Origin of the sequence: Xaviernesmea rhizosphaerae (assembly GCF_001938945.1) — a bacterium.
Taxonomy (GTDB): Bacteria; Pseudomonadota; Alphaproteobacteria; order Rhizobiales; family Rhizobiaceae; genus Xaviernesmea; species Xaviernesmea rhizosphaerae.
This window is the reverse complement of sequence record NZ_MKIO01000037.1, coordinates 115,344-173,014: the sequence shown is the minus strand read 5'-3', so window position 1 is coordinate 173,014 and position 57,671 is coordinate 115,344. Positions and strand designations below refer to the sequence as shown.

General features: G+C 65.4%; 47 protein-coding genes (2 of these 47 cut by a window edge). 24 read left to right on the top strand and 23 right to left on the bottom strand.

The window, feature by feature from the left end; all coding sequences use genetic code 11:
• The 7 genes from ahcY to trxA form a co-directional block, all read left to right on the top strand.
• Positions 1–444, top strand: the 3' portion of a protein-coding gene (gene ahcY, locus BJF92_RS17260; protein ID WP_075635986.1) for an adenosylhomocysteinase. The gene continues 957 nt to the left of window position 1, outside the view; the window shows 444 of its 1,401 coding nt (coding positions 958–1,401); its start codon lies off the left edge, out of view; its stop codon occupies positions 442–444.
• A gap of 477 nt (positions 445–921) precedes the next feature.
• Positions 922–3,393 carry a sensor histidine kinase gene (locus BJF92_RS17250; protein ID WP_075635984.1) on the top strand — a complete coding sequence of 824 codons (2,472 nt, stop codon included), beginning with the start codon at positions 922–924 and terminating at the stop codon, positions 3,391–3,393.
• Positions 3,394–3,400: 7 nt separating this feature from the next.
• Positions 3,401–4,915 (top strand): tRNA (adenosine(37)-N6)-threonylcarbamoyltransferase complex ATPase subunit type 1 TsaE, encoded by a 1,515-nt coding sequence (tsaE, locus tag BJF92_RS17245; protein ID WP_075635983.1) that lies wholly within the window; start codon positions 3,401–3,403, stop codon positions 4,913–4,915.
• A gap of 89 nt (positions 4,916–5,004) precedes the next feature.
• The gene (locus BJF92_RS17240) at positions 5,005–5,748 is read left to right on the top strand and encodes a nucleotidyltransferase family protein (RefSeq protein ID WP_075636026.1); all 744 of its coding nucleotides are present in this window, start codon (positions 5,005–5,007) and stop codon (positions 5,746–5,748) included.
• A gap of 276 nt (positions 5,749–6,024) precedes the next feature.
• Positions 6,025–9,219 (top strand): double-strand break repair protein AddB, encoded by a 3,195-nt coding sequence (gene addB / locus BJF92_RS17235; protein WP_245294812.1) that lies wholly within the window; start codon positions 6,025–6,027, stop codon positions 9,217–9,219.
• A 7-nt stretch (positions 9,220–9,226) separates the two neighbouring features.
• The gene (gene addA, locus BJF92_RS17230; protein WP_078058209.1) at positions 9,227–12,796 is read left to right on the top strand and encodes a double-strand break repair helicase AddA; all 3,570 of its coding nucleotides are present in this window, start codon (positions 9,227–9,229) and stop codon (positions 12,794–12,796) included.
• Between the two features lie 104 nt (positions 12,797–12,900).
• Positions 12,901–13,224, top strand: a complete 324-nt coding sequence (gene trxA / locus BJF92_RS17225) for a thioredoxin (protein ID WP_075635980.1) — start codon at positions 12,901–12,903, stop codon at positions 13,222–13,224.
• A gap of 94 nt (positions 13,225–13,318) precedes the next feature.
• On the opposite strand, the gene BJF92_RS17220 is transcribed toward trxA, so the two are convergent.
• The 8 genes from BJF92_RS17220 to phaZ all read right to left on the bottom strand — a co-directional run bounded on the left by BJF92_RS17220 (position 13,319) and on the right by phaZ (position 21,662).
• A complete protein-coding gene (locus tag BJF92_RS17220) occupies positions 13,319–14,665 on the bottom strand; it encodes a bifunctional folylpolyglutamate synthase/dihydrofolate synthase (RefSeq protein ID WP_075635979.1) in 1,347 nt (448 codons plus the stop codon).
• A gap of 104 nt (positions 14,666–14,769) precedes the next feature.
• Positions 14,770–15,681: an acetyl-CoA carboxylase, carboxyltransferase subunit beta gene (accD, locus tag BJF92_RS17215; RefSeq protein ID WP_075635978.1), complete on the bottom strand. Its 912-nt coding sequence runs from the start codon at positions 15,679–15,681 to the stop codon at positions 14,770–14,772.
• A gap of 183 nt (positions 15,682–15,864) precedes the next feature.
• Positions 15,865–16,704, bottom strand: a complete 840-nt coding sequence (trpA, locus tag BJF92_RS17210) for a tryptophan synthase subunit alpha (protein ID WP_075635977.1) — start codon at positions 16,702–16,704, stop codon at positions 15,865–15,867.
• The gene (gene trpB / locus BJF92_RS17205; RefSeq protein WP_075635976.1) at positions 16,701–17,930 is read right to left on the bottom strand and encodes a tryptophan synthase subunit beta; all 1,230 of its coding nucleotides are present in this window, start codon (positions 17,928–17,930) and stop codon (positions 16,701–16,703) included. The genes trpA and trpB overlap by 4 nt, the downstream gene beginning before the upstream one ends.
• A 1-nt stretch (position 17,931) precedes the next feature.
• A complete protein-coding gene (locus BJF92_RS17200; RefSeq protein WP_078058196.1) occupies positions 17,932–18,645 on the bottom strand; it encodes a phosphoribosylanthranilate isomerase in 714 nt (237 codons plus the stop codon).
• A 96-nt stretch (positions 18,646–18,741) separates the two neighbouring features.
• A complete protein-coding gene (locus BJF92_RS17195) occupies positions 18,742–19,494 on the bottom strand; it encodes a M48 family metallopeptidase (RefSeq protein WP_075635974.1) in 753 nt (250 codons plus the stop codon).
• A 156-nt stretch (positions 19,495–19,650) separates the two neighbouring features.
• Positions 19,651–20,085 carry a DUF2852 domain-containing protein gene (locus BJF92_RS17190; RefSeq protein ID WP_075635973.1) on the bottom strand — a complete coding sequence of 145 codons (435 nt, stop codon included), beginning with the start codon at positions 20,083–20,085 and terminating at the stop codon, positions 19,651–19,653.
• Between the two features lie 302 nt (positions 20,086–20,387).
• Entirely contained in the window at positions 20,388–21,662 is a 1,275-nt protein-coding gene (gene phaZ / locus BJF92_RS17185) for a polyhydroxyalkanoate depolymerase (protein ID WP_075635972.1), read from the bottom strand.
• 449 nt (positions 21,663–22,111) lie between these two features.
• Between phaZ and BJF92_RS17180 the strand changes: the two genes are divergently transcribed.
• The gene (locus BJF92_RS17180) at positions 22,112–22,714 is read left to right on the top strand and encodes a nitroreductase family protein (RefSeq protein ID WP_075635971.1); all 603 of its coding nucleotides are present in this window, start codon (positions 22,112–22,114) and stop codon (positions 22,712–22,714) included.
• 114 nt (positions 22,715–22,828) lie between these two features.
• Here the strand turns inward: BJF92_RS17180 and gyrB are convergent, their stop codons facing one another.
• From gyrB to BJF92_RS17155, 5 genes are all read right to left on the bottom strand, one after another.
• The gene (gene gyrB, locus BJF92_RS17175; RefSeq protein ID WP_075635970.1) at positions 22,829–25,258 is read right to left on the bottom strand and encodes a DNA topoisomerase (ATP-hydrolyzing) subunit B; all 2,430 of its coding nucleotides are present in this window, start codon (positions 25,256–25,258) and stop codon (positions 22,829–22,831) included.
• Positions 25,259–25,571: 313 nt separating this feature from the next.
• A complete protein-coding gene (locus BJF92_RS17170) occupies positions 25,572–25,952 on the bottom strand; it encodes a helix-turn-helix domain-containing protein (RefSeq protein WP_075635969.1) in 381 nt (126 codons plus the stop codon).
• Complete coding sequence (locus BJF92_RS17165) at positions 25,930–26,514, bottom strand: Smr/MutS family protein (RefSeq protein WP_075636025.1); 585 nt, start codon at positions 26,512–26,514, stop codon at positions 25,930–25,932. The genes BJF92_RS17170 and BJF92_RS17165 overlap by 23 nt, the downstream gene beginning before the upstream one ends.
• The gene (mltA, locus tag BJF92_RS17160) at positions 26,507–27,643 is read right to left on the bottom strand and encodes a murein transglycosylase A (RefSeq protein WP_075635968.1); all 1,137 of its coding nucleotides are present in this window, start codon (positions 27,641–27,643) and stop codon (positions 26,507–26,509) included. Before mltA ends, BJF92_RS17165 begins: the two co-directional genes overlap by 8 nt.
• 3 nt (positions 27,644–27,646) lie before the next feature.
• Entirely contained in the window at positions 27,647–28,348 is a 702-nt protein-coding gene (locus tag BJF92_RS17155) for a Tim44/TimA family putative adaptor protein (RefSeq protein ID WP_075636024.1), read from the bottom strand.
• A gap of 155 nt (positions 28,349–28,503) precedes the next feature.
• Here BJF92_RS17155 and BJF92_RS17150 point away from each other — a divergent pair, with 155 nt between their 5' ends.
• Together BJF92_RS17150 and secB are read left to right on the top strand one after the other, a co-directional pair.
• On the top strand, positions 28,504–29,013 hold the full coding sequence (locus BJF92_RS17150) for an FxsA family protein (RefSeq protein WP_075635967.1): 510 nt from the start codon (positions 28,504–28,506) through the stop codon (positions 29,011–29,013).
• 104 nt (positions 29,014–29,117) lie between these two features.
• Positions 29,118–29,600 (top strand): protein-export chaperone SecB, encoded by a 483-nt coding sequence (gene secB, locus BJF92_RS17145; protein WP_075635966.1) that lies wholly within the window; start codon positions 29,118–29,120, stop codon positions 29,598–29,600.
• 176 nt (positions 29,601–29,776) lie between these two features.
• Here secB and dnaQ read toward each other — a convergent pair whose 3' ends face one another.
• From dnaQ to BJF92_RS17120, 5 genes are all read right to left on the bottom strand, one after another.
• Complete coding sequence (gene dnaQ, locus BJF92_RS17140) at positions 29,777–30,487, bottom strand: DNA polymerase III subunit epsilon (RefSeq protein ID WP_075635965.1); 711 nt, start codon at positions 30,485–30,487, stop codon at positions 29,777–29,779.
• The gene (coaE, locus tag BJF92_RS17135) at positions 30,480–31,121 is read right to left on the bottom strand and encodes a dephospho-CoA kinase (RefSeq protein WP_078058192.1); all 642 of its coding nucleotides are present in this window, start codon (positions 31,119–31,121) and stop codon (positions 30,480–30,482) included. The genes dnaQ and coaE overlap by 8 nt, the downstream gene beginning before the upstream one ends.
• A gap of 1 nt (position 31,122) precedes the next feature.
• Positions 31,123–31,980, bottom strand: coding sequence for a shikimate dehydrogenase (locus BJF92_RS17130; RefSeq protein WP_075635964.1), 858 nt, complete (start codon positions 31,978–31,980; stop codon positions 31,123–31,125).
• Complete coding sequence (locus tag BJF92_RS17125) at positions 31,973–32,572, bottom strand: Maf-like protein (protein ID WP_075635963.1); 600 nt, start codon at positions 32,570–32,572, stop codon at positions 31,973–31,975. The genes BJF92_RS17130 and BJF92_RS17125 overlap by 8 nt, the downstream gene beginning before the upstream one ends.
• 123 nt (positions 32,573–32,695) lie before the next feature.
• Complete coding sequence (locus tag BJF92_RS17120) at positions 32,696–33,517, bottom strand: pyruvate, water dikinase regulatory protein (RefSeq protein ID WP_075635962.1); 822 nt, start codon at positions 33,515–33,517, stop codon at positions 32,696–32,698.
• A gap of 432 nt (positions 33,518–33,949) precedes the next feature.
• Here BJF92_RS17120 and hemE point away from each other — a divergent pair, with 432 nt between their 5' ends.
• From hemE to BJF92_RS17080, 8 genes are all read left to right on the top strand, one after another.
• Positions 33,950–34,960, top strand: coding sequence for a uroporphyrinogen decarboxylase (gene hemE / locus BJF92_RS17115; protein ID WP_075636022.1), 1,011 nt, complete (start codon positions 33,950–33,952; stop codon positions 34,958–34,960).
• Positions 34,957–35,544, top strand: a complete 588-nt coding sequence (gene hemJ / locus BJF92_RS17110) for a protoporphyrinogen oxidase HemJ (protein WP_078058190.1) — start codon at positions 34,957–34,959, stop codon at positions 35,542–35,544. The genes hemE and hemJ overlap by 4 nt, the downstream gene beginning before the upstream one ends.
• 192 nt (positions 35,545–35,736) lie before the next feature.
• Complete coding sequence (gene rho, locus BJF92_RS17105) at positions 35,737–37,002, top strand: transcription termination factor Rho (protein ID WP_139790589.1); 1,266 nt, start codon at positions 35,737–35,739, stop codon at positions 37,000–37,002.
• Between the two features lie 259 nt (positions 37,003–37,261).
• Positions 37,262–38,584: a tRNA uridine-5-carboxymethylaminomethyl(34) synthesis GTPase MnmE gene (gene mnmE, locus BJF92_RS17100; protein WP_245294810.1), complete on the top strand. Its 1,323-nt coding sequence runs from the start codon at positions 37,262–37,264 to the stop codon at positions 38,582–38,584.
• Between the two features lie 94 nt (positions 38,585–38,678).
• Positions 38,679–40,553, top strand: a complete 1,875-nt coding sequence (gene mnmG / locus BJF92_RS17095; protein WP_075635960.1) for a tRNA uridine-5-carboxymethylaminomethyl(34) synthesis enzyme MnmG — start codon at positions 38,679–38,681, stop codon at positions 40,551–40,553.
• The gene (rsmG, locus tag BJF92_RS17090) at positions 40,550–41,194 is read left to right on the top strand and encodes a 16S rRNA (guanine(527)-N(7))-methyltransferase RsmG (RefSeq protein ID WP_075635959.1); all 645 of its coding nucleotides are present in this window, start codon (positions 40,550–40,552) and stop codon (positions 41,192–41,194) included. The genes mnmG and rsmG overlap by 4 nt, the downstream gene beginning before the upstream one ends.
• A gap of 4 nt (positions 41,195–41,198) precedes the next feature.
• Positions 41,199–41,993 (top strand): ParA family protein, encoded by a 795-nt coding sequence (locus tag BJF92_RS17085; protein ID WP_075635958.1) that lies wholly within the window; start codon positions 41,199–41,201, stop codon positions 41,991–41,993.
• A gap of 62 nt (positions 41,994–42,055) precedes the next feature.
• Complete coding sequence (locus BJF92_RS17080) at positions 42,056–42,943, top strand: ParB/RepB/Spo0J family partition protein (protein ID WP_075635957.1); 888 nt, start codon at positions 42,056–42,058, stop codon at positions 42,941–42,943.
• 429 nt (positions 42,944–43,372) lie between these two features.
• Here BJF92_RS17080 and holA read toward each other — a convergent pair whose 3' ends face one another.
• The 3 genes from holA to leuS form a co-directional block, all read right to left on the bottom strand.
• Positions 43,373–44,407 carry a DNA polymerase III subunit delta gene (holA, locus tag BJF92_RS17075; RefSeq protein WP_075635956.1) on the bottom strand — a complete coding sequence of 345 codons (1,035 nt, stop codon included), beginning with the start codon at positions 44,405–44,407 and terminating at the stop codon, positions 43,373–43,375.
• Between the two features lie 176 nt (positions 44,408–44,583).
• Entirely contained in the window at positions 44,584–45,165 is a 582-nt protein-coding gene (locus tag BJF92_RS17070; protein WP_075635955.1) for a hypothetical protein, read from the bottom strand.
• Positions 45,152–47,776 (bottom strand): leucine--tRNA ligase, encoded by a 2,625-nt coding sequence (leuS, locus tag BJF92_RS17065; protein WP_075635954.1) that lies wholly within the window; start codon positions 47,774–47,776, stop codon positions 45,152–45,154. Before leuS ends, BJF92_RS17070 begins: the two co-directional genes overlap by 14 nt.
• A gap of 218 nt (positions 47,777–47,994) precedes the next feature.
• Between leuS and BJF92_RS17060 the strand changes: the two genes are divergently transcribed.
• On the top strand, positions 47,995–48,654 hold the full coding sequence (locus tag BJF92_RS17060) for a YggS family pyridoxal phosphate-dependent enzyme (RefSeq protein WP_075635953.1): 660 nt from the start codon (positions 47,995–47,997) through the stop codon (positions 48,652–48,654).
• A gap of 113 nt (positions 48,655–48,767) precedes the next feature.
• Here BJF92_RS17060 and BJF92_RS17055 read toward each other — a convergent pair whose 3' ends face one another.
• Entirely contained in the window at positions 48,768–49,466 is a 699-nt protein-coding gene (locus BJF92_RS17055; protein ID WP_075635952.1) for a DUF1013 domain-containing protein, read from the bottom strand.
• A 220-nt stretch (positions 49,467–49,686) separates the two neighbouring features.
• Between BJF92_RS17055 and acs the strand changes: the two genes are divergently transcribed.
• Positions 49,687–51,651, top strand: a complete 1,965-nt coding sequence (gene acs / locus BJF92_RS17050) for an acetate--CoA ligase (RefSeq protein WP_075635951.1) — start codon at positions 49,687–49,689, stop codon at positions 51,649–51,651.
• A 366-nt stretch (positions 51,652–52,017) separates the two neighbouring features.
• Here acs and BJF92_RS17045 read toward each other — a convergent pair whose 3' ends face one another.
• A complete protein-coding gene (locus BJF92_RS17045) occupies positions 52,018–52,233 on the bottom strand; it encodes a DUF1674 domain-containing protein (protein WP_075635950.1) in 216 nt (71 codons plus the stop codon).
• A 166-nt stretch (positions 52,234–52,399) separates the two neighbouring features.
• On the opposite strand from BJF92_RS17045, the gene htpX reads away from it, so the two are divergent.
• The 4 genes from htpX to purH all read left to right on the top strand — a co-directional run.
• Positions 52,400–53,374: a zinc metalloprotease HtpX gene (gene htpX, locus BJF92_RS17040; RefSeq protein ID WP_075635949.1), complete on the top strand. Its 975-nt coding sequence runs from the start codon at positions 52,400–52,402 to the stop codon at positions 53,372–53,374.
• Positions 53,371–54,756, top strand: coding sequence for an RsmB/NOP family class I SAM-dependent RNA methyltransferase (locus tag BJF92_RS17035; protein ID WP_075635948.1), 1,386 nt, complete (start codon positions 53,371–53,373; stop codon positions 54,754–54,756). Before htpX ends, BJF92_RS17035 begins: the two co-directional genes overlap by 4 nt.
• 249 nt (positions 54,757–55,005) lie before the next feature.
• On the top strand, positions 55,006–56,703 hold the full coding sequence (locus tag BJF92_RS17030) for a heparinase II/III family protein (RefSeq protein WP_075635947.1): 1,698 nt from the start codon (positions 55,006–55,008) through the stop codon (positions 56,701–56,703).
• 253 nt (positions 56,704–56,956) lie between these two features.
• Positions 56,957–57,671: the start of a bifunctional phosphoribosylaminoimidazolecarboxamide formyltransferase/IMP cyclohydrolase gene (gene purH, locus BJF92_RS17025; RefSeq protein ID WP_075635946.1), read on the top strand. It continues 896 nt past the right edge of the window; only the first 715 of its 1,611 coding nucleotides appear in the window; it begins with the start codon at positions 56,957–56,959; the stop codon falls past the right edge of the window.

The window sequence follows — 57,671 nt, the reverse complement described above, 5'->3', positions numbered from 1 at the left end:
CTGGAGCATATGCGCCAGATGAAGGACATGGCGATCGTCGGCAATATCGGCCACTTCGACAACGAGATCCAGGTCGCATCGCTGCGCAACCTGAAGTGGACCAATATCAAGCCGCAGGTCGACATGGTCGAGTTCCCCGGCGGCAACCGGATGATCCTGCTCTCGCAGGGCCGCCTGCTGAACCTCGGCAATGCCACGGGCCATCCGTCCTTCGTCATGTCGGCCTCCTTCACCAACCAGGTGCTCGGCCAGATCGAACTGTTCACCAAGCCCGGCGAATACAAGAACGACGTCTATGTTCTGCCGAAGCATCTCGATGAAAAGGTCGCCCGCCTGCATCTGGCCAAGCTCGGCGCCAAGCTGACCGAGCTGCGCCCCGAACAGGCCGACTATATCGGCGTGTCGGCGCAGGGCCCGTTCAAGGCCGAGCATTACCGCTACTGATCTTGACGCCAGCGATGGCGAAAGCCTGAGCGCTTTCAGCGACTTGACCCATGAAGGCCGTGCAGCGGAGACGCTGCGCGGCCTTTTTCGTTGCCCGCCGGCACGCAAGCAGAGGCGCACTCCGCAGGGTCGGCGCAAGCCCCGGCGCCTAAGCAAGGGGATGCAATGCTTCGCTCCCGCCATGCTCTCGGCACAGAGGGCAGGCAGGCTTCCGGCGATCGGGCCGGAGCCGACAGGGGCGGATCTGACCGGGGACGGTTGCGCCATGATGGCGGCATGTCCCGGCATGACAGCCATTGCGATGCGCGCCGCATCCATGTCCGCTCCCTCCGAAGGGCGGCATGAGGCTTTGCGGCGTCTTTCTTTGGATTGGGCGGTTCACGCTCCGTTGGCGGACGGGGCGTGGAGATGCCGTAAGCACCATGCGGCGGCAGCGCGCCTCGAGCGGGCGGCCCGGCAGATGGAACAGGCAGGCGGATGACACGAGACGAGATCTCCAGGAGACCGGGCCGCAGGACGGCCTTGCTGGCGCGGCTTTGGGCCGGCGCCTGCTTCGCGGCCAGCGGCGGACACGCCCTTGCCGCCGATGGCTTCAGTGGCGGACTGTTTCATTCGAGCGAAGTGATCTCGCTGGCGCTTCTGGCCGGCGCCGGCGCGGCCGCCACCATTTCCATGGTCTGGCTCAGCCGCCAGCGCGCCCGCAGCGAGGCGGAAAACCGCGACCTGACGGCAATGATCGCCGACGCCAACCAGCGCGTGGCCCGGCTGCAGGCGCTGCTGTCGGAGAAGGATCGCCGCATCGTCGTCTGGGAAAGCCCGCGCGAACGGCCGGAATTCTTAGGCCAGCTGCCGGCCGAGACCGGCGCCCCGGCCGACGACCGCGACTTTCTCGCCTTCGGGCGCTGGATCAAGGCGCATTCGGCCGCAGCGCTCGATCACGCGATCGAGGCCTTGCGCTCGCGCGCCGAGAGCTTCGACCTGATCGTCGACACGCTGCGCGGCGAAATCGTCGAGGTGCAGGGCCGCGTCTCCGGCGGGCGCGCCTTCGTGCGCTTCGTTGCCCTGTCGAACCTGAGAGCGGAACTGGCCGAGGCCCGGCTGGAGCGCGACCGGCTGCGCACGGCGCTGCAGGGTCTGCATGCCCTTCTCGACGCCACCGATCTGCCGGTCTGGCAGCGCGGCACCGACGGCAAGCTTAGCTGGGTCAACGAGGCCTATCGCAGCGCGGTCGAGGCGCGCACCTCGGCCGAGGCGATTGCCGAGGGCCGCGAATTCCTGCCGACGCTGACGCGCGAGAAGATCCGCGCCGGCGCCACCTATGACGTGCCCTTCCGCGACACGCTGTCGGCCGTGGTCCATGGCAATCGCCGGGTGTTCGAGGTGATCGACGCCAAGACGACGCAGGGCTCCGCCGGCCTCGCCATCGATGTCTCCTCGATCGAAAGCGTGCGCGAGGAACTGGCGCGCACGCTCAAGAGCCATGCCGAGACGCTCGACCAGCTGACCACGCCGGTCGCCATCTTCGACGGGGCGCAGCGGCTGGAATTCTACAACCAGGCCTTCCAGCGCCTGTGGGATCTCGACACGGCGACGCTGATGCGCAAGCCGGACAATGGCGAGATCCTCGACCGGCTGCGCGAGCGCGGCAAGCTGCCCGAACAGCTCAACTGGCGCCAGTGGAAGGAGAACGCCCTCTCCGTCTACCAGGCGATCGACACCCAGACCGACCTCTGGCACCTGCCCAACGGCCAGACCTTGCGCGTGGTGGCCACGGCAAGGCCGCAGGGCGGCGCCACCTGGGTGTTCGAGAACCTGACCGAGCGCGTCGATCTGGAAACCCGCTACAACACGCTGGTCCATGTCCAGGGCGAGACCATCGACCATCTGGCCGAGGGCGTCTCGGTCTTCGGGCCGGATGGCCGCATCCGCCTGTCGAACCCTGCCTTCCGCGCGCTCTGGGGCGTGACGGAGACGCAGGTACAGCCCGGCACGCACATCAAGGCGATCGAGCAGGCCTGCGCCGCCTCCTATGACATGGCCGATGGATGGAAGCGCTTCGCCCAGCTGATCACCAGCTTCGACGATGAGCGCCCGTCCTATCGCGGCATTCTGGAGTTGCGCACCGGGCTGATCCTCGACTTCGCCGTCATCCCCCTGCCCAATGCCCAGACCATGCTGACCTTCGTCAACATCACCGACAGCGTGCGCGTGGAGCGCGCGCTGAAGGAGAAGAACGAGGCGCTGCAGATGGCGGATGCGCTGAAGAACGACTTCGTCCAGCACGTCTCCTACGAGCTGCGCTCGCCGCTGACCAACATCATCGGCTTCGCCGACCTCCTGAAGACCCCGGCTTTCGGCACGCTGACGCCGCGCCAGGCCGAATATGTCGATCACATCGCCACCTCCTCCTCGCTGCTTCTGACCATCGTCAACGATATTCTCGACCTCGCCACCGTCGATGCCGGCATTGTCGAGCTGGATCTCTCCGAGATCGATCTCGGCGAGTTTCTCGACGAGGTGGCGCTGCACATGGCCGACCGGCTGCAGGAAAGCGGCGTGTCGCTGACCATCGAGGCGCCGGAGACGCTCGGCCGCTTCGTCGCCGATCACCAGCGGCTGAAGCAGATCTTCATCAAGCTGATCGCCAATGCCGCCAAGGTGGCGCCGGAGGGCAGCACCATCGCTCTGGCCTGCCGGCGCGAGGGCACGGATTTCGTCTTCTCGGTCAAGGACAAGGGGCCGGGCATTCCGCCCGAGGTCATCGCCAGCGTGTTCAACCGCTTCGAGAGCCATGGCAGCCATGGCGGCGCGGGGCTGGGCCTGTCGATCGTCGAGAGCTTCGTCACGCTCCATCGCGGCAGCGTCGCCATACGCTCCGGCGAGGCCGAGGGCACCGAAGTGACCTGCCGGCTCCCGGCGGGCGAACTGCGCCAGATCGCGGCGGAGTAAGCACCGCATGGACATCCAGCTTCCCGATGCCGAGGCCACCGCGATGCTGGGCGAGGACCTCGCCCGCGCGCTTGTGACAGGCGACTGTCTGGCGCTGTCGGGCGATCTCGGCGCCGGCAAGACCACGCTGTCACGCGCGCTCATCCGCGCGCTTGCCGAAGCGCCGGATCTCGAGGTGCCGAGCCCGACCTTCACGCTGGTCCAGACCTATGACAGCCGGATTCCGGTTGCCCATTTCGATCTCTATCGTCTGGCTGACGGCAGCGAGCTGGAGGAACTCGGCTTCGACGAGGCACTGTCGGAGGGCATCTGCCTGGTGGAATGGCCGGACCGCGCGAGCGCCGAGCTGCCCGTAAGCCGCATCACCCTGACGCTCACCCATGAGGGCCAAGGCCGGCTGGCCCGTTTCTCCGGTCCGCAATCGGCCCTGGACCGGATCGGCCGCAGCCTGGACATCCGCGCCTTTCTGGACAGGGCCGGCTGGCCGAAGGCCACGCGCCGCTTCCTGACCGGCGATGCCTCGGTGCGCGCCTATGAACGCATCCTTCGCCGAGGCGATGCCGACCTGATCCTGCCCGATCTGATCCTCATGGACGCGCCGCGCCGGCCGCGCGGGGCGGTGGTGCGCGACGGCAAGACCTATCCGGAACTCGCCCATATCGCCGAGGACGTCACCCCCTTCGTCGCCATCGACCACTGGCTGCGCGACGCGGGTTTCACCGCGCCCGCCATCCTCGCGCAGGATCTGGAGGCAGGCCTTCTGCTGCTGGAGGATCTCGGCAGGGAGGGCGTAATCGATGCGTCCGCGCAACCGATTGCCGAACGCTATCTCGCTTCGGCCGCGCTTTTAGCGCGGCTCCACCGCCTGCAGCCGCCGCGCGACTTGCCGGTGGCGCCGGGCCTGGTTCACACCGTGCCGGATTTCGACCGAACCGCCATGGCGATCGAGACCAGCCTGCTGATCGACTGGTACCTGCCGGAGGTGCGCGGCACGCCGGCGACCGAGGCGGAGCGTGCGGACTACGAGGCGATCTGGAACGGGCTGATCGACCGGCTCGCCGATGGCGAGCGCCATCTGCTTCTGCGCGACTTTCATTCGCCCAATATTCTCTGGCAGGCGGAGCGCGAGGACGTCGCGCGCGTCGGCCTGATCGACTTCCAGGACGCGATGATCGGCCCCACGGCCTATGATCTCGCAGCTTTGGCCCAGGATGCCCGGGTAACGATCCCGCCGGCGCTCAGGGCCGAAATGATCGAGACCTATCTGGCAGCGCGCGGGCAGGATGCTGGATTCGATAGGGAGCGTTTCCTGCGCGATTTCCACCTCATGGCCGCGCAGCGCAATTGCAAGCTGGTGGGCATCTGGGTGCGGCTGAAGGTGCGCGACGGCAAGCCCGGCTATATGCAGCACATGCCGCGCACCATGGCCTATCTGCGCGAGGCGCTCGCCCATCCCGCGCTCGAACCCCTGGCGGACTGGTGCCGCAAGGCCGGGCTGCCCCTCTCAGACGAAAAGGCGTGATGCGGCCGATGCCCCCGCTTTCCCCTGCCCCGGTACCTGCAACGCCGCTCGCTCGCGACCCCGCGCTCCACCCGCCCATCCGCTCCGCCATGGTTCTGGCCGCTGGACTCGGCACGCGGCTCCGGCCGATCACAGAGACCATGCCCAAGCCGCTGGTGCCGATCTCAGGCCGGCCGATGATCGATCATGTTCTCGACCTCCTGGTCGAGGCCGGCATCGAGACGGCGGTGGTCAATGTCCATCATTTCGCCGACCGGATGGAGGCGCATCTGGCCGCGCGCGCAGCTCCCGCCATCCGCATCTCCGATGAGCGCGAGGGCCTGATGAACTCCGGCGGCGGGCTGGCAAAGGGCCTGCGCCTGCTGAGCGATCCGCTGGTCATGGTCATGAATGCCGATCTCTTCTGGGTGGGCGAGGATCCACACGAACCCTCGAACCTGAGCCGGCTATCCGCCTTCTTCGATGCGCAGGCAATGGATATGGCCATGCTGGTGGTGCCGCTCGCGCGCACCACCGGGCACAATGGCCGCAATGATTTCTCCCTCCTGCCGGATGGCCGTCTGGTGCGCTATCGCGAGGATCTGGGCGCAGGCGTGGTCTATGCCGGCGCCTTCGTCCTGCGCCGCGCTCTGTTCGACGATGCGCCGGAGGGTGCCTTCAACCTCAATGTGATTTTCGACCGGGTGATCGACAGCGGCCGGCTCTTCGGCCTGGTCATGTCTGGCGAATGGATCACCGTGGGAACGCCGGAGGCGATCGCCGAGGCGGAGGCGACCATCGCCCGCTGCGCGGGCGCTGCCGTGGCTGGAACCGAAACGCCGGCGGGAATCTAAGGAAAACGCCGGGCCGGGGCTCACAAGACGGTCAGCCGGTGCTATCTGAGACGGGAAGCCCTTTTGCGGCGATGCGGTCCTGCCGCGTCCTGAAAGGCGCTGAAGGCTGCGCCGAAAGACGGCGCGTCTCAAGCTCTTTTATTCGAAGCATAATCCTATCGATCGCCGTTTCACTCCGGTCGGATTATGCTCTAGACTCTTGTTTTTGCATCGGATTGTTCCGAAAACCGATTCCCACTTTTCGGTCCGATGCTCTCAGGAAAGGTCCCGGATCGGGTGGCTCAGCCCCGGCAGAACATCCTCACCATCCCCCCCGGCGCGCCCTTTCTCGGCACGCTGGTGGATGCGCTTTGCGCGGGCGATCTGGTGCCGGACTTCCGCTATGATCCGGCCGACCCGCTCTCTCTGGCCGATGTCACCATCTTCGTTCCCACACGGCGTGCCGCCCGCGTCCTGCGCTCGGAATTCGTCGATCGCCTTGGCGGGCAATCCGCCATCCTCCCGGTCGTGCGGCCGCTCGGCGAGACGGAGGATGACAGCGGCTATTTCGACCAGGAAAGCCCTGCCACCCTCGACCTCGCCCCGCCGATCGTCTCCACCGGCCGGCTGATCGAGCTGGCCCGGCTGATCCTGGCCTGGCGCAACCGCCTGCCGCAGGTGGTGCGCGACGTTCACGGCGAGAGCGCGCTGATCGCGCCGGCAAGCCCGGCCGATGCGATCTGGCTGGCGCGCGACCTCTCGGCGATCATCGATTCTGTCGAAACAGAAGAGCTGGACTGGGAGGCGCTGAAGACGCTCGATGCCGAGACCTTCGCCGAGTGGTGGCAGCTGACGCTGGAGTTCCTCGACATTGCCCGCCATTTCTGGCCGGCGCGGCTGGAGGAACTCGGCGTGTCCTCGCCCGCCCGCCACCGCAATGCGGTGATCGATTTTGAAACCGCACGGCTGCGCGCCGGCAAGGTCTCGGGCCCCGTGATCGTCGCCGGTTCCACCGGCTCCATCCCGTCCACGGCCCGGCTGATCGCCGCCATCCGGGATCTGCCCGAGGGCGCCATCGTCCTGCCGGGTCTCGATACGGTCATGTCTGAAGCGGAATGGACGGCCGTAGCACCAGAGGGTGCGCTCAGCGGGCCCCTCGCCAATCCCGCCACGCGCAGCCACCCGCAATATGGCCTCTTCCGCCTTCTGGAACGGCTGGAGCGGACGCGCGAGGAGGTGCGCCTGCTTGGCATGGTGGAGCCCGATCTCGCCTTGCGCGCCGCCACCGTCTCGCGCGCGCTGCTGCCGGTGGAGAAGACCAGCGCCTGGGGCGAGGCGCCGGAAGGCGATGCTGCCCTGCTCGACCAAGCCTTTACCGATGTCGCCCTGATCGAGGCCACCAATGAGCGCGAGGAGGCTACTGCCATCGCGGTCGCCATGCGCCTGTCGCTGGAGGCGAGCGACAGCTGCCAGGCGGCGCTAATCACGCCGGACCGTGATCTGGCCGCCCGGGTCTGCGCCGAGCTGATGCGCTTCGGCATCGAGGCCGACGACACGGCCGGCACGCCGCTGTCCGCCACGCCGGCGGGCACGCTGGCCCGGCTTCTGCTCGATGCGGCGCTGAAGCCCGGCGATCCCGTGGCCATTGCCGCGCTGATCAAGCATCCGCTGGCCCGGTTCGGCCAGATGCGCGACGCCATGCGACAGGACCCCGCGGCACCGGATCGTCTCGCCTTAGCCGGCCGGCTGCTCGAGCGTCTAGCTTTGCGCGGCGGCACGCAGGCCACGCGGCTGGACAATCTGACCGCGCTGATGACGCAGCGCCTGGCGGAGGTGGCGGACGAGCGGCACGTGCCGGAATGGCGCGCGGCGCTGACGCCGGAGGCGGTGGAAGAGGCGCGCACGCTGGCGGAAGCGATCACGCTTTCCGCCGCCCCGCTTCTGGCGCTCACCGACACGGAGGAGGCGGAACCGACGCTTGCCGACTGGGCGCGCGCCACCGGCGAGGCGCTGGAAGCCGTGGCCGCCGATGCGGAGGGCAATCTGGCGGAGCTTTGGGACAGCGAAGCCGGCGAAACGCTGTCGCGCCTGCTCACCGCCGTGATCGAGACCGACGGACAGATCGAGGCCACCGGCGGGCAATGGGCGGATGCGATGGAGGCGCTGATGGCGGGCGAGGCGATCAAGCCGCGCGCCATGCGCCATCCGCGCGTCTTCGTCTTCGGCGCCCTGGAGGCACGGCTGCAAAGCGTCGACCTGATCGTGCTCGGCGGCATGAACGAGGGTGTGTGGCCGGGACAGACCGCCAACGATCCCTTCCTGTCGCGGGCGATGAAGACCGGCATCGGGCTGGAGCCGCCCGAGCGACGGATCGGCCAGCTGGCCCATGATTTTCAGATGGCCTGCGGCACCCGCCGTCTCGTGCTCTCCCGCGCGCTGCGCAAGGGCAGCGCGCCGACGGTCGCCTCTCGCTGGCTGCAGCGCCTGGCCGCCGTTCTCGGCAAGCCGCTGAGCGATGCCATGCGCGCCCGCGGGCATGATTTTATCGAATATGGCCACCAGCTGGACGAGCGCCCGAGCCAGCCGCTGGCGCCGCGCCCGCAGCCGCGTCCGGACCCGGAGCTGCAGCCGACGAAATATTCCTTCAGCGAGGTCACCCGCCTTCGCCGCGACCCCTATGCCGTCTATGCCCGGCGCGTCCTGCGGCTTGCGCCGCTCGATGATTTCAACGCCGATCCAGGTGCTGCCATGCGCGGCACGCTTTACCACGCCATCGTCGAGCGCTTCGTACGCGCCGATCTCGTGCCATCGAGCCCTGAAGCGCGCCGGCGTCTGGCCGAGATCGTCGAGGAGGCCTTCGACGCCGCCCGGCTGCCTTCTCATATCGACGTGATCTGGCGGCCGCGCTTTCACGGCGTGGCCGAGGCCTTTCTGCAATGGGAAATCGCCCGCCATGGCGAAATCCTCCGCTCGCATCTGGAAGTGCCGGCCAGCCTGCCGCTCGGCGTCGGTCAGCTGCGGCTGACCGGCATCGCCGACCGGATCGACATTCTGAAGGACGGCGCAGCCGTCATCGTTGACTACAAGACAGGCTCCAATCCCTCGCCGAAGGAGGCGCGCGCGCTGCTCGATCCGCAATTGCCGCTGGAGGCGGCGGCGCTCAAGCGCGGCGCCTTCAAGGGCGTGGACCGGCGCGAAACGACCGACCTGCTCTATGTTCGCCTGAAGCCCGGCGACCGGTTCGAGGTCGATACGGTCAACAATGAGCGCGGCAGCGGGCGCGGATCGGACGAGCGCAAGAGCGCCGCCGAACTGGCCGACGAGGCCGTGCTGCAGCTGACCGGCCTGCTTGCCGCCCTTCTCTCCGGCAGACGCGGCTTCGTCTCGCGCGTCATCGTGCAGAAGGAGCGCGATTACGGCGGCGAATATGATCATCTCGCCCGCGTGGCCGAATGGGCGACCGCGGAAGCCGCGGAGGGCGAGAATGGATGAGCTGAGCATTCAGAGCGAGGATTACGGCCCGCGCGAGCCTTCGAGCGAGGGCTGGCGCAGCTGGACCACGGAAAAGCAGAAGGAAGCCTCCGATCCCAGGCGCTCGGCCTGGGTGATGGCCAATGCCGGCTCCGGCAAAACCCATGTGCTGACCCAGCGCGTCATCCGCCTGCTCTTGTCGGGTGCGCGCCCCTCGGCCATTCTCTGCCTGACCTATACCAAGGCGGCGGCGGCCGAAATGTCCAACCGCGTCTTCGAGCGGCTGGCCCGCTGGGTCACGCTGGACGAGGCGACGCTCGCCGCCGAGATCGCCGCGCTGGAAGGCGGCGCGCCGAGCCGGCAGCAGCTGGAGGAGGCCCGCCGGCTCTTTGCCCGCGCGCTGGAGACGCCCGGCGGCCTGAAGATCCAGACCATCCACGCCTTTTGCGAGGCGCTCTTGCACCAGTTTCCGCTGGAAGCCAATGTCGCCGGCCACTTCTCCGTTCTGGATGACCGCGCGGCCGCCGTGCTGATGACGGATGCCCGACGGCTGCTGCTCAACGCCGCCGCCAGCCGCTACGACCCGGCGCTCGCCGATGCCTTCGCCACCGTTCTGGAGCTGGCCGACGATACCGGGCTGGACAAGCTCCTCTCGGAGCTGGTGGCCGCCCGCGCCGAGGTGCAGGGCTTTCTGCAGGGCACGCAGGCGGAGGGCGGCCCCGGCCTGCGCCTGCGCCGCAGCTTCGCGCTCGGGCCGCAGGAGACGGCGGAGACGATCGTCGCCGGCCTCTGGCCATTTCCCACTTTGTCGGGCGCGACGCTGGAGGCCTATATCGCGCTTGCCCGCTCGGCCGGCGGGGCCAAGGCCGGCGCCTTTGCCGAGGGGCTTGCGGCCGCCGCCCGGATCGAGGATCCGCTGGGCCGGCTACAGGCGCTGAAACCCCTGTTCCTCAGCGCCTCGACCGGCAAGCCGCTGGCCGACAGCACCTTCTTCACCGCCAAGATGACGAAGGCCGCGCCGGAGCTGGAACCGGCCGTGCTTGCCGCCCGCGACCATCTTCTGGCCACGCTCGACCGGCTGAACCGGCTCACCATGGTGGAGGCGAGCGAAGCGGCGCTGACGCTCGCCGACCGGCTGAACCGCGATTACGAGGCGTTGAAGAAAAGCCGCAGCCAGCTCGATTTCGACGACCTGATCCGCCGTGCCGCCCATCTGCTCACCCGCGACCGCGTTTCGGCCTGGGTGCATTACAAGCTCGACCGCGGCATCGACCATGTGCTGGTCGACGAGGCGCAGGATACGAGCCCGGTGCAATGGACCATCATCCGCGCGCTGACGGGGGATTTCTTCTCCGGCCACTCCGCCCGCAGCCTGCACCGCACGCTCTTTGCCGTGGGCGACGAGAAGCAGTCGATCTATTCCTTCCAGGGCGCGCGCCCCGAACAGTTTGCCGGCGAAAGCGAGGCGGCGGCCCGGCGCGTGGAAGGTAGCGGGCAGGATTTCAGCGCCATCCGCCTGCAGCTCTCCTTCCGCTCGACCGAGGACGTTCTCTCCGCCGTCGATGCCGTCTTTGCCGATCCCAACCATGCGCGCGGCCTCAGCGCCCGGGGCGAGCCGGTGGTGCATGCCTCCAACCGCTCCGGCCAGGCCGGCATCGTCGAGGTCTGGGAGCCGATCGTGCCGGCGCCGGAACCGGACCTTGATGACTGGACCGCCGCCTTCGACGCCACGCCCGAGGATGCGCCGGCCAATGTGCTGGCGCGCCGCATCGCCGCTGTGCTCGAAGCCGAGATCGGCAAGGCGACCGTGATCGAGAAGGGCGTGGCCCGGCCGATGCGCCCCGGGGACGTCATCGTTCTCGTGCGAAAGCGCGATGCCTTTGTCGGGGCGCTGACCCGGGCCTTGAAGGCGCGGCGCGACATTCCCGTGGCCGGCGCCGACCGTCTCGTGTTGACCCGCCATATCGCCATCCAGGATCTCGTGGCGCTCGGGCGCTTCCTGCTGATGCCGGAGGACGATCTCTCGCTTGCGGCGATCCTGAAGAGCCCGCTGCTGAACCTCGGCGAAGACGACCTGATGGCGCTGGCCGCCAGGCGTCCGCAAGGCGCCTGCCTCTGGGCGGCGATGCGGGAGGCCGGAGAGAACGCCCCCAAAGCCGTCCACAGCGCCCGCCGGCGTCTGGAAAACTGGCAGGCAATGCTGGGCCGGCTCTCCGTGCATGACTTCTACGCCCGCGTGCTCGCTCATGATGGCGGCCGCGCCGCTTTTCTCGCCCGGCTCGGCAGCGAGGTGGGCGATGTGCTCGATGAATTCCTGACCTTCGCACTGGACCACGAGAAGAACAGCCTGCCCGGCCTGCAGGCCTTCATCGCCAGCCTGGAGACCGAGGCGCCGACGGTCAAGCGCGAGCAGGACAAGGAGCGCGACGAGGTGCGCATCATGACTGTGCACGCAGCCAAGGGGCTCGAAGCGCCCGTGGTCTTCCTGGTCGACAGCGGCGGGCAGGCCTTTTCCAATCAGCATGTTCCCGCCTTCCGGCTGATGCGCGATCCAGCAGGCGCCGAGGATGCCGTCCTGCCCGTCTGGAAGGCGCCGAAGAGCGCCGGAAACAGTCTGGTCGAGGCGGACATGGCGCGGCTCAAGGGAGCGGCCGAGGAGGAATATCGCCGGCTGCTCTATGTCGGCATGACCCGGGCGGCCGATCGTCTCGTCGTCTGCGGCTATCAGGGCAAGCGGCCGAACCCGGACAGCTGGCACGCCATGGTCACGGCTGGCCTGTCCGCCGACCCGGCCGGCCGCGCGGTGCCGGCGAGTTTCTCGGCAGGCGACATGGACTGGGAAGGCCTGCGCTGGCATGCCACGCCGCCCGACCAGCCGGCCGCCGCCGCCCTGCCTGTGGCAAAAGAGCCGACAGGTCCGAAAAAGACCCTGCCGCCGGCCCTGAAGACGCCGCTGCCGCCCTTCCCCCGCCTGCCGCGCCCCTTGAGCCCTTCCGGCACCGGCGCGGTGATCGAGGAGCAGGATCGCTCCGGCCTGATCGCCAACTCGATCTTCTCGCGCAAGGCGCCGGTGCCCTCGCTGCTGCGCGGCGCCCTGCTCCACCGCTTCCTGCAGGTGCTTCCCGGCATGGCGGAAGACGAGCGGGAGCCCGCCGGCATGCGCTATCTCTCCCGCGCCGTGCCGCATTGGCCGGAAACGCGCCGGCGGGCGCTGGTGGCGGATGTGCTCAGGCTGACGCGTCTGCCGGAGCTGGCGCTGCTGTTTTCACCGAAAGGCCGGGCGGAAGTCTCTGTCATGGGCACGCTGACGCTCGGCAGCCGTTCGGTCGCGGTGTCGGGCAGGATCGACCGGATCGCGGTGGAAGAGGGTGTCGTCACGCTGGCCGATTTCAAGACCAATCGCGTCGTGCCGAACGAGGCCGCCTTCATCGATCCGGTGCATCGGGCACAGCTCGCCCTTTACCGCGCCGTTCTGGCGCCGCTCTATCCCCACCACGCCTTCCGCTGCCTGCTGGTCTATACCGAGGGGCCGGCTGTCTTCCGGCTTGACGAGGCAGAGCTCGACGAGGCTCTCGACGCGCTTTCCCGACAGGCGTAAAGACAGCGCAGACCATCCCCGCAGGCAGTCGGCGCGCTGCGTCTTGAAAAGCGCGGGATGCCGCCTCACTTTAATGCTCGAAGACAAACGCAAGGAGAGCCACGATGGCCACAGTCGAAGTCAACAGTGCGAATTTCCAGGCCGAAGTGCTCAACGCCGCCGAACCCGTCGTTGTCGATTTCTGGGCTGAATGGTGCGGTCCCTGCAAGATGATCGCCCCCTCGCTGGAAGAGATCGCCGACGAACTCAAGGGCAAGGTCAAGGTCGCCAAGCTGAACATCGACGCGAACCCCGAGCTGGCCGCCCAGTACGGCGTGCGCTCGATCCCGACGCTCGCCTTGTTCAAGGCCGGCGAAGTCGCCGACATCAAGGTCGGTGCCGCCCCGAAGAACGCGCTGAGCTCCTGGATCAATTCCGCCACGGCGTAAGTCGCACCGACGACATCGTCGCAGACACAAAAAAAGGCGCTCCACGGGACCGTGGGGCGCCTATTTTTTTCCTCAAAGTGAGCGGAACGAAATCCTACCGCGGCGGCGTGCCGTTTTCGCCGAGCACGGCGCCGACCAGGTAGAGCGAGCCGCCTATCATGATGCGCGGCGGCTGGGGCGCGGTCTTGAAGAGGGCGGCCACAGTGGTGAGCGCTTCGGCGACCGAGCCGCAGGGCTCGGCCTTGCAGCCGGCATCGGCGGCGTCGCCGGCCAGCGCCACGGGATCGAGCCCGGCATCGGAAGCCGGAACCGGCACGGTGAAGACCTTTTCGGCGAGACCGGCAAAGGCGCGGAAATAGCCGACCGGCTCCTTGGTGTTGATCATGCCGACGATCAGGACCAGCGGGCGTGGATCGCGCTCCTCGAAGCTGACCATGGTCTCGGCGATCACTTGGCCCGCTCCGGGATTATGCCCACCGTCGAGCCAGACCTCGGCGCCTGCAGGCGCCAGGTTCAGCAGCGGACCATGCGGCATGCGCTGGAGGCGGCCGGCCCATTCGACCTGTTGCAGGGCGGTTTCGATCGCCTGCTCCGACAGCGCGAAACCGCCGGCCTTGACGGCGCGGATGGCGGCGGCGGCATTGGCCAGCTGGTGGCGGCCCGGCAGGCGCGGCAGCGGCAGGTCGATCAGCCCGTCTTCGTCCTGATAGATCATCCGGCCGAATTCCTCATAGGCGAGGAAGTCCTGGCCATAGACCGACACAGGGCAGCCGAGGCGGGCGGCGGTGTCGGTCAGGACCTCGCGCGCGCCGTCGAATTCCTGATAGCCGATCACGGCCGGAACGCCGCGCTTGAGAATGCCGGCCTTCTCGGCGGCGATCAGTTCCACCCGATCGCCGAGATAGGCCTGATGGTCGAGCGAGATCGGCATGATCGCGGCGACGGCCGGCCTGGTGATGACATTGGTGGCATCGAAGCGCCCGCCAAGGCCGACCTCCATCACCACCGCGTCGGCCGGGTGCTCTGCAAAGAGCAGGAAGGCGACGGCGGTGAGGATCTCGAAAACGGTGATGGTCTCGCCGGCATTGGCAGCGGCCACGCGGCGGATCGCGTCTGCCAGAACGGCATCCTCAGCCAGACGACCGCGCCCGCCCTTCACGCCCAGCCGATAACGCTCATGCCAGTTGACCAGATGCGGCGAGGTGTGAACATGCACCGCGAGCCCTTCGGCCTCGAGAAGCGCGCGGGCGAAAGCGGTGAAGGAGCCCTTGCCATTGGTGCCGGCGACATGGATGACGGGCGGCAGCCGATCCTGCGGATTACCGAGCCGGTCCAGAAGCCGGGTGATTCGCCCCAGCGACAGGTCGAAGCCCTTGGGATGGAGCGCCATCAGCTTGTCGATTTCGGCACCGGCCTCGCTGACCGTGATGGCAGTCGTCATTGACAAGCCTCTTTGCGTGAGCGGACGGGGCAGGCAAGTTTCAGCCGCCCCGGCCGGAAACGACAGGATCGCGCCGGAAACCTGTTGCGGCCCGATGCGCCGGTTTACTCGGCAGCGGCGGAGAGTTCGTCTTCCACGACGACATCGTCTGTCGCTTCGCTGACGACGGGCGTCTTCAACAGGATGCGCAGCACACGTGCGAGCGTATCGGGAATGTCATGGCGCTTGACCACCATGTCGACCATGCCGTGCTCATAGAGATATTCGGAGGTCTGGAAGCCTTCCGGGAGCTTCTCGCGAATGGTCTGCTCGATTACGCGCTGGCCGGCAAAGCCGATTTGCGCGCCCGGCTCGGCCATGTGCACATCGCCCAGCATGGCATAGGAGGCCGTGACGCCGCCGGTGGTCGGGTTGGTCAGCACGACGATATAGGGCAGGCCGGCCTCTTTCAGCATTTCCACGGCCACAGTGGTGCGCGGCAGCTGCATCAGCGAGAGAATGCCTTCCTGCATGCGCGCGCCACCGGAAGCGGGGAACATGACGACGGGGCAGGCTTCGGCAATTGCACGCTCGAAGGCCTTGATGATCGCCTCGCCGGCGGCGATGCCGAGTGAGCCGGCCATGAAATTGAACTCGTGAACGATGGCGACGAGCTTGACGCCGCGCACCGTGCCGAGGCCGGCGACGATCGTGTCCTCCAGCTCGGTCTTGGTGCGGCCATCCTTCAGGCGGTCGGCATATTTCTTGGAGTCGCGGAAACGAAGCGGATCCTGCGCCACCTTCGGCTGCGGCAGGCTCTCATAGAGGCCGCCGTCGAACAGATCGCGCAGCCGCGCCTTGGCGGGCATCTTCATATGGAAGCCGGAGGCGGGGATGACCCATTTGTTTTCCTCGAGATCGCGATGGAACACCATCTCCCCGGTTTCGGGGCATTTGATCCAGAGGTTTTCAGGCACCTCGCGACGGCCGAGCATCGAGTTGATCTTCGGGCGGACGTAATTGGTGATCCAGTTCATGGGGCACACACTCCAATAGAGCAACGGAACGAAAACCGGACTCGGCCCGCTGCTCCTCGGTTTGGTTTCTGCACCGGATGGACCCGAAAACCGGTTCCCACCTTTCGGTCCGATGCTCTCGACACTGCGGCAGGGCGGTAACCACCTGCCGCAGGGCTGCACTCAGGCGAATAAAATGGGCCTTTATTCGGCCGCTGCAAGGCGCGCGGCCTTGGTGCCGGCCGAAAGCCCGCGCACCAGCGCCGCAACACCGGGCACGGTGGCCTCGGTCGCATGGCCTTCGGCCGTCAGGCTGGACGCGATCTGGTTGACGATCGCCGTGCCGACGACGACGCCATCGGCGGCCGCGCCGATCGCGCGCGCATGCTCTTCCGTCTTGACGCCGAAGCCGACGCAGACCGGCAGGCTCGTATGGCTCTTGATCCGCCGGACAGCCGCGCCGACGAGCGACGGGTCCGGCAGAGCGGAGCCGGTAATGCCGTTCATCGAGACATAATAGACGAAACCGGAGGTGTTTTCGAGCACCTTCGGCAGGCGGCGGTCGTCGGTGGTCGGCGTCGCCAGGCGGATGAAGCTGATGCCGGCTTCGAGCGCCGGCAGGCAAAGCTCGTCATCCATCTCCGGTGGCAGGTCGACGACGATCAGGCCGTCGAGACCGACGTCCACTGCATCCTTGAGGAAGCGGTCGACGCCATAGATGTAGATCGGATTGTAATAGCCCATCAGCACGATGGGGGTGTCGGGATCGTCCTGACGGAAGCGGCGGGCGAGTTCCAGCGTCTTGCCGAGCGTCTGCCCCGCCTTCAGGGCGCGCTGGCCGGCCATCTGGATCGCCGGGCCGTCGGCCATGGGATCGGAAAAGGGCATGCCGAGCTCGATGATGTCGGAGCCGGCGGATGGCAACGCCTTCATGATGGCGAGCGACGTTTCGAAATCCGGGTCACCGCCCATGATATAGGTGACGAGCGCCGGGCGGCCCTCGCTTGCGAGATCCGCGAATTTCTTGTCCATACGTGCGGTCATTCGCCTGCCTGCCCCATGCCGAGAATCTTGCCCACGGTGAAGATGTCCTTGTCGCCCCGGCCGGAGAGATTCATCAGGATGATCTCGTCCTTGCCCATCTTGGGCGCGCGCTTGATGATTTCGGCCAGCGCATGGCTCGGCTCCAGCGCGGGAATGATACCTTCGAGGCGCGTCAGCAGCTGGAAGGCTTCCAGCGCCTCGTCATCCTTGATCGGCACGTATTCGACGCGGCCGACATTGGCGAGCCAGGCGTGCTCCGGCCCGATGCCGGGATAGTCGAGGCCGGCCGAAATCGAATGGCCTTCCTTGATCTGGCCGTCGCCGTCCTGCAGCAGATAGGTACGGTTGCCATGCAGCACGCCGGGCGCGCCGGCGGTGATGGAGGCGCAATGCTCATCACCCTCCAGCCCCTTGCCGCCGGCTTCCACGCCGACGATCTTGACGCTCTCGTCATCGAGGAAGGGATGGAAGATGCCGATGGCATTGGAGCCGCCGCCGACAGCGGCGATGACCAGATCCGGCAGGCGCCCTTCGGCTTCCAGCATCTGGGCGCGCGCCTCGATGCCGATCACCGACTGGAAGTCGCGCACCATCTCCGGATAGGGATGCATGCCCGCGGCGGTGCCGATCAGGTAATAGGTCGAATCGACATTGGTGACCCAGTCGCGCATCGCCTCGTTCATGGCGTCCTTCAGCGTGCCGTTGCCCGCCGTCACCGGCTTGACCTCGGCGCCGAGCAGCTTCATGCGGAAGACGTTGGGCGACTGACGGGCGACATCGGTCGCGCCCATATAGACCACGCAGGGCAGGCCGAAGCGGGCACAGACCGTGGCCGTGGCCACGCCGTGCTGGCCGGCGCCCGTCTCGGCGATGATCCGGGTCTTGCCCATGCGCTTGGCCAGCAGGATCTGGCCGATGCAATTGTTGATCTTGTGGGAGCCGGTGTGGTTCAGCTCCTCACGCTTGAAATAGATCTTGGCGCCGCCCAGATGCTCTGTCAGCCGCTCCGCGAAATAGAGCGGGCTCGGCCGGCCGATATAGTGCTTGCCGAGCGTGTCCATCTCGGCCTTGAAGGTCGGATCGGTCTTGGCATTGTCCCATTCCGCCTGCAGATCGAGGATCAACGGCATCAGCGTCTCGGCAACGAAGCGGCCGCCGAAAATGCCGAAACGGCCATCCTCATCCGGACCGGACCGGAACGAATTCAGCTTCGGGGTCTCGTTCACGTCATGCTCCCTGATTTGCGGTCTGCCGATGGGCCTGCGCAAGACTGCGGGCGGCGGCGACGGCATCGAAAAAAGCCTCGATCCGGGCGGGATCCTTCACACCCGGTGCGCTTTCCAGTCCCGACGAGGCGTCGATCGCCGGGGTGCGCGTGGACCGGATGGCGACACCGACATTCTCGGCGTCAAGCCCCCCGGAAAGCATGTAATCGACGCCGTCGTCAAGCGCGTCGAGAAGACGCCAGTCGAAGGAGACGCCATTGCCGCCCGGCAGCTCCGAGCCCTTGGGCGGCTTTGCATCGAACAGCAGCCGGTCGGCCGTGCCCCGATAGGCGAGCGCCGCATCCAGATCGGCCGCATCGCGGATCGACAGCGCCTTGATCACCTGAAGGCCATAGCGTGCCTTGACAGCCGCCACCCGCTCCAGGCTTTCGCGCCCGTGAAGCTGCAGCATGTCGGGCGCAAGGCCTGATACGATCGTGTCCAGCTCCGCATCCGTGGCATCGACCGTCACCGCGACAATCTTCGCCCGGCCGCGAATGGCATCGGCCACCGGCCTGGCGGCCTCGGCCGTGACATGGCGCGGGCTCTTGGCGAAGAAGATGAAGCCGATATGCGTCGCGCCCCGCGCCACCGCGCGCTCGGCGGCCTCGGCCGTCTTCAAACCGCAAATCTTGATGTCGAACCGGTCGTTGCTCATAAGCTTGCGAAGTCGCATGAAAGCGTGGCCATGTCGAGACAAAAGCAGAAAAAGCGCCAAGAGGCCGCAGGTTGAACGCCTTTTGCCCGTGTACGCGCGAAGCGAAGCTCCGGTTCAGCTGAAGTCGATCGCGTGCAGCATGGAGCCGTTGCGCTTCAGCCAGTGGCGGGCCTCCGCGGTGCGCGGGCAGAGCATCTCGCACAGCGCCCAGAACTGGGGGCCGTGGTTCATCTCGCGCAGATGCGCCACCTCATGGGCGGCGAGATAGTCGATCACATGCGGCGGCGCCATGACGATGCGCCAGGAAAAGCTCAGCGCCCCTTCCGAGGTACAGGAGCCCCAGCGGCTGCGCGTGTCCTTCAGCGTCAGCGACTTGACCGTACCGCCCATCCGCCCGGCATGAACCGCCACCAGCCGCTCCAGATCGAGGCGCGCTTCCTTCTTGAGAAACTCCACCAGCCGCCGGCGCAGATGCTCCGGCTCGCCCGACAGGCGCAGGACCGGCTCCTCGTTGATCACGAGCACCTCCGGCAGGCCGCGCAGCCGGCCGGAGCGTTCGATGCGGTGAACCACGCCGCGCAAGGGGATCGTTCCGCCTTCCACCAGTTCGCTCTCGCCGGAAAAGCGCGCGAGCTTCGAGGCAAGCCAGCCGCGATGGCGCTCGATGAAGGCATCCACCTCACGCTGCGGCAGACCCTTGGGCACGGTCAGCTTCAGGGCACGGCCACCCGGCTCGATGCGCAGCGTCAGCCGCGTGGCGCGCAGCGACGGATTGATCGTCAAAGGCAGGACGCGGCCATCCACCTCGACCTCGCGCTGCAGCGCGGAGGCCCTGGTCACCGGCGGTTTGAGAAAGGCTGGAAGCATGGACACGTTCTAGCGGATTTTGGCTGCCGCGCCCAGCCCCGCCATCAGCCCGCCATCGTGGAGCGCGGCAGCGAGGGCACAGCTAAAGGCCGGCGCATCCTTTCGGATACGCCGGCCGGCGCGTCAGTGCTTCAAGGCAAGCGTGACAGCTGGGGATCAGCTGCCGGTGTAGCCTTCCACCGTGCCGCCCTTGCCGAACTTGCGCTCGCGCATGAAGCGGTCGAAGTCTTCCTGATCCTTGGCGCGGCGCAGTTCGCGGACATAGGTCTCGAACTCTTCGCGCATCTCGTTCAGGCGGCGGCGCTCCTCGTCGAGGCGGGAGAGTTCGGCCTCACGCCATTCGTCGAAGGCAACATTGCCGGTATCGAAGCCGGGGCGTGCGCGGCCGGAAAATCCCGGGAAGCCACGGAAAGAGCTGAAGGTCCGGTCGACGGTCTCGTTGGCGTTGCGCTTGAAGGCACCCAGCCGTTCGCCGAACAGGATATAGGCGAGCATGGCGAGGCCGAGCGGCCAGAAGACGATGAAGCCCAGGACCATCAATGCAATGGTCGCAGGCGTCCAGTCCGGACGGATCAATGCAGATTGGTTCATGTTCAGGCGTCCTTTGTTAAAGAAGGGCTGCCGATCCGGGCCCTACACGCCCATCGATGTGGGAAAGGACGAAGTCTTCCACAAGAAAGCACGCATTGAAATCCGGCAAACCGTTCATCCGGCTTGACAATTTCGATGGATCGATCCTTTGGCGATCCGCGTCTTTCTGGCGTTTCTGTGGCAGGCCTATGATGGTCTCTGACCGGAAATCGATCAGAGACCCTGGCTGTCGTGTCGCATCGGCTTGATCCGAAAGCCGCCTTGCCCTGTCCGGCCCGATGCGCGGGCCGGCCTAGACAAACTCAGGCGGTCTTGCCGCCGACGATCACCTGGCGCACCGGCTTGCCGCTGCGGCCATGGGCGCGGTGGAAGGCGGCGATGCGCGGCACGATCTCGCGGCGGAAGCGCGAGCCGTTGAACACGCCGTAATGGCCGACATCGGGCTGCATGTAATGCTGGCGCATTTCGTCGGGAATGTTGATGCAGAGCGTCTGCGCCGCCTTGGTCTGACCGACGCCGGAAATGTCGTCGTTCTCGCCCTCGACCGTCAGCAGCGCCACCTTGCGGATCGCCGTGAGGTCTACCGGCTTGTCGCGATGCATCATCTCGCCCTTGGGCAGCGCATGACGCATGAACACGGTTTCCACCGTCTGCAGATAGAACTCTGCCGTCAGGTCCATCACCGCGAGATATTCGTCATAGAAGTCGCGATGCTTTTCGGCAGCGTCGCCGTCATGCTTGACCAGATGCTCGAAGAAGTCGCGCTGGGCCAGGATATGGCGATCGAGATTCATCGACATGAAGCCCGAGAGCTGCAGGAAGCCGGGATAGACCGGCCGCATGAAGCCCGGATGCGGGAAAGGCACGGGCATGACGACATTGTCGCGGAACCACTCGATCGGCTTTTCCTTGGCCAGCTGGTTGACCGCCGTCGGGTTGATCCGCGTGTCGATCGGCCCGCCCATCAGGGTCATCGAGGCCGGCGACAGCGGATCGTCCTCCGCCTCCATCCGCGCCACCGCCGCCAGAACCGGCACGGCCGGCTGGCACACGGCCATCACATGGGTGTCCGGGCCCAGATGATGCAGCATCTGGATCACGTAATCGATATAGTCGTCGAGATCGAAGGTGCCCTCGGTGAGCGGCACCATGCGCGCATCGATCCAGTCGGTGATGTAGATATCCGCATGCGGCAGCAGCGCCTCCACGGTGCCGCGCAGCAGCGTCGCATAGTGGCCCGACATCGGCGCCACGATCAGAAGACGCGGATCGCGCTCGCGGGTTCTCGGCACGGCCCGGTCGAAATGGATCAGATTGCAGAAGGGCTTGCGCCAGACGATCTGTTCGGCGACCGGCACGGCCTTGCCGTCGATCAGCGTTTCGGCAAGGCCGAATTCCGGCTTGCCATAGCGCCGCGTGGCCCGCTCGAACACTTCGAGGGCCGCGGATGCGGTGCGGCCAATATAGGTCTGGGAAAAGGGATTGAGCGGATTGGCATAGGCCAAGCGCATGGCTTCGGTCGCCGCACGCCATGGCGCCATGACCGCATGATTCATTTCATACCATTGATAAAACATGCAGCTACCTCTCGCGCCAGGCTTTGACACAGTCTCCTCTCGCGCGGGCCCTGGCGGACGCACGGACGGGCACCTTAGCATGATGCCGTGGCTTGGCAACGAAACCGGGGAGCCTCCGGTTCCAGGACGCCAGCCTCGGGCAATCTTTCCGCATCTCGGCCGAGCGCCCGCCGACCCCGACAGTGGGCTCAGCCACGCTCTCTCCCGGCGCGCGCAAAACGGCAGCAGGCCGGAGCACCTTCCCGCTCATGAGGAGAGTGGCAGAGAATCGTTGCGAGCAAATTGACGATCCGTCTCGCATTTGTGTCATTGCCGTTTGTGCGCTGCAACGGCATGGTGCAGCTGTCGATGGCCGGGCGCCCGGTCCTGCGTCTGCGCGTTTCGCCGGAACGCGCCCTTGCAGGCACGCTCGCCAGACGATGACAGACCGTTTTCAGGATAATGTTCCGATGAGCACTGCAAGCAATTCCCGCCAGGCCGACCACCCGATCGATGCCGGCTTCCTCAATCGCTGGTCTCCCCGCGCCTTCGATTCCTCCGAGATCAGCGCCGAGGATCTTCTGACCATTCTCGAGGCCGGTCGCTGGGCGCCCTCCGCGTTCAATGCGCAGCCCTGGCGCTTCGTCTATGCCCGTCGCGGCACGCCGGCCTGGGACACGCTTTTCCCCATCCTCAACGACTTCAACCAGAGCTGGGCCAAGACCGCTTCGGCGCTGATCCTGTTCGTGTCCAAGGCCGTCTCGGTTTCGCCCGGCTCGGACGAGAAGAAGCCCTCCTACAGCCACAGCTTCGATACCGGCGCGGCCTGGTCGGCCATTGCGCACCAGGCCGAGCGGCTCGGCTTCCAGGCCCATGGCATGACCGGCATCCACTTCGACAAGGCCAAGGAGATCCTCGGCCTGACAGACGATTACCGCGTCGAGGCCGCCGCCGCCATCGGCCGCCAGGGCGACAAGTCGATCCTGCCGGAAGGCCTGCAGGCGCGCGAAACCCCGAGCCCGCGCCGCCCTCTCTCGGAAATCGCCTTCGAGGGCACTTTCATCGATCAGTAATGAGCCGGATTCCGGCAGACGACTAACAACCGAACATCAAAAAGCCCGCCAACCGGATCTCCGGTTCGGCGGGCTTTTTTGATCGAGGCAATGTCTCCGCGATTAGGGAGAGGATCAGATATCGAGGTTGGACACTGTCAGCGCGTTTTCCTGGATGAAGTCGCGGCGCGGCTCGACCTCGTCGCCCATGAGCCGGGAAAACAGGCCGTCGGCATCGGTGGCGTCGTTGACGCGCACCTGCAGGAGCGAGCGCACCGTCGGATCCAGCGTGGTTTCCCAAAGCTGCTCGGCATTCATCTCGCCCAGCCCCTTGTAGCGCTGCATCGACAGCCCCTTGCGCCCGACGGCAAAGATCGCGTCGAGCAGCGCGCGCGGCCCGGTGATTTCCACGGCGGCATCCCGCCGCTTGAGCACGGGCACATGGGCGTAGATGTCCTTCAGACGTGCGCTGGTCTGGTCGATATAGCGGGCATCCTGCGAGCCGATCAGCGCCATGTCGAGAACGGCGATGTCCTTGACGCCGCGCACCATGCGCTCGAAGCGCAAGCCACCGTCCTCGGCGACCGTGCCTGTCCAGCCGCGCTCGGTCTCCTCGGCGATCCGGTCGAGACGCGCGGCAACCTCCGCTGCGGCCGCGGCAGAGCGCGGGCCGTCGCGCAGCACTTCGGGGTTGAGCGCGCCGGCAATGGCCGCCTGCTCGACCACGGCGCGGTTATAGCGCGAATGCAGCCCGTCGATCAGCGACCGCAGGCGCAGCGCGTCGTTGATGATCTCGCGCAGATCCAGCGCGGCGCGCGCCTCGCCGGTGCCGAGTTCCAGAACCGCGTCTTCGAGGCCGACGGTGATCAGGTAATCCTCGAAGGCCTTCTCGTCCTTCAGATATTGCGAGGACTTGCCGCGCGTCACCTTATAGAGCGGCGGCTGGGCGATGTAGAGGTGCCCGCGCTCGATCAGCTCCGGCATCTGCCGGAAGAAGAAGGTGAGCAGCAGGGTGCGGATATGGGCGCCGTCGACATCGGCATCCGTCATGATGATGATCTTGTGGTAGCGCAGCTTGCCGGGATTGAACTCGTCCTTGCCGATCGAGGTGCCGAGCGCGGTGATCAGCGTGCCGATCTCCTGACTGGAGAGCATCTTGTCGAAGCGCGCGCGCTCGACGTTGAGGATCTTGCCGCGCAGGGGCAGGATCGCCTGGTTCTCGCGCGAGCGGCCCTGCTTGGCCGAGCCGCCTGCCGAGTCACCCTCGACCAGGAACAGCTCGGACTTGGCCGGATCGCGTTCCGAACAATCGGCGAGCTTGCCGGGCAGCGAGGAAATGTCGAGCGCGCCCTTGCGCCGTGTCAGTTCGCGCGCCTTGCGGGCGGCCTCGCGGGCGGCGGCGGCTTCCACCACCTTGCCCACCAGCGTCTTGGCATCGGCGGGATGCTCCTCCAGCCAGATGGACAGCGCTTCGCTGACCAGGCTCTCCACCACGGGCCGCACTTCCGAGGAGACCAGCTTGTCCTTCGTCTGCGAGGAGAATTTCGGATCGGGAACCTTTACCGACAGTACGGCGGTGAGCCCTTCGCGGCAGTCGTCGCCGGTCAGCGTCACCTTCTCCTTCTTCATGATCCCGGAGCTGTCGGCATAGGAGACAAGCTGCCGGGTCAGCGCGCTGCGGAAGCCCTGCATATGCGTGCCGCCGTCGCGCTGGGGAATGTTGTTGGTAAAGCAGAGCACGTTTTCGTGGTAGCTGTCGTTCCACCACATCGCCACTTCCACCGCGATGCCGTCGCGCTCGGCACGGATGGCCACGGGCTTGTCGACGAGCGGCTTCTTGGCCCGGTCGAGATAGCGCACGAAGGCCTCCAGGCCCCCGTCATAGAGCATCTCCTCCTCCTTGATATCGGGCTTGCGGCGATCCGTGAGCCGGATTCGCACACCCGAATTCAGGAAGGCAAGCTCGCGCAGGCGATGTTCGAGCGTGTTGTAGTCATACTCGGTCATCGTGAAGGTTTCGGAGCTGGCGAGGAAGGTGACCTCGGTGCCCGACCGTCCCTCATATTCGCCGATTACCGCCAGCGGCGCATCGGCCACGCCATGGGTGAAGGCGATCTCGTGCACCTTGCCATTGCGGCGGATGCGCAGCTTCAGCCAGACCGAAAGCGCATTGACGACCGAGACACCGACGCCGTGCAGACCGCCGGAGACCTTGTAGGAGTTCTGGTCGAACTTACCCCCGGCATGCAGCTGGGTCATGATGACCTCGGCGGCCGAGACCCCTTCGCCCGTATGGATATCGGTAGGGATGCCGCGGCCATTGTCAGTCACAGTCACGGAACCATCGGGATTGAGCGTGACGGTGACGAGGTCGGCATGGCCGGCCAGCGCCTCGTCGATCGCATTGTCGACCACCTCATAGACCATGTGGTGCAGACCGGAGCCGTCATCGGTGTCGCCGATATACATTCCGGGCCGCTTGCGGACGGCGTCAAGGCCTTTGAGAACCTTGATGGAATCGGCGCCATATTCGGCGCTGGCAGCGGCGGTCGGGGAATTGGTCATGAGGATGTCTGATCTTTCCAAGGCTCCCGCCGCATGGCCGCGCTCGGGCCCGAGGCGGAAGATGCGGCAGAAGGGTCAAAACGTTCCAGCGGTCTCACCGCATCGCGGCCGATGCGGGGGCTGGCCGAGGGGCGACGGAAGCTCAAGGAGAAGCTGCCGAATCACCTCGTGTCCGATGCTGTCAATATAAGAACTCTCCCTCCGTCCACCAAACGCAGCGACGGGAAAGTCCCCAGAAAACCTGATATTTCCGCCTTTCCGGCCCATAGCTTGCCGCAAAGGGACGTCCCGCGAGAGAGGTCGCACGGAAACTCTAGGGCTGTTTAGCAGGATTGCGCGCTTTCTCCAAAAGCTCATCCATTTCGGCGATGAGATCCGGCGGCAGAGTGCGGATCGCCTGGGCCAGACGGTTGGCGAAGGCCATGTGCCCGGCCGGCAGGCCCGACGTGTCGAGCGTGACCTTGGGATGGGAGAGCGAGGCGACCTCGAAGAGCTGGTCCTGCTCGTCCCAGATGACGTGGAGATAGCCCGAGATCTTTTGAATGAGGTCGAAGCTCGGCGCGCCGCGCTGGCCGCGTTCGAGTGCGGAGAGATAGGCGCCGGAGACGCCGATGGCCGCCGCCATCTGCTTCTGCGTGACACCGCGCGCCTGGCGCAGGCGCTGCATCGCCTCACCGAAAGGGGTCGTCGTCATGATGCGGCAGACCGGGATTACGCGCCAGACGGACATAGAGCGCGCCCTCGCCGCCATGTCCGCGCGCGGCATTGTCGTAGGAGGAGATCAGGACGCGAAAGCTCGGCAGGCAGAACCACATTGGCACCATGCGCTTCAGGGCGCCGTCGCTGCCCATGGAGGTGCCCTTGCCGGTGATGACAAGGACATGGCGCAGCCCATGCTGATGGGCGCGGGTGAGGAAGCCGAGGAGCAGGTCATAGGCCTCGCCCTGGAACATGCCATGGAGATCGATGCGCGCTTCGATATTCAGCCGGCCGCGGGCCAACTTGCGGTGTACGGGCTTTTCCAGCGGATGATGGATCTTCTGCACCTGTCGCATCGCGGGCTTTTCCACGGGCGCCGGAACGGGCTTGGCCGGCTTTGGCGGCTTCACCTCTTCTTTCGCCGGCGGCGGGGGCGGCGCAAAAAGCTCTTCCTCGACGCTCAGCCGTTCCATCCGCCCGGGAAGCGCACGGGTGGTTCGGGCGACCTTGCCCCAGAGAATGCGGTCCTCGGGCGAGAGCGTCTTGTCCTTAGCCATGGCCATGGCCGTAACGCGCGGCGGCATCGACAGGAATCAGCAGGAAGAAGCTGGCGGCATGGCGCACCGCGCCGGCCAGCTCGCCCGCTTCATCGCCGGAGCCGGTGAAGATATCGCCGCGGGCCGGGCCGATGATCGCCGAGCCGGTGTCGAGCGCCAGCATCAGCCGGCGGAAGGGCTGGCCCGCGTCCAGCCGGGTCAGCGTCTCGCTGGCAATATAGAAGGGCGTGCCGAAGGTATGGATCAGCCGGTCGACCGCGAGCGACCGGCCGGGCTCCAGCGCCACCTTGGCAGCGGCGATCGGCCCGAGATCAGGATTGTCCACCGCCGCCTCGCGGAAGAAGATGAAGGAGCGGTTGGTCCACATCAGCGCATCGGCTTCCTGCGGATGGTTCTCCAGCCAGGCGCGGATCGCCTGCATGGAAATCTCGGCCGGCGCGATCTCGCCGCGCTCGATCAGCCGCTTGCCGATGGGCGAGAAGGGGTGGCCGGTCTTGGCGGCATAGGTGATGCGGCGCATCGAGCCATCGGGATAGAGCAGCCGGGCAGCGCCCTGGACATGGGCGAAGAAGACATCGACCTTGGAGCGAGCATAGGCGATTTCGAGGCCGCGCCCAGCAAGCGCGCCGCGCTCGATGGCGCCGCGATCGGGATGCTCGGTGAGCCCCTCCGGCGTCGCCAGAGCAAAGGCAAAAGCCGGGTCGAAACCATGCGGCCTGATCTCGTCCGTCACATCGACGAGATCTTCGGGACGGCGATAGAAGGGATGGCGAAACTCTTCATCCGGCGTGGCTGATACGGCCACGACAGGTTCGTAGAAAGCCGTGACGAACCCATCCGCCGCACCCTCGGGGCGAATGCAGAAGGGACGGAACTGCGCCTCGATCCATTGCCGCGCTGCTTCGGGCGTCTCCGCTTCCAGGCTTGCAGCGGCGCGAAAGGCCGGCAGAAGCTCAGCGCTGGAAATACCGAGGGCGCCGGTGCGGTGCGGCTTGACCGTCTCGATATGATGGCGGCAGCGCTCCATGGCGGCCAGAACCGCCCGGGGATCGTCCTCGCCCCATCCGGGCAGATCGGCGAAAGACAGTGGTGTGAGCGTGAAGCCCTGTGACGCAGCGGCCCCAGACACGGATCAGCCTTCCGATTCAGTGGCGATCAGCTTCCAGTTGGGATCGCGCGAGCGCGTGTCGCGGGCGAAGGTCCACAGGTCCTTGACCTCGGAGACCGCCTCCGCGTCACCATCGATCACGGTGCCGGCCTTGTCGAAGGTGGCCGAGATCAGATGGCTGACGATGCTGAGCGTCAGCTGGGCCTCGCTGCCGCGCATCTCGGCCTGGACGATGTCGCTCTTGTCGATGCCGACGAAGGTGGACTTGACCGTCTCGCCGCGCTGCTCGCGCTCGGTGATCGCGGCGTCGAAACCCTCATAGACCTCACGCGACAGGAGGCTCTTCAGCGTCTTGCGGTCACCTTCAGCAAAGGCCATCACAATCATTTCATAGGCCATGCGGGCGCCGGCGACGAATTCCTTGGGATCGAAGCTCTGATCCGCATCCACCACGCGCCGCAGCTGGGCGTTGATCTCGCTGTCGGCGGGGGCGAAGGCATCGACCGCCCTGTAGCGCTCCTCTGCCGGCGCGGGCGCGCCATCGCGGCGCGGCAGCTGCACCACCTTGCCGGTTGCCTGCGGCTGGCGATCGCCGTCTGCGGGCGAAAAGGGATCGACCGGAGGCTTTTCATTGCCGGTGCGCCGGCCGAGCACGGAGCGCAGCTGGATGAAAATGATGACGGCAGCCACCATGAAAAACAAAGTGACGAAGTCCAGAGAGCCCATTTCGATCCGATACCGCTGTTTGCCGTGATGATGAGAAACCATATAGTCCGGCAGACTGTATCATTCAAATGGTCCTCTCGTCTTGATGCCGGCCCTCACCCGGGTCTCTTCATGACGAAGGGGCCTATCCGATCACTTTATCGAAAGGCCCGCTCATGCGACTGCTCCTCCTGCCGCTCGCGCTCTTTGCCCTGCCGCTTCTGGAGATCGCCACCTTCATCTATGTCGGGCGCCATATCGGCGTCGGCTGGACGCTCCTGCTCGTGCTGGTCTCGGCCGTGTCAGGCGCGCTGCTCCTCAAGCATCAGGGCCTGGATGCGCTGAAGCGCATCGCCGCCGCCGCGCGAAACGGCGAGGATGCGGGCCGCGAGCTGGTGCATGCCGCCATGATCGTGGTCGCCGGCTTTCTCCTGATCCTGCCCGGCTTCCTCACCGACATTCTCGGCATCCTGCTGTTCCTGCCGCCGGTGCGCGCGCTGGCCTGGAAGCTGGTGGCGCGCCGGATCGTGATCGTGACCACCCGGACGACGCGCGGGCCCCGGCCGGAGGGTGGCGCCCGCCGCAATGCCCAGATCATCGATCTCGACGCCGACGAATTCTCGACCGACCGGCCGAAACCGCAGGACGGCAAAGCCGATGACGAGGATTTCCGCCGGCTTCCCTGAGCGCGCTGGCGGCGGCCCGGAATGCCGGGAAACCGCCGGGTTGTAAGCATCCGGGCGAGATGCTAGAGCGCCTTGACCCAAAGACCCTGAAGGGAAGAGACATCATGAGCGAAACGAATGGCAACGGGGCTGCTCAGTCCCCCTCGCTGAACATCCTGGCCCAGTACGTCAAGGATCTCTCGTTCGAAAATCCCGGCGCACCGCGTTCGCTTCAGGCGCGCGACAAGGCCCCGTCGATCAACATCAACGTCAATGTCAACGCCAATCCGCTGTCGGAGACGGAGTTCGACGTCATCCTGACGCTGAATGCCGTGGCGACCGAAGGTGACCGGACGATCTTCAACGCAGAGCTTGCCTATGGCGGCGTGTTCCGCGTCACCGGCTTCCCGCAGGAGCACATGCTGCCGCTGCTCTTCATCGAGTGCCCGCGCCTCCTCTTCCCCTTCGCCCGCCAGATCATTGCCGACGCCACGCGCAATGGCGGCTTCCCGCCGCTGATGATCGACCCGATCGACTTCGCCGAAATGTTCACCCAGCGCATGGCCGAGGAAAAGGTTCGTTCGCAGGTCTCGGCCAACACCAACTGATCGGACATCCGTCCCTGATGAACGGCAAAACGCCCGGCGCTGGTCACCAGCCCGGGCGTTTTTTTATCGGTCGCTTCTGGCGGATGATCCTTCACCGGCCCCGTCGTCAAGCGCAGCGGGCCTGCCGGACCTCGCCCAGGCGCTCCATGGGCGGTTCGCGATCGAAGCCAGGTGCATCACGTCCCGGGCGGTTCGTAGCGCGCCCAGATCGCCTTGTCGCCGAGCTTGCCGACGAGTTCGGCATGGGCCAGACGCTCGGCCTCGCTGAGCCGCGGCGGCAGGGGCCGCGGGCGCCGGCTCGCCACCGTCACGACCTCTCCATCCTCCTGCCGGTCCGCCCTGCCCTGGTCTGCCGTCGCCAGACCGAGCGCGGCCTGGCGGCCGCCGATCATCTCGATATAGACTTCGGCCAGCAGTTCGGAGTCGAGCAGCGCCCCGTGCTTGGTGCGGTGGGAATTGTCGATGCCGTAGCGCCGGCAGAGCGCATCGAGCGAATTCGGGCCCATGGGATGCTTGCGGCGGGCAAGCGCCAGCGTGTCCAGCACCTTGTCGGCCGGCACAGGCGCGCGGCCGAGCCGAGCGAATTCGGCATTGATGAAGCCCATGTCGAAGGTGGCATTGTGCGCCACCCAGCGGGCATCGCCGAAGAAGTCGACCAATTGCTCGACCACCTCCTCGAAGCGCGGCTTGTCCTTGAGGAAGTCGTCGGTGATGCCGTGCACCGCCAGCGCTTCTGGGTGCACCGCGCGGTCGCCGGGATTGATATAGACGTGAAAGGTGCGTCCGGTCGGGAAATGATTGTCGAGTTCCACCCCGCCGATTTCGATCACGCGGTCGAGCTTGTTGTCGAGCCCGGTGGTTTCGGTATCGAAGATGATCTCACGCATCAGCGCACTCCTTGACGATGGCGGCGACGGCCGCGCGGGCCGCATCCAGCCCCAGGCCGGTATCGATGATATAATCGGCGCCCTCCCGCTTTACCGCATCCGGCACCTGGCGCGCGAGGATCAGCGCGAATTTCTCCTCGGTCATCCCCGGTCGCTGCAGCACCCGTGCCCTCTGGATCTCCGGCGAGCACGTCACGACGACGATCCGATCGACGCGGTCCTGCGCTCCGGTCTCGAAGAGAAGCGGAATGTCGAGGACGACGAGCGGCGTTCCCAGCGCGCGGTGCTCGGCGAGAAAGGCTGCCTCGCGGGCGCGCACCAGCGGATGGACGATCGCCTCCAGCCGCTTGAAGCCGGCGGGATCGCGCGTCAGCACCTGCGCCAGCTTCACGCGGTCGACGACACCATCGGCCGTCACCCCGGGAAATGCGGCTTCGACCGGCGCCACCGCTTCGCCGCGATAAAGCGCATGGACCACGGCGTCGGCATCGTTCACGGGAACGCCGAGTGCGGCGAAGAAGCCGGCCGTGGTCGACTTGCCCATGCCGATCGAGCCGGTGAGACCCAGGACCCGCGGCCTCGCAGCCGATGCCTGGGCAGGCGATGCGCTGCCGGTCTCGTCCGTCGCGCCCATCTCAGTGCGCCGCCATGTCGGCGATGACCAGATCGCGCAGCCGCTCATCCACCTCGGGCATCGCGCCGAACCAGCGGGCAAAGCCCGGCGCTGCCTGATGCAGCAGCATGCCGAGACCGTCGACGGTGCGACGCCCTTGCGCCTCGGCCTGCTGGAGGAAAGGCGTCATCAGCGGTACATAGACGATGTCGGTGACGATGGCCTCGGGCGCGAGCCGGCTGAAATCGAAATCCGGGACCGGCGCACCGTCCATGCCGAGCGAGGTGGTGTTGACCACCAGGCCGGCGCCCTGCGCCACTTCGTCATAGGCTTCCATCGGATGAGCGCTCAGGGCCGGGCCGAAGCGGTCGGCCAGTTCCTGCGCGCGGGCCACCGTGCGGTTAAGCACATGGATGCGGGCAATGCCTCTGTCGCGCAGAGCTTGCAGAACGGCGCGGCTCGCCCCTCCGGCGCCCAGCACCACGGCGCTGTCACAGTCCGCCCAGCCGGGCGCGCGCTGGTCCAGATTGCGGGTGAAGCCGGCGCCGTCGGTGTTGGTGGCGCGCAGCGCGCCGTCTTCCAGCCAGAGCGTGTTGGCCGCGCCCAGTTCCTCCGAGAGGTCGTCGGGCCGGTCGGCCAGCGCGAAGGCGAGCTCTTTATGCGGAATGGTGACATTGCCGCCGGCAAATCCGCTTGAGCCATCCTTGAGCGCAGCGATGAAGGCGGGGAAGGCCTCCGGCGTCACCTCGACGGCGCGATAGGATCCGGAAATCCCCAGCGCCTTCAGCCAGTGGCCGTGGATCAGCGGCGAGCGGGAGTGCCTGACCGGGAAGCCGGTGACGAAGGCATGGTTAACAAATGTTTCACGTGAATCAGACATCGATCCTGCCCTGTTTCCGCAGTTCGGCGAGCAGCGGCAGAAGCGGCAGACCAAGCACGGTGAAATAGTCGCCGTCGATCGCCTCGAACAGCTGGATGCCCAGGCCTTCGAGCTGATAGGCGCCGACACTCAGGTAAACGCTTTCGCCGACCCGGTCGAGATAGCCCTCGATGAAGCCCTCGGACAGCGGTCGCACGCTCATCCGCGCCTGGCTGACATGGCGCCAGACCACGACGCCGTTCAGCGCCAGCGTCACCGCGCTGTTGAGCAGATGGGTCTTGCCGGAGAAATTCTGAAGATGGGCCTTCGCCTCCTCGCGGCTGCGCGGCTTGTGAAACACGCGTGCGCCCAGCGACAGGGTCTGGTCACCGCCGATCACCAGCGCATCGGGGCGGCGGGCGGACACTTCCAGTGCCTTGGCATCGGCCAGCGCCTGGGCGAGCATATCCGGCGCGATGCCTGCCGCCGCCAGCGGCGCTTCCAGCGCCCGCTCATCGACCCTCGCCGCCAGCCATTCGATCGCCAGGCCGGCATTTTCGAGAAGCATGCGGCGGAACGGGCTCGCGGAGGCAAGAAGAAGAGGCTCGGCCATGACGGTTGCTCCTGACGGGACCGGATGCGGCGGCGCGCAGGCCGGCAGCCGGATGATCTGCGATCCGCACCCACGCAGAGATAACAACGGCGGGACGGGGACAGTGATGAACGGCATGCCCGCTTAGCGCAGCCTCGGGCGCAGGGCAACGATGGCGGCGGCGGTCTCCTCGATCGAGCGGCGGGTGACGTCGATGATCGGCCAGCCATGCCGCCCGCAGAGCTGGCGGGCATAGCGCAGCTCCTCATTGATCACGGCGCGGTCGATATAGTCGGCGCCGTGGTAATCGGTGGTGGCGCCGAGCACCCGGTTCTGCCTGACCTGGGCAATGCGCTCGGTGGTGGCGACGAGCCCGACGATCAGCGGCCGGGTGGCGCCGAGCAGCCCCTCCGGCAAGGGCACGCCAGGCACGATCGGCAGATTGGCCGTGCGGATGCCCCTGTTGGCCAGATAGATGCTCGTCGGCGTCTTCGAGGTGCGGCTGATGCCGACCAGCACCACATCCGCCTCGTTGAAATCCACCGGCAGCTGGCCGTCGTCGTGATCCATGGTGAAGGTCAGCGCATCGATGCGGGCGAAATAATCGGCATCCATCACATGCTGCGCGCCCGAGCGCCGGCGCGAGGCGGTGCCGAGATAGGACTGGAACAGGTCGATGATCGGATCGAGCACGGCCACACAGGGCACGCCCAGCCGCTGGCACTCGCTCGTCACCAGCTGCGCCAGCTCGCGGTCGACGATCGTGAACAGCACGATGCCGGGCGCGCCATCGATCGACTCGATCACCTGCATCAGCTGCTTGCGGTTCCGGATCAGCGGATAGACGTGCTCGACCGCGTGATAGGCCTGAAACTGGGCGGTGGCCGCCCGGCCCGCCGCGATCAAGGTCTCCCCCGTCGAGTCCGAAATCAGGTGGAGATGAAAGTAGGTCTTGCGGTTCTCCACGCTATTCTCCGGCGCCTGTTGATAAAGCGGGACAGCGGCGACCTGACACCGGGGCGGGCGCGAAGGCAAGAGGACAAAGGGAAAGTTATGCACAATTGACAGTGACGAGGAGCAGGTTTCGCCGGCCCTGTTGATAAGACTCGCAGCCGCGACAGTCCGTCGCGTCCGCCCGCAGGCTATCCACAGCCTGCCCACAGCGGTTCTTTGGCGCCAAGCCTTTGGCCTGCCTGAGGAATTTCCGCTTGTGTGACACTTGCCGGCCGCTGTGGGCGAAACATCTCACCGCGTAGATCCGCGGCCTTGGCGACAAGGGTCTGTCTGGGGACAGGCTTTGATCCTTGATCCTCACCGACTCTTAGAAATAGAAACCCTATGAATCCTGTTTTGGTTTGTTTGAAGGAGAACCCTGTGACCCATCCGGAACGGAAGCTGATGCGGGTTCTGGAGGGGCAGACGGTTTCACCGCCGCCGCTCTGGCTGATGCGCCAGGCCGGACGCTACCTGCCGGAATATCGGACCACACGGGCCGTCGCGGGGAGCTTTCTCGACCTCTGTTATACGCCGGAGCTGGCCACGGAAGTGACGCTGCAGCCGATCCGCCGCTATGGCTTCGATGCGGCGATCCTGTTCTCCGACATCCTCGTCATTCCCGATGGGCTGAAGCGCAATGTCCGCTTCCTTGAAGGCCATGGACCGGCCATGGATCCGATCGACGAGGACGGCATTGCCGCGCTCGATCCCGAACCGGTGCTGGCGCATCTTGCGCCGGTCATGGAGGCCGTCGGACGCATCCGGGCCAGCCTGCCCGCCGAGACCACGCTGCTCGGCTTCAGTGGCGCCCCCTGGACCGTGGCGACCTATATGATCGCCGGACATGGAACGCCGGATCAGGCCCCTGCCCGGCTCTTCGCCTATCGGCACCCCGAAAGCTTTGCCCGTCTGCTCGATCTCCTGGCCGACGTCTCCGCCGATTACCTGGTGGCGCAGATCGATGCCGGGGCCGATGCGGTGCAGATTTTTGACAGCTGGGCCGGGGTGCTGGGCGAGGCGGAATTCGAGCGCTTTGCCATTCGCCCCGTCAAGCGGATGATCGACAGCATTCGCGCCCGCCGGCCGCAGGCGCGCATCATCGCCTTCGCCAAAGGCGCGGGTCTGATGCTGAAGCGCTACCGGCAGAAGACCGGCGCCGATGCCATCGGCCTCGACTGGACCGTGCCGCTCGACTTTGCCCGCGAGCTGCAGAAGGACGGGCCCGTGCAGGGCAATCTCGATCCGATGCGCGTGGTGGCGGGCGGTGCTGCTCTGGAAGAAGGGGTGGACGCGATCCTGCAGGGGCTAGGCTCCGGACCGCTGATCTTCAATCTGGGCCACGGAATCACGCCACAGGCCGATCCTGCCACTGTCGCCCGTCTGGTCGAGCGGGTGCGCGGGAGTGCGGCATGAGCGGCGATGAGCAGCGCACACCCCCTCCCACAGGCGCCCAGACTTCCACAGGTGCGCAGACAGGCAAGCCGGCCGGCCGGCGCGCCGGCCTTCGTGCGGGGCTGGCGCTGGCGATCTTCATCGGGCTGATCGCCGGCCTGTTCGCCGCCCCCGTCGATGTCGCCTATCCCTGGATCAAGGCGCTGCACATCATCGCGGTGATCTCCTGGATGGCGGGGCTGCTCTACATGCCGCGCTTGTTCATCTATCACAGCGATGCCGCGCCGGGCTCCGCCCAGTCGGAAACCTTCAAGGTGATGGAGCAGCGGCTCCTGAAGGTGATCATGAACCCGGCGATGATGATCACCTGGGTGCTCGGCCTCTATCTGGCCTGGCGGGTCTACGGTTTCACCGGCGGCTGGCTGCATGCCAAGATCCTCGCCGTGATCCTGCTGACGCTGGCTCATGTGCATTTCGCCAATGCCGTCCGGCTTCTCGCAAAGGACGGCCCGCGCCGCAGCCCGCGCTACTGGCGCCTGATGAACGAGCTGCCGACCGTGCTGATGATCGTCATCGTCATTCTCGCCGTGGTAAAGCCGTTCTGATCGCGGACGCTCTCACTCTGGACAATTTCCCGGCCCCCCTTGCGGCGGGGCCTGGAACCCGCTATTTTGCGCTTATCCCCTCTCTTGATTGTACGTGGTGACGTTCGAGCGGACTGATCTGGTGCCGCCGCGCAGCAGACTGCCACGACCCTTCAATCTCTCTGTTTTTTCCCTCCGAGTGTGATTCCCTTCATGGCTGAAATGAAGCTGCAAGACCTAAAGAACAAGACGGCAACCGATCTCCTGGCCTTTGCGGAGTCGGTTTCGGTGGAGAATGCCAGCGTCATGCGCAAGCAGGAGCTGATGTTCGCCATCCTGAAGATGCTGGCAGCGCAGGATGTGGAGATCATCGGCGAGGGGGTGGTCGAAGTGCTGCAGGACGGTTTCGGCTTCCTGCGCTCGGCCAATGCCAATTATCTGCCGGGCCCTGACGATATCTATATCTCGCCCTCGCAGATCCGCCGCTTCTCGCTGAAGACCGGCGACACGGTGGAAGGGCCGATCCGCGGGCCCAAGGAAGGCGAGCGCTACTTCGCCCTTCTTAAGGTCAACACGATCAATTTCGAGGATCCTGAGAAGATCCGCCACAAGGTCCATTTCGACAATCTGACGCCGCTCTACCCGAACGAGCGCTTCAAAATGGAGCTGGAGGTTCCCACCTCCAAGGATCTTTCGCCCCGCGTGATCGACCTCATCGCCCCGCTCGGCAAGGGCCAGCGCGGCCTGATCGTCGCCCCGCCGCGCACCGGTAAGACCGTTCTCCTGCAGAACATCGCCCATTCGATCACCGCCAACCATCCTGAATGCTATCTGATCGTTCTCCTGATCGATGAGCGTCCGGAAGAAGTCACCGACATGCAGCGCTCGGTGAAGGGCGAGGTGATTTCCTCCACCTTCGACGAGCCGGCCACACGCCACGTGCAGGTCGCCGAAATGGTGATCGAGAAAGCCAAGCGGCTGGTCGAGCATGGCCGCGATGTCGTCATCCTGCTCGATTCCATCACCCGTCTGGGCCGCGCCTACAACACGGTCGTGCCCTCTTCCGGCAAGGTGCTGACCGGCGGTGTCGACGCCAATGCGCTGCAGCGCCCCAAGCGCTTCTTCGGCGCAGCGCGCAACATCGAGGAAGGCGGCTCGCTGACCATCATCGCCACCGCGCTGATCGACACCGGCAGCCGCATGGACGAAGTCATCTTCGAAGAGTTCAAGGGCACCGGCAACTCGGAAATCGTGCTGGATCGCAAGGTGGCCGACAAGCGCATCTTCCCGGCCATGGACATCCTCAAGTCCGGCACCCGCAAGGAAGACCTTCTGGTTCCGCGCCAGGACCTGCAGAAGATCTTCGTGCTCCGCCGCATCCTGGCGCCGATGGGCACAACCGATGCGATCGAATTCCTGATCGACAAGCTGAAGCAGACCAAGACCAATGGCGACTTCTTCGACTCGATGAACACCTGATCGGGCCCGCCCTTCCGCTGCGCGCAGCTTGAGAGCATCTCGTCACGATCAAAGCCCGGCAACGCCATCGCGTCGCCGGGCTTTTTCGTTTATGCAGCGCCTGCGCTCTGGGCATCTGCGCGCTGCCTCCCGTCGCAGCCATAGCCGCAGCGGATCGCGCAGAGCCTGTGTTCGCCGACCTAGATTTTCGTTTTTGCATCGGATTTTTCCGAAAACCGGTTCCCACTTTTCGGTCCGATGCTCTAAAGAGGATGACGCCATGACGGCGCCCATGCATGAGACGATCTTCGCCCTGTCGACCGGTGGCCTGCCCTCCGGCGTTGCGGTTATCCGTCTGAGCGGACCGGAGACCGCCCATGTGATGACGGCCATGGCGGGGCCGCTGCCGCGACCGCGCCGGGCCGCGCTTCGGACCATTCGCCGCCCTTCGGGCGAGAGGCTCGACCAGGGGCTGGTGCTGTTCTTCCCCGGCCCTGCCTCTTTCACCGGCGAGGATTGTGGCGAGCTGCATCTGCATGGCGGCCGGGCTGTGGTCACCGCCGTTCTCGATTGTCTGGGCGGCTTCGCGACCTTGCGCGCAGCCGATGCCGGCGAGTTTTCCCGCCGCGCCTTTTCTCAAGGAAAGCTCGATCTCGTTGAGGTGGAAGGCCTTGCGGATCTTCTGGCGGCCGAAACCGAGATGCAGCGCCGTCTCGCCAGCGAACATGCGGCCGGTGGCCTGTCGGAGATCTACCAGGGCTGGGCCAGGCGCCTCACCCATGCGCGCGCGATGATTGAAGCCGAGCTCGATTTTGCCGATGAGGAGGATGTGCCGGGCTCGGTCGCCGACCGCATCTGGCCCGACATGGCTGCCCTCGGGCTGGAAATCGACCACCATCTGGCTGGTGCCGCGACCGCGGCGATCATCCGTGACGGCTTTCGCATCGTCATCGCCGGTGCGCCCAATGCCGGGAAATCCAGCCTGCTCAATGCACTGGCAAAACGCGAGATCGCCATTGTCACCGAGATTGCGGGCACGACGCGCGACATTCTCGAAGTCGATCTTTCCTTAGCCGGATTCATGGTGAAGCTCTTCGACACCGCAGGCCTGCGCGAGACGGAGGATCGGGTCGAGCGCGAGGGGATCCGTCGTGCCCGAAGCGCCATGGAGGAGGCTGACCTGATCCTGCTTCTCGCCGATCATCCTCAAGGCTTCGACCGGGAGTTGATACGCGACGACCGGGTTGTCGCTGTCGGAACCAAACTTGATCAAGACACGGCTTTATGGGATAGAAGCGCAGCAGAGGTGCTGATTTCGACTCGCTCCGGCGAAGGGCTCGACGCACTGATCCAGGCGATCGAACGGCGCCTGCCGCAGCTTCAGCCGGGTGCTCTGGCCCTGCCCTCCCGCCGCCGTCATCAGGATCTGCTGCGTCAATGTGCCGGGCATGTGCAGGATGGTCTGGCCGCAGCGCCGCTTGGCCTGGATCTCCAGGCGGAGCATTTGCGGCTGGCGCAGGAGGCCCTCGGCCGACTGACAGGCCGGATCGATGTCGAAAACCTGTTGGATGTGATCTTTTCAGAATTCTGCATCGGCAAGTGACCGTCTCAGCACCGAGCGCTACAGCCTCTTTCAACTCAGCCGAGTCGTTTTCTACGTTTCACGTGAAACGATTCTTGATCGGGAATCAACAACCATGCGCTTTGATGTCATCGTGATCGGCGGCGGCCATGCCGGCTGCGAAGCGGCCAGCGCCGCCGCGCGTCTTGGCGCTGAGGTCGCCCTGATCACGCACCGCCGCGACACGATCGGCATCATGTCGTGCAATCCTGCCATTGGCGGGCTCGGCAAGGGCCATCTTGTGCGCGAGGTCGATGCCTTCGACGGGCTGATGGGCCGCGTTGCCGATGCGGCCGGGATCCAGTTCCGCCTGCTCAACCGACGCAAGGGTCCGGCTGTCCGCGGGCCTCGGACCCAGGCCGACCGGAAGCTCTATCGCCTCGCCATGCAGGCCGCCATTGACGCGATCGACAACCTCACTGTTGTCGAAGGCGATGCTTTCGACCTGACAACCAACAACGGACAGGTCGATGGTGTCACCCTCGCCGATGGACGGCACCTCGCGGCGGGCGCCGTCGTCCTGACCAGCGGCACCTTTCTTCGCGGCGTCATCCACATCGGCGACCAGACCACACCGGCCGGCCGGATGGGCGAGGCACCCTCTCTGGGCTTGAGCGACACGCTGCGCCGGGCGGGCTTGGCTCTCGGTCGGCTGAAGACCGGCACGCCGGCGAGACTTGATGGCACGACGATCGACTGGGCGTCGATCGGCCGTCAGGCGGCGGATGAGGATCCCGTGCCCTTCTCCTTCCTCACCGACCGGATCACCACGCCGCAGATCGATTGCGGGGTGACGCGCACGACCGAGGCCACCCATCGGATCATCGAGGAAAATATCGGACGGTCCGCCATGTATTCCGGCAAGATCGAAGGTGTCGGCCCACGCTACTGCCCATCGATCGAGGACAAGATCGTTCGCTTCGGCGAACGCGACGGCCACCAGATCTTTCTGGAGCCGGAAGGGCTCGATGATCCCACTGTCTACCCCAATGGCATTTCCACCAGCCTCCCGGCCGAGGTGCAGGATGCCTTCATCCGAACCATTCCGGGTCTGGAACAGGTTCGCATTTTGCAGCCGGGCTATGCAATCGAATATGATCATGTCGACCCCCGCGAGCTGACGCCTGCACTCGCTGTGCGCAAGCTGCCCGGCCTGTTTCTGGCTGGTCAGATCAACGGCACCACCGGCTATGAGGAGGCGGCGGCCCAAGGCCTGGCGGCTGGGCTCAATGCCGCGCGCCATGCTGGCGGGCAGAGCCCCTATATCTTCAGCCGAACCAGCTCCTATATCGGCGTGATGCTGGATGATCTCACCAGCCGCGGCGTCAGCGAGCCCTATCGCATGTTCACCTCACGCGCCGAATATCGCCTTTCCCTGCGCGCCGACAATGCCGATCTCCGGCTGACGCCCGAAGCCATCGCCTTGGGCTGCGTGGGCTCGGAACGGCGGGAGCGGTTTACCCAGTGGCATCAGCGGTTTGAAGAGCGCCGCGCGCAGTTGAAAGAGCTGAGCGTGACGCCGACGGAAGCACGCCGCGCCGGGCTTGAGCTCAACCAGGACGGCCAGCGACGCTCCGCCTATGACCTTCTCTCCTACGCCCATTATGACTGGCAGACGATCGCGCGGCTTTGGCCTGAAATGGCCTCGGTCGAGCGCAAGCTGACGGACATTCTTGAGATCGATGCCCAATATGCTGTGTATATGGACCGGCAGAGGCTGGACATTGACACGGTTCAGCGCGAAGAGCAGCGGATCATTCCGGCCGAGTTCAGCTATGCTGCGCTTCCCGGGCTGTCGATCGAGCTGAAGCAGAAGCTGGAACGAGCAAAACCCGCGAACATCGCTCAGGCGATGAAGGTGGATGGAATGACACCTGCGGCAATTTCCCTGCTACTGGCGGTGCTGAAACGATCCGAGTCGCCGGCGAAACAAAGAGCGATTCCAGAATGACGAGTCCTCTGGCTCTTATAAACGGCCTGCGTGTTTCACGTGAAACCCGGGAGCGATTGGATCACTTCGTGCAGCTTTTCCAGCGTTGGCAAAAATCCATCAATCTGGTGGCGCCCTCTACCCTGCCCCAGCTCTGGGATCGGCATATCGCGGACAGCCTGCAGATCTTCACGCTCAATCCCGCGCCACAGAAATGGGTTGACCTCGGCTCCGGCGGTGGATTTCCCGGCGTGATCACCGCGATCGCCTTGGCGGAACGGGCCGAGGGCTGGGTTCATCTGATCGAGAGCAACAACAAGAAGGCTGCCTTTTTGCGTGTGGCCTTGCTGGAGACGGGCGCCCGCGGCTCCGTTCATCCGGTTCGGATCGAAGAGGCACCGAAGCTGGTGCCGTCTTGTGACGCCATCTCCGCGCGGGCGCTCGCCGACCTCCCGCAATTGCTTGAATTCTGCCTGCCCTGGGCTGCCGCAAATGAAAATTTGCGCACCTACTTTCATAAAGGCCGGGATTTCGATCTGGAGGTCGAGAAGGCCCGTGGCCGCTTTGGATTCGATCTGGTAAAGCATCAGAGTGTTATCGAACCGGATTCGGTCGTACTCGAAGTGTCGCGTATCGCTCTTTTGCCGCGGATTACAGGATAGACACATGTCCAAGCTCAACCGCATCATCACCATCGCCAATCAGAAGGGCGGCGTCGGCAAGACGACGACGGCCATCAATCTGGCCACTGCCCTGGCCGCGATCGGTGAATCCGTTCTGATCATCGATCTCGATCCGCAGGGCAATGCGTCGACCGGCCTCGGCATTCAGCGCCGCGATCGTTCCCTCTCCTCCTTCGAGCTGATGCTCGGCACCCATGGCGTTGGAGAGATCGTGCAGCCGACGGCGGTTCCCAATCTCTCGATCGTTCCATCGACCATGGACCTTCTGGGCGTGGAAATGGAAATCGCCCAGCAGTCCGACCGCGTCTTCCGTCTGCGCAAGGCGCTGCAGAGCCTGGATGCCCTGCGCTATTCTTATGTGCTGGTCGACTGCCCGCCTTCCTTCAACCTGCTGACCATGAATGCCATGGCGGCTGCCCATTCCGTCCTGGTGCCGCTGCAGTGCGAATTCTTCGCACTGGAAGGCTTGAGCCAGCTGCTGGAAACGGTCGATCAGATCCGCCGCACAGTGAATCCCTCCTTGGATATTCAGGGCATCGTCCTGACCATGTTCGATTCGCGCAACAATCTGGCGCAGCAGGTGGTCACCGACGTCCGCACGCATCTCGGCGAAAAGGTCTATCAGACGCTGATCCCGCGCAATGTCCGGGTCTCCGAAGCGCCCTCCTACGGCAAGCCGGCTATCCTTTATGATCTGAAATGCGCCGGTAGCCAGGCCTATCTGCAGCTTGCCTCCGAGGTGATTCAGCGCGAGCGCCAGCGCAAGGCTGCTGCCTGATCGATTCGATCCCGTAATGAAATTGCGTCATAAAAGACTGACCGAAGCAAAGGATAAGGGCAATGAGTGAGGATCTGTCGCGTCGTCGTTTGGGCCGGGGTCTGGCCGCGCTGATCGGCGAGATGGATCAGCCTCTTCCGGCGGCGGCGGAGCGACCGACCGTCTCTGCCGACCGCAAGGTGCCGATCGAGTTTATTTCGCGCAATCCGCGCAATCCCCGTCGCACCTTCGACGAGCAGGAGCTGCAGGATCTGGCCGCCTCGGTTCGCCAGCATGGCATTGTCCAACCGGTCGTGGTCCGCACCATGCCGGAGGATCGCTATGAGATCATCGCCGGCGAGCGTCGCTGGCGCGCGGCGCAGCTGGCGGGCCTCATCGAAATCCCTGTGATCATTCGTGACGTCGACGACCGCACCGCGCTTGAAATCGCGATCGTCGAAAATGTGCAACGGTCCGATCTCAATCCCGTCGAAGAGGCGATGGGCTATGAGCAGTTGATGGCCGAGCATGGCTATACCCAGAACGATCTGGGCGAAATCGTTGGCAAGAGCCGCAGCCACGTCGCCAACAGCCTTCGTCTGTTGAAGCTGCCGGACCCGGTTCGCGACATGCTGTCCTCGGGAACGCTGTCCGCTGGCCATGCCCGGGCACTGATCCCGACCTCCGATCCGATCAAGCTTGCCCAGGCGGTCATCGCCAAGGGCCTGTCGGTGCGCGACACGGAAAAGCTGGCGCAGAACGACATCAAGGCGCAGAACGATCCCAATGGCGGCCGCCCTCAGCTTAAACCCGCCAAGGATGCCGATACCCTGGCGCTGGAACGCACCCTGTCAGACAGCCTCGGTCTGGAGGTTTCCGTGAGCCACAAGGCCAGCGGTGGGCAGCTGAAGATCTCCTACAGAACGCTGGAGCAGCTCGAGGATCTCTGCCGCATTCTCGAACGGCGCTAGAGTTCGGGCGGGGCCGGCTTTTCAGTCAGATTGCCTAGCGTTACGCGGATATTTTTGAAAAACTTCGGGCGCAGACCAGGCGTGATACGAAATCCTGAGGATCACGTCCGAATCGTGAGATTTCCGGCGGAGATCATCATCACGCGCGACGGCATCCCCGGGCTTTTCCCGAGGATCTGCCGAGATCCGTGATGTGTAAACATATCAGGCGTTTGCCGATGCTTCGGACCAGCGCGAGCACGACGAAACGAGGACTTCGCGCGTCTGCCGAGGCGTCGCAGATATCGCGATGCGATCAGCCGGATCTCGTACGAAATTGCAATGACGGTCGACGAGCGTTCTGCTGCGCTGACACGTGCGCCCGGATGTCTTTGGAGCCTCTGCGCGACAGGACTTCACGCAGGCCGCATCCGCAGTCAGGGAGCGCTGTCAGCGCCGTCTGCCTGCGACGGTCACGGCGAGCAGCGTATGCATGGCGATCTGCTCTTCCAGCGCCGCGCGTCCCCGCGTCTGCAGGATCGCATTGTGAAGCCGCTCGGCTTCGCGCCGAAGATTGGCGCCGGTCCAGTTTTTCAGAGCTGCCTCGATCAGCGGCTTGCGGCGGAAGTGGAGGCCACGGCCGAGCGTCGCGATCACCTGCCCTGCCGGCAAGCGCTTGTCGTCCATCTCCGCGCGCATCACGTCCATCTGCTGAAACTGCTTGAGGCAGCCTTGCAGCACCAGGAAAAGCGGCGTCTTGGAGGCGGCGATCTTGCGCAGTGCGTGGTCCAGCCCATCGACATCGCCCTTCAGCACGGCATCGACGGCATCGTCGACGGAAACGGCGCTGGCATCGCCAATGATCGCCATCACGTCGTCCTCGTCGATCTCCTGCTTGCCCTGAACGTAAAGCGCCAGCTTGCGCAGCTCGTTGCGCGAGGCGATGCGGTCTCCCCCAAGCGATTCGGCGAGGCGGGCGCGGGCATCAGGGGTGATGCGCAGTCCGGCCTGGGCGAGCTCGTCATCGATCAGCGCCTGCACGGCCTTGGCATCGTCCGCATAGCAGGGCAGCGCAAGCAGGGCGGAACTGGTCTCGGCAATCTTGCGCAGGCCCGTGCCCTTCTTCAGATCGCCGGCTTCGATCAGCACCAGCGTCGGCGAGGTCGGCATCTTCACCAGCTCCGCCAGTTCATCCTGCAGGGTCTTTTCCGTGCCGCCGGCGCGCAGCCACACCAGCTTCTCTCCGCCGAACAGGCCGAAGGAGGAGACCTCCTCGATCAGCCGGCCGGGCTTGGCCTGCAGGTCGCCGGCGTCCAGTCGGATCACGGAAAACGGATCGTCCAGCGCGACGCCGCTCAGGCGCGCGAGCGTCTGTGCCCGCTCAGAGACCAGGCCGCGATCGGGGCCGTAGATCAGGATGAGCTTCTGGCTCGGCAGGCCACGCCGCAGCGCGCCGTCGACTTCATGGGCTTTCAGCTCGGCCATGGGATCCTGTCTGCATTGAAAACGGCCAGCAGGCTCTGAAGAGCGTGGCGATCTCCCGGAGTCGCGTCCGCACGTCAGGTCTTCGTATTGTGTCGACTCGTCATCACCGCGCTGAAGCGCCATCGAATGGTCAGAGGATGATGGCGGGCAGGGCGCCGCCGCCCTGCTCGTTCCCGTCAGCCCTTGGTGGGAGCGACCGCCGGCGCAGGTTCGCGGGCGAGGCCTGCTGCCAGATCGGCGCGGATGACTTCGGCGACCTCTTTGCCCGCCCGATCCTCGCCGTCGCGAATGGCGCGCAGCTTGGCGAATTCCTGCACCGAGAAGTCCACCAGCGCCACGGCGGTTCTGTGACCGGACGCGACCGTCTTGCCATCGGAGATCCGGGTGAGATTGTAATCGACCATGATCGTCACGCGTCCGGCCGTGGCCATGTCCGAATTGGTGTCGCGGCTCGAGCGCTGGTCGTAGAGAACGCCTTCTGTGTTGCTCTTGACGGTCAGCGCCAGATGATAGGCCGGGTTCGCCGGCTGCCCTGCCCCGCCGGAGGTGAGGAAGATCAGACGGTTGCGCACCACCTGCGTGACGCGGTCCTTCGGCGGCTCGATGGCGATGGCCGCAAGCGCCGTTCCCGGAATGCCGGTGGCGCCATCGGCGTAAAGCGGCCGCACCTGGCAGCCGGAGGCCAGCAGCATGCCGGCCAGTCCGAGACCGAGAAGGCCCGCCCGCAGCGCCCGGGGCGCGAGATCAGACAACGACATTTACGATCCTCTGCGGCACGACGATGATCTTTTTCGGCGTGCGGCCCTCGAGCGCGGCCTGAACCACGTCCATGGCCAGCACGGCCTGTTCGACGGCAGTCTGGTCCGCGTCGCGGGCGATTGTCAAATCGCCACGCTTCTTGCCATTGATCTGCACCGGCATCGTCACCTCGTTTTCCATGACGAGGCGCGGCTCGAAGGCCGGCCAATCGGTCATGGCCACGAGACCGGTGCCGCCGATGGCGGACCAGCACTCCTCGGCCAGATGCGGGGTCATCGGCGCGATGAGGCGCAGGAGGATCGACACCGCATCCTTCAGCGCCGCGCGAAGGCCTTCGTCGGTCTCGGCGGTCGACTGCGTCAGCGGACCCGCCAGCGCATTGACGAACTCATAGAGGCGCGCCACGGCCTTGTTGAAGGCGAGGTGATCGAAGTCGCCCTGGATCGCCTTCAGCGTCTTATGCGCGATCTGCGAAATAGCAAGACCCGGCCCCTCGAAGGCCGGGCGGGCCGGTGTGGCGGCCAGCCACTCGGCTTCCGAGATCAGGCGCCAGACGCGCTGGACGAAGCGGTTCGCCCCTTCGACGCCGGCTTCCGACCAGATCACGTCGCGATCGGGCGGGGAGTCGGACAAAACGAAGAAGCGGGCGGTATCGGCGCCGTAGGAGTCGATGATGTCGTCGGGATCGACGACGTTCTTCTTCGACTTCGACATTTTCTCGATCGAACCGATGGTCACTTCCGCGCCACCGTCGATCAGGGTCGCACGGCGCTTGCCGTCCTTTTCCTCGATGCGGATCTCGGCCGGAGACACCCATTCGCCATGGGCGCCATTATCGCGACGGTAGGTCTCGTGCACCACCATGCCCTGCGTGAACAGGCCCTTGAAGGGCTCGCTGACGCCGGCATGGCCCGTTGCCTGCATGGCGCGGGTGAAGAAGCGCGAATAGAGCAGGTGCAGAATGGCATGCTCGATGCCGCCAATATACTGGTCGACCGGGATCCAGCGATCACAGGCGGCGCGCTCGGTCGGCTGCGTCTCCCAGGGCGCGGTGAAGCGCATGAAATACCAGGAGGAATCGACGAAGGTGTCCATCGTGTCCGTTTCGCGCCGCGCATCCGCGCCGCATTGCGGGCAGGCCACGTGGCGCCAGGTCGGATGATGGTCGAGGGGATTGCCGGGGCGGTCGAACGTCACGTCATCGGGAAGCTTGACCGGCAGGTCCGCCTTCGGCACAGGCACGACGCCGCAAGCCGCGCAATGGATGACCGGGATGGGGCAGCCCCAATAGCGCTGGCGCGAGATGCCCCAGTCGCGCAGGCGAAAGTTCACCTTGCGGGTGGCCTGCGGCCGGCCGTCGAGTTGGGTGCTCTCCAGCGTCTCGGCCACGCGCGTGAAGGCCTCGTCCGTTGACAGGCCGTTGAGGAAGCGCGAATTGATCATCACGCCGTCGCCGGTATAGGCCTCGTCGCCCACGGTGAAGCTCGCCGCATCCCCATCGCGCGGCATGACCACGGGAACGACCGGCAGATCATATTTGCGGGCGAAGTCGAGGTCGCGCTGGTCGCCCGAGGGGCAGGCGAAGATCGCGCCCGTGCCGTAATCCATCAGCACGAAATTGGCGATCCAGACCGGCAGTTCCCAGGAGGGGTCCAGCGGGTGGCGGACCTTCAGTCCGGTATCGATGCCCTTCTTCTCGGCCGTTTCAAGGGCGGCGAGCGAGGTGCCGGAGCGGCGGGTTTCCTCGCAGAAGGCGTCGATCTCAGGGCTCTTCTCGCTGAGCGCCCGGGCCAGCGGATGGTCCGCGGCGATCGCCAGGAAGGAGGCACCGAACAGCGTGTCGGGACGGGTGGTGTAGACCTCGACCTCAGTCGCGTCACCGCTGAGCGGGCTCGGCACGATCTGCCAGCGGATCGACAGGCCTTCGGAGCGGCCGATCCAGTTCTTCTGCATCAGCCGGACCTTTTCCGGCCACTGGTCAAGCGTATCAAGGGCCGACAGCAGATCCTCGGCATAGTCGGTGATGCGGAAGAACCATTGCGTCAGCTCGCGCTGTTCCACCAGCGCGCCGGAGCGCCAGCCGCGCCCGTCCACCACCTGCTCGTTGGCGAGCACCGTGTTGTCGACAGGGTCCCAGTTGACCTTGGACTGCTTGCGATAGACCAGCCCCTTTTCCAGGAAATCGAGGAACAGGGCCTGCTGCTGGGCGTAATAGGCGACATCGCAGGTGGCGAATTCGCGCGACCAGTCGAGCGACAGACCCATGCGCTTCAGCTGCGCCTTCATTGAGGCGATGTTCTGATAGGTCCAGCTGGCGGGATGGACACCGCGCTCCATCGCCGCATTTTCTGCCGGCATGCCGAAGGCGTCCCAGCCCATGGGGTGCAGCACGTTATAGCCGCGGGCGCGCTTGTAGCGGGCAACGACATCGCCCATGGTGTAGTTGCGCACATGGCCCATATGCACCCGCCCCGAGGGGTAGGGGAACATTTCCAGCACGTAGTATTTCTCGCGCGGGTCGGCATTGTCTGTCTTGAAGACCTGCTGTTCGTCCCAGGTCGCCTGCCAGCGGGGCTCGGCATCACGATGATTGTAGCGTTCGGTGGCCATGCGTTTTTCTTGAGAATGTGCTGAGGAGAAGGGGTGAAAGCGCATCGACGCGCCCAAAATCGTGGCCGAACCTTCATCATGAAACGGTGCAAGCGTCAAGTTTTGCGCCCGTTTGCGCCGAGGCTTTGCCGGGCGGCACCCTTGGCAGCGGGCGCCGGCGCCGCTAAGCAACGGGTCAAGGCGCCATGCGGCGCACAGTCGGAACAGGGGAGCAGGCCATGGGCGTGGAAGACAATCTCAGGGATGTCCGCGAAAAGATTGCGCGCGCCGAGCAGGCGGCCGGCCGCCCGGCCGGCAGCGTGTCCCTTGTGGCGGTGTCCAAGACCTTCGACGCCGAGGCCATTCGGCCGGTGATTGCCTGCGGCCAGCGCGTGTTCGGGGAAAACCGGGTGCAGGAGGCGCAGGGCAAATGGCCGGCGCTGCAGGCCGAGACCGACGGCATCGAGCTGCATCTGATCGGCCCGCTGCAATCCAACAAGGCGGCCGATGCCGTGGCGCTGTTTGACGTGATCCAGACGATCGACCGGCCGAAGATCGCCAAGGCGGTGGCGGAGGAGATCGGCCGCCAGGGCCGGCCGGTGCGCACCTATGTTCAGGTCAATACAGGGCTCGAGCCGCAAAAGGCCGGCATTGCGCCCGAGGAGACCGAGGACTTTATACGCCTCTGCCGCGAAGAGATCGGGCTTCCTGTCGAGGGTCTGATGTGCATTCCGCCGGCGGACGAAAATCCCGGCCCGCATTTCGCCCTCTTGGACAAGCTCGCGCGCGCCTGCGGTCTCTCGAAGCTGTCCATGGGCATGTCCGGCGATTTCGAGACGGCGGTTGCCTTCGGCGCCACCAGCGTGCGGGTGGGATCGGCGATCTTCGGCAGCCGGTGAGGTTGCCGGCCGGATCTGTCGCCGCGTCAGGCGATCCCGCCGTCACGGCATGAAAAAGGCCGGCTGCCTTTGAAAGGCGCCGGCCTGGTCTTTCGTCGCAGGCAGGAAGAGGATCAATAGTCCTCGTCTTCCTCCTCGGTGTGGGTGGACTTCAGCGACTTCAGCTTGGCGAAGACGGCGTCGGCGTCCATTTCCTTCTCTTCCTCGCGCTCATAGCTGAAGCCGAGCTTTTCGGTTTCCTGCGCGGCTTCGAGCGTGGCGCCGAGTTCGGCGGCGGTCGGCAGCGGCCGGTTCTTGGCGGCGCGTTCGACTTCGAGATCGAGATCGATCTGCGAGCACAGGCCGAGCGTTACCGGGTCCATCGCCGTCAGATTGGCGGAATTCCAGTGGCTGCGATCGCGGATCTGCTCGATGGTCGACTTGGTGGTGCCGACGAGACGGGAGATCTGCGCGTCCTTCAGTTCCGGATGGTTGCGCACCAGCCAGAGAATGGCGTTCGGCCGGTCCTGACGCTTGGAAACCGGGGTGTAGCGCGGGCCGCGGCGCTTGGATTCGGGCACGCGTACCTTCGGCTCGGAAAGCTTCAGCTTGTAGGCCGGATTCTTTTCGGCGCGCACGATCTCGTCGCGCGAGAGCTGGCCGGTGGCGATCGGATCCAGCCCCTTGATGCCCTGCGCGGATTCGCCATCGGCGATCGCTTTGACTTCCAGCGGATGAAGCTTGCAGAACTGGGCAATCTGGTCGAACGACAAAGCGGTGTTGTCAACAAGCCAGACGGCGGTTGCCTTCGGCATCAGCAGCTGTTGAGCCATGGATATAGTCCTTCTGTCCGTCCGCGCCGGTGTCGCGGGAGGTGGGGGGTACCACTGGGAATTTCCGGGAATTGGACGCCTCTATACGCGCCTTGTCGCAGAATTGCAATTCTTCTGCGATGGCTGATCTTTTGTCTAATTGCCGACGGAATCATTGGTGTTATCTATGATTCCAGAACGGAGCTGGGAGGCTCCGCGGCAAGAGCCTGGGAGGCAGCATATGTCGGTTAAGACCTATCCGGTGGCCAAATCCACCCGCGGACAAGCGCAGATTGACGCAGAGACCTATCAGAAGTGGTATCGCGAGAGCATCGAGAACCCGGATCGCTTCTGGGACAAGCACGGCATGCGCATCGACTGGTTCAAGCCCTATACCAAGGTGAAGAACACCTCCTTTACCGGCAAGGTCTCGATCAAATGGTTCGAGGACGGGCTGACCAACGCCTCCTACAACTGCATCGACCGGCATCTGAAGACGCGCGGCAACCAGGTGGCGATCATCTTCGAGGGGGACAACCCCTATATCGACAAGAAGGTCACCTATAACGAGCTTTACGAAAATGTCTGCCGGCTCGCCAACGTCATGAAGAAGCATGGCGTCAAGAAGGGCGACCGCGTCACCATCTACATGCCGATGATCCCCGAGGCGGCCTATGCCATGCTGGCCTGCGCCCGCATCGGCGCCGTCCATTCCGTCGTCTTCGGTGGCTTTTCGCCCGAAGCGCTGGCCGGGCGCATCGTCGACTGCCAGTCCTCCTTCGTCATCACCTGCGATGAGGGTGTACGCGGCGGCAAGCCGATCCCGCTGAAGGAGAATGTCGACACGGCGATCCATATCGCCGCGCGCCAGCATGTCGGCGTGAAGAGCGTTCTCGTGGTGCGCCGCACCGGCGGCAAGGTCGGCTGGGCCCCGGGCCGCGACCATTGGTATCATCAGGAAATGGCCGGGGTGAAGGCCGAGTGCCCGCCGGTGAAGATGAAGGCGGAAGACCCGCTGTTCATCCTCTACACCTCGGGTTCGACCGGCAAGCCGAAGGGTGTTCTGCACACCACGGGCGGCTATCTGGTCTATACCTCGATGACGCACCAATATGTGTTCGACTATCGCCCAGGCGATATCTACTGGTGCACGGCCGATGTCGGCTGGGTCACGGGCCATTCCTACATCGTCTACGGGCCGCTGGCCAATGGCGCGACGACGCTGATGTTCGAGGGCGTGCCGAACTTCCCCGATCAGGGCCGCTTCTGGGAAGTGGTGGACAAGCACAAGGTCAATATCTTCTACACCGCGCCGACGGCGATCCGCTCGCTGATGGGCGCAGGCGACGAATTCGTCAAGCGCTCCTCGCGCGCCAGCCTGCGCATTCTCGGCACGGTCGGCGAGCCGATCAATCCGGAAGCGTGGGAGTGGTATTACAACGTGGTGGGCGATGGCCGCTGCCCCGTCATCGACACCTGGTGGCAGACGGAAACCGGCGGCCATATGATCACGCCGCTGCCCGGCGCCACGGCGCTGAAGCCGGGCTCAGCCACCCTGCCCTTCTTCGGCATCAAGCCCGAACTGGTCGATGCCGAGGGCAAGGTGCTCAGCGGCGCGGCGGATGGCAATCTGGTGATTTCCGACAGCTGGCCGGCCCAGATGCGCACGGTCTATGGCGACCACGAGCGCTTCATCCAGACATACTTCTCGACCTACAAGGGCAAGTATTTCACCGGCGACGGCTGCCGGCGGGATGAGGACGGCTATTACTGGATCACCGGCCGCGTCGATGACGTGCTCAATGTCTCGGGCCACCGCATGGGCACGGCGGAAATCGAATCCGCGCTCGTCAGCCATGATGCGGTCTCGGAAGCCGCCGTCGTCGGCTATTCGCACGACATAAAGGGCCAGGGCATCTATTGCTATGTCACGCTGATGGCCGGGCAGAAGGGCTCGGAGGAACTGCGCAAGGAGCTGATCGCCCATGTGCGCAAGGAGATCGGCCCGATCGCCTCGCCCGACAAGATCCAGTTCGCGCCCGGCCTGCCCAAGACCCGCTCCGGCAAGATCATGCGCCGCATCCTGCGCAAGATCGCAGAGGACGATTTCGGCGCGCTTGGCGACATCTCGACGCTGGCGGACCCCGCCGTTGTCGACGATCTGATCGACAACCGCCAGAACCGGCAGATGAAGGCCGCGTCTTAAGGCTCGGCGGGCTGATGAGCCTGGAGGCTGAGCCTCCCACGCTTTGTGGTCTGCCCGGTGATGAGCCGGGCAGAACGGATCGAGGAGAAGGCCGATTTGGTTCGGACCGGATTGGCGTTTTCGGTCCGTCTGCCTTTTCGACAGTGTGAATTCTACACCGGCTGCCCTGCTGAGGGATGATAAGGCTAGATTTCCACGCGCGGCCGTCCTCGCCTTTGAGGCGAGCATCTATCTCACCGCTCGTGCCGAGCCCTGGATACTTTGATCAAGTCCGAGCATGCCGGAGGACGGGGTGCCGTCTGCGCGAAAGAGCGGCCCTGGAGCGTGCGTCGCACCTGTCTTGCCGCTGTTGCCGCGCATCGACGCTCAAAAGTCGATTGCGCGGCCGTTGATTTCCCAATCTCCGAACCGGGCCGGATCCTCGCCGCCCCGCCCGCCGATTTCCTTGGGCTGCTCCTGCGGCTGGGCGGCGCGGCGGCGGGCCTCTACCTCTTCCAGTGCGCGCTGCGCGGCCGGCGACAGCACCTTCTTCTCATCCTCCATGGGAGAACTCCTTCTCTTCCTCACCCAGACTTTTGCCATGCCGGGCGACACCTGTTCTGCAACGCAAGCCCTACCGCTCAAAAGCGTTGAAGCCGCGCGATCCCATCCCACATATAAGCCCAGGACGCAGGGGAATGAAGAGCGCATGGTCGCGCGCCATTGCCCCGACGAGGATTCACGTGAAACATCGGGAGTGACATCAGCCATGAACATCATGCGGACCGCCATGCTTCTGGCCGTGATGACGGCACTCTTCATGGGCGTCGGCCTTCTGATCGGTGGGCGGGGCGGCATGATGATCGCCTTCCTCGTGGCCGCCGGCATGAACCTGTTTTCCTACTGGAACTCCGACAAGATGGTGCTGCGCATGTACAATGCGCAGGAGGTCGATGCCCGCACGGCCCCGGAATATTACGGCATCGTCGCGCAGCTGGCCGAACGTGCCGGCCTGCCGATGCCGCGCGTCTATGTGATCGACAGCCCGCAGCCGAATGCCTTCGCCACCGGCCGCAATCCGCAGAATGCCGCTGTGGCGGCTTCAACCGGGCTGCTCAACGCCTTGACCCATGAAGAGGTCGCGGGCGTGATGGCGCATGAGCTGGCCCATGTGCAGAACTGCGACACGCTAACCATGACGCTTACGGCAACGCTCGCCGGGGCCATCTCCATGCTCGGCAATTTCGCGTTCTTCTTCGGCGGGAACAGAGAGAACAACAATCCGATCGGAGTGGTCGGCACGATCGTGGCTATGATCGTGGCGCCGCTGGCGGCCATGCTGGTGCAAATGGCGATCAGCCGCACGCGCGAATATTCCGCCGACCGGCGCGGTGCCGAGATCTGCGGCCAGCCGCTGGCGCTCGCCTCAGCGCTCGCCAAGATTTCCGGCTATGCGCATCAGGTGCCCAACTGGCAGGCGGAGCGCAATCCGGCGACGGCGCATATGTTCATCATCAATCCCCTCTCCGGCGAGCGGATGGACAATCTCTTCTCCACCCACCCCAACACCGAAAACCGCATCGCGGCGCTGCAGCAAATGGCGTCCGAGCCAGGTTTTGGCGGATTTGCCTCGACGGGACGGACGCAGGCTGCTAGGGCCGGCTTTCGCGCTGGCCGGTCCGTTCCTTCAACGGGCTCGTCGCACAGCCCCAACCGTCCCCCGAGAGGCCCCTGGAACCGATGAACGATCGCCGCCGCACCGATTCGCCCTCGAAACGATCCCCCGACAAGGGCAAAGCCAAGGCGGCGGCAAAACCGGGTCTGGCGGCGCGGCAGGCCGCCGCCCGCCTGTTCGGCGCCGTGATCGACAAGCAGACTTCGCTGGACGGGCTGCTCGACCCCGTGACCGGCAGCCCGATCTACCGCGATCTGAGCGATGAGGATCGCGGCCTCGTCCGCGCCATCATCACCACCTCCTTGCGCTTCCTGCCGCGCATCGAGTTTCTGCTGAACAGCCTGATGAAGACGCCGCTGCCGGAAGGCGCCCGCGCGCTTCAGCATCTGCTGGTGACGGCATCGGCTCAGATCCTCTATCTCGACGTTCCAGATCATTCCGCTGTCGATCTGGCGGTGGAGCAGGCGCAGGCCGACCCGCGCAACCGCCGCTTCGCGGCGCTGGTCAATGCGGTGCTGCGCCGTCTCTCGCGTGAGAAGGACAGCCTGCTGTCGCAGGTCGAGGGGCGCTCCACCTTCCCCACCTGGTTCGATGCCCGGCTAGGAGAGGCCTATGGGCTCGAGCTGGCACGCCAGATCGGCGAAAGTGTTCTCTCGCCCGCAGCGATCGACCTCACCGTCAAGGATCAGGCCGAGGACTGGGCCCAGAGGCTCGATGGCCGTCTTCTGCCGACGGGATCGATTCGGCTGCGCAACGTTTCCGGCGCGATCACCGATCTGCCAGGCTATGCCGAAGGCGCATGGTGGGTGCAGGATGCGGCCGCGGCATTGCCGGCGCGCCTGTTCGGCGCCGATCTGAAGGGCCAGCGCATCATCGATCTCTGTGCCGCGCCCGGCGGCAAGACCGCGCAGCTGATCCTGGCCGGTGCCGACGTGACCGCGCTCGATCAGTCCGCCAATCGGCTGAAGCGGCTGCAGGGCAATCTCGACCGTCTGGGGCTGAGTGCCGAAACGCGGCTGACCAATATGGAGGCGTTTACCGCCGAAACGCTGTTCGACGCCGCGCTGCTCGATGCGCCCTGCTCGTCTACCGGAACCATTCGCCGCCATCCCGATGTGCTCTGGACCAAGAGCCCCGATGAGATCGACAAGCTGGCTCTGGTGCAGGAGCGCCTGCTGCGCCATGCGCTGACCCTGGTGCGGCCGGGCGGGATCGTCGTCTTCTCCAATTGCTCGCTCGATCCGCGCGAGGGCGAGAATATGGTGGCGAGACTGGTCGAGGAAGGTTTGGCCGAACGGGTGCCGCTGTCGCCCTCGGACTGGCCGGGCCTGGAAGATGCCGTGACGCCGCTCGGCGACATGCGCACCACGCCGGCCATGATCGCGCCCGAAGATGGCTATGCCGGCGGGTTGGACGGGTTCTACGCCGCCCGCCTGCGCCGGCCTGTGTAAAGGGCATCTTTGCCGTGCTATGCTTTTGCTGATGGGGCGGCACGGAACGCGGCGGCATGTGGCAGCCTCGTCCTGCCCCGCTCGAAGCAGCAGGTTATCCCCCGTTACGCCGGCCAGCGCCAAAATCAGGAGTAGGGCTTTGCCTGCGCATCGGGTAAACCTTCCGTGAAGTTTTCCAGTGATTCGCGATGTCCTTTGCCTGCCTGATTTGCCTCAGGCGGCGGGGGGCCTTGAGCGGGAGATGTCCAGATTTCCTCACCGTCCTCGACCGATCGGCGGCGCCTGCTCTATCTCTATACGCATGAAGCATGGCGGCGTGTAAGCCACCGCCTTCTGCTGGGGCGGCGCACGGTTCTGCGCTTTTCGGGTCCCGCGCCGGACAGGCTGATCGTGGCGCCGACCGATCTGCGCGTGGTCGATCCCTATGCGGCCCAGGAAATTCTCGAGGGCCGTTTTCCGCTCGCCGGCCGGGTTCTGGAAACGGAGGGGCGTTCGCCCTTCGAGATCGACCTGCCCTCGCGCGCCTTCGCCGTTTCGCTGCACTCCTTCGGCTGGGTGCGCCACATGCGCACGCTGACGGAAGAAGAGGACTATGCGGCGCTGCGCGAGATCTTCAACGACTGGTTCCGCACCCATGGCCGCCGCTTTGCCGGCAGCCCCTCCTGGGAGCCGGAAACCATTGCCCGCCGCGTCATTGCCTGGCTCTCGCATTCCCCTGTCATCCTCAAGAATGCCGAGCGCAATTTCTACCGCCGCTTCCTGAAAAGCCTCTCCTTCCAGCTGCGGTTCCTGCGCCATATCGCCGATACCGCTCCTGAGGGCCAGGCGCGGCTGCGGGTGCGCATCGCGCTCGCCATGGCGTCGATCGCCATGCCGGCCTCGCCGGCGGCGATCCGCAAGGCGGCGCGCCAGCTCGACCATGAACTCGACCGGCAGATTCTGCCCGATGGCAGCCATTGCTCGCGCAATCCGCGCAGCGCCATGGATCTCCTGTTCGATCTGCTGCCGCTGCGCCAGACCTATGTCAATCTCGGCCATGACGTGCCGGCCCGGCTGATCCCCTGCATCGACCGGATGTATCCGGCCCTGCGCTTCTTCCGCCATCGTGGAGGCGAGCTTGCCCTGTTCAATGGCGCCACGGCCACGCTTGCCAACGAGCTGATGTCGGTGCTGCGCTATGACGAGACCGGCGGGGCACCGTTCAAGGCGCTGCCGAACGGACGCTACGAGCGGCTGTCCTTTGAGGATGTGGTCGTCATCATGGATGTGGGCACGCCGCTAAGCCCGGCTTTGTCGCGCACGGCCCATGCCGGCTGCCTGTCCTTCGAGCTGTCCTCCGGCCAGCATCGCTTCATCATCAATTCCGGCGCACCGTCCTTTGCCGGCGAACGCTATCGCCAGATGGCGCGCTCGACCGCCGCCCATTCCACCGTCACGCTGGACGATCAGTCCTCGGCCCGGCTGTCCCGCTCGGCCTTTCTCGGGCCGATCGTGACTGGGGGTCTGACCCATGTCGATAGCCGGCGCGAGCAGACATCCGGCGGTGCGGACAGCGTGGTGGCCGTGCATGACGGCTATTACAAGCTGTTCGGCCTGAAGCATGAGCGCGATCTGGCGCTGCACTCGGCCGGCACGCTGCTGCGTGGCCGGGATCGCTTCCTCGGCCGGCGCGGCGCAGCGCCCGGGCCTGATTGCCCGCATATGGCCGTGGCCCGGTTCCATGTTCATCCGGCGATCCGGCTCGAACGCCAGGGCGATCACGAGGTGGCGCTGGTGGCACCCGATGGCGATTGCTGGATCTTCTCCTGTGTCGATCTTCCCGTCGAGATCGAGGAAGACGTGTTCTTCGCCGATCCCTCGGGCGTGCGCCCGTCGCAGCAGCTGACGCTGACCTTCGCGCTCTCCGAGCTTGCAGAAATTCAGTGGACCCTCGAGCGCGACGTCTGAGAGGGGCGCCCGCGCACGCGGGGAGCGCTGGATCGTTCCGGAACCCGTGCCTCTGGTTCCCTCTGATCAAAGCCTGTGCTAGAGGCCGGCTTCCGGGCCGCCGCCCTGCCTTGTCCTGACGGGATGAGGGGCGTCTGGCGTCTCAGCTCTTCCCGCATGCTCCCATGCCGCTACCTTGCGTTTCGGCGGGACATGCTCCATCCGCCGCCGGATCAGGCCCGCCATGCTCCGGCCCCATCGCCAAGGAGCCCTTATGGCCGTCGCTTCCAAGAAGATCCCCGCCCCTGACCGTGTCCAGGTCAAGACCGCTTTGCTCTCCGTCTCCGACAAGAGCGGCATTGTCGAGCTTGCCCGCGCGCTGGCGGCAAAGTCCATCCGGCTTCTGTCCACCGGCGGCACGCACAAGGCGCTGAGCGATGCCGGGCTGGCCGTGACCGACGTCTCGGAAATCACCGGCTTCCCGGAAATCATGGACGGTCGGGTGAAGACGCTGCATCCCAAGGTGCATGGCGGCCTCCTGTCGATCCGCGATGATGCCGAGCATCAGGCGGCCATGGCCGAGCACGGCATTTCCGGCATCGACCTCGCCGTCATCAATCTCTACCCCTTCGAGGAGGTTCGGGCTAAGGGCGAGGACTATCCGACGACGGTCGAGAACATCGACATTGGCGGCCCGGCCATGATCCGCGCATCCGCCAAGAATCATGCCTATGTCACCGTCATCACCGATCCGGCCGATTACGCCGCGCTGACGGAAGAGCTCGCGGCATCAGGCGAAACCAGCTTCGCCTTCCGCCGCGCCATGGCCGCCAAGGCCTATGCCCGCACCGCGGCCTATGATACGGCGATCTCCGGCTGGTTTGCCGAAGTGCTGGATCTGCCCATGCCCACGAACCGGACGATCGGCGGCACGCTCGCCCAGGAGCTGCGCTATGGCGAAAATCCGCATCAGAAAGCCGGATTCTATC

Excerpts from the sequence above, each read along its gene's own strand:
- BJF92_RS17060 (WP_075635953.1), top strand. The coding sequence starts at position 47,995 with ATGGGCGTGGAAGACAATCTCAGGGATGTCCGCGAAAAGATTGCGCGC.
- BJF92_RS17220 (WP_075635979.1), bottom strand. The coding sequence starts at position 14,665 with ATGACGACTGCCATCACGGTCAGCGAGGCCGGTGCCGAAATCGACAAG.
- phaZ (WP_075635972.1), bottom strand. The coding sequence starts at position 21,662 with ATGTTTTATCAATGGTATGAAATGAATCATGCGGTCATGGCGCCATGG.
- secB (WP_075635966.1), top strand. The coding sequence starts at position 29,118 with ATGAGCGAAACGAATGGCAACGGGGCTGCTCAGTCCCCCTCGCTGAAC.
- BJF92_RS17085 (WP_075635958.1), top strand. The coding sequence starts at position 41,199 with ATGTCCAAGCTCAACCGCATCATCACCATCGCCAATCAGAAGGGCGGC.
- mnmG (WP_075635960.1), top strand. The coding sequence starts at position 38,679 with ATGCGCTTTGATGTCATCGTGATCGGCGGCGGCCATGCCGGCTGCGAA.
- BJF92_RS17195 (WP_075635974.1), bottom strand. The coding sequence starts at position 19,494 with ATGCTTCCAGCCTTTCTCAAACCGCCGGTGACCAGGGCCTCCGCGCTG.
- BJF92_RS17190 (WP_075635973.1), bottom strand. The coding sequence starts at position 20,085 with ATGAACCAATCTGCATTGATCCGTCCGGACTGGACGCCTGCGACCATT.
- BJF92_RS17155 (WP_075636024.1), bottom strand. The coding sequence starts at position 28,348 with ATGGGCTCTCTGGACTTCGTCACTTTGTTTTTCATGGTGGCTGCCGTC.
- BJF92_RS17250 (WP_075635984.1), top strand. The coding sequence starts at position 922 with ATGACACGAGACGAGATCTCCAGGAGACCGGGCCGCAGGACGGCCTTG.
- BJF92_RS17180 (WP_075635971.1), top strand. The coding sequence starts at position 22,112 with ATGAGCACTGCAAGCAATTCCCGCCAGGCCGACCACCCGATCGATGCC.
- BJF92_RS17240 (WP_075636026.1), top strand. The coding sequence starts at position 5,005 with ATGGTTCTGGCCGCTGGACTCGGCACGCGGCTCCGGCCGATCACAGAG.
- BJF92_RS17055 (WP_075635952.1), bottom strand. The coding sequence starts at position 49,466 with ATGGCTCAACAGCTGCTGATGCCGAAGGCAACCGCCGTCTGGCTTGTT.
- coaE (WP_078058192.1), bottom strand. The coding sequence starts at position 31,121 with ATGGGCGCGACGGACGAGACCGGCAGCGCATCGCCTGCCCAGGCATCG.
- trpA (WP_075635977.1), bottom strand. The coding sequence starts at position 16,704 with ATGACCGCACGTATGGACAAGAAATTCGCGGATCTCGCAAGCGAGGGC.
- BJF92_RS17170 (WP_075635969.1), bottom strand. The coding sequence starts at position 25,952 with ATGACGACGACCCCTTTCGGTGAGGCGATGCAGCGCCTGCGCCAGGCG.
- hemJ (WP_078058190.1), top strand. The coding sequence starts at position 34,957 with ATGAGCGGCGATGAGCAGCGCACACCCCCTCCCACAGGCGCCCAGACT.
- BJF92_RS17150 (WP_075635967.1), top strand. The coding sequence starts at position 28,504 with ATGCGACTGCTCCTCCTGCCGCTCGCGCTCTTTGCCCTGCCGCTTCTG.
- mnmE (WP_245294810.1), top strand. The coding sequence starts at position 37,262 with ATGACGGCGCCCATGCATGAGACGATCTTCGCCCTGTCGACCGGTGGC.
- BJF92_RS17125 (WP_075635963.1), bottom strand. The coding sequence starts at position 32,572 with ATGGCCGAGCCTCTTCTTCTTGCCTCCGCGAGCCCGTTCCGCCGCATG.
- hemE (WP_075636022.1), top strand. The coding sequence starts at position 33,950 with ATGCGGGTTCTGGAGGGGCAGACGGTTTCACCGCCGCCGCTCTGGCTG.
- BJF92_RS17035 (WP_075635948.1), top strand. The coding sequence starts at position 53,371 with ATGAACGATCGCCGCCGCACCGATTCGCCCTCGAAACGATCCCCCGAC.
- rsmG (WP_075635959.1), top strand. The coding sequence starts at position 40,550 with ATGACGAGTCCTCTGGCTCTTATAAACGGCCTGCGTGTTTCACGTGAA.
- holA (WP_075635956.1), bottom strand. The coding sequence starts at position 44,407 with ATGGCCGAGCTGAAAGCCCATGAAGTCGACGGCGCGCTGCGGCGTGGC.
- BJF92_RS17200 (WP_078058196.1), bottom strand. The coding sequence starts at position 18,645 with ATGCGACTTCGCAAGCTTATGAGCAACGACCGGTTCGACATCAAGATT.
- BJF92_RS17165 (WP_075636025.1), bottom strand. The coding sequence starts at position 26,514 with ATGGCTAAGGACAAGACGCTCTCGCCCGAGGACCGCATTCTCTGGGGC.
- leuS (WP_075635954.1), bottom strand. The coding sequence starts at position 47,776 with ATGGCCACCGAACGCTACAATCATCGTGATGCCGAGCCCCGCTGGCAG.
- BJF92_RS17130 (WP_075635964.1), bottom strand. The coding sequence starts at position 31,980 with ATGTCTGATTCACGTGAAACATTTGTTAACCATGCCTTCGTCACCGGC.
- BJF92_RS17080 (WP_075635957.1), top strand. The coding sequence starts at position 42,056 with ATGAGTGAGGATCTGTCGCGTCGTCGTTTGGGCCGGGGTCTGGCCGCG.
- trxA (WP_075635980.1), top strand. The coding sequence starts at position 12,901 with ATGGCCACAGTCGAAGTCAACAGTGCGAATTTCCAGGCCGAAGTGCTC.
- rho (WP_139790589.1), top strand. The coding sequence starts at position 35,737 with ATGGCTGAAATGAAGCTGCAAGACCTAAAGAACAAGACGGCAACCGAT.
- tsaE (WP_075635983.1), top strand. The coding sequence starts at position 3,401 with ATGGACATCCAGCTTCCCGATGCCGAGGCCACCGCGATGCTGGGCGAG.
- acs (WP_075635951.1), top strand. The coding sequence starts at position 49,687 with ATGTCGGTTAAGACCTATCCGGTGGCCAAATCCACCCGCGGACAAGCG.
- dnaQ (WP_075635965.1), bottom strand. The coding sequence starts at position 30,487 with ATGCGTGAGATCATCTTCGATACCGAAACCACCGGGCTCGACAACAAG.
- gyrB (WP_075635970.1), bottom strand. The coding sequence starts at position 25,258 with ATGACCAATTCCCCGACCGCCGCTGCCAGCGCCGAATATGGCGCCGAT.
- accD (WP_075635978.1), bottom strand. The coding sequence starts at position 15,681 with ATGAACTGGATCACCAATTACGTCCGCCCGAAGATCAACTCGATGCTC.
- BJF92_RS17070 (WP_075635955.1), bottom strand. The coding sequence starts at position 45,165 with ATGTCGTTGTCTGATCTCGCGCCCCGGGCGCTGCGGGCGGGCCTTCTC.
- BJF92_RS17045 (WP_075635950.1), bottom strand. The coding sequence starts at position 52,233 with ATGGCAAAAGTCTGGGTGAGGAAGAGAAGGAGTTCTCCCATGGAGGAT.
- htpX (WP_075635949.1), top strand. The coding sequence starts at position 52,400 with ATGAACATCATGCGGACCGCCATGCTTCTGGCCGTGATGACGGCACTC.